Here is a 45555-nt window from a genome sequence, read left to right on the forward strand (position 1 = left end):
CACATGAGAGTCTGGGTAACCTGCCGCCGGCAGCTTACCGAGAAAAACTGGAAAATTCTAATTTAGAACTGTGTCATTAATGGGGAAGTGGACAGGATAAATCGTATCGAAAAATTTCTACTGGTATCGGATTAAAAGGCACATCCTCTTTGTTTAATTTAGATAACACCGCCCCATTATCATAGCGTATCTGTAACTCATTAGAGTCGGGATTAAATAGCTCAAGCTCATAGCGGAAGGATTGACCACTGCTAACCCTTGACTCTAAGTATTCGTAACTAGAGATAGAGTTAATAAAATCTAATATTGTAGACTTTCCAGAAGCGTTTTTAGACCCGCAGATGAATGTGACTTTACCAAAGTAAATTTCTTGTTCATCTGAAAATACTGAGCATTCTTTGATTTTTAATGAATTCAACCAAAACAATTGGCGTTGTATACGACCTTGATGCAATTTGATTTTTGTTTCTTGGAGAGCACGCCATGCTTTAAGCTGTTCGGCAGTAAAACCATTACCACTATTTGTATCAATTAATCTCGCATGGATTTTACAAGCCCAAAACCCATTTTCTATATCTCTTAATTCATCATCAGACAATCCACCTTGCCCTCTGGGTCCATTTAAAGATGCACTGAATATATGAGCTGCTTCTCCTATTGAGGAAACAGTATCAGCAGACTCACCAGGTCCTATCGTAATAACATTACAGTTGGGATGACTACACTGATAGCCCGCACGGCCAGCTAAAACGTTTTTAGTTTTAACTAAGAAATTAGTCTTTTTTCTACTCACAGCATTCCTTTTCGTAACAGCATATAACGTCCAATAATGCACCGAAAGGAGCGCAGCGTATTGAGGTCGAATTAATTGGCTTGTTATTTTTCTATTTTAGCCCTATTGCAGCAACAATAGCGGCTATTGCAACACCAATTACTACTTTCCCCCAGCCAGTGTTGTGCCATGCAGGGTCGTCATTTGTTGCGTTACTTATTACAACATCTATACTTGCCGCTTCATTTATAGTCTCAAGTCCAGCGTCCTTTCGCAATTCACGAAGAGCGATTTCTTTTTCTATTTCAGTTTTTAGCTCATAAAATTTTGATCTTAATACTCGATGATCAGAAATAAATAATGCTGATAGAAAAAATACAACAGTTGGAGGAATAAGAACTTTATAGAAAGATAGAATATCTCTCCCTTCAAATGGTATAGCAGGTATCGTTTTCCAAAGATTACTTATAGGAAATATCCATGTTTTTGCAAATAGCCACTTAATTCCAGAATTAATGTTCTGTGCTAAAGGAAAGCCACTTCCATCAGTCCAAATATAGAGTCCTTTTATAACTGTCATCAAAAAATAGGTTACAGCTATGAATGCAACTAAATAAGCAAACCTAGAACGCTTTTTAGATTTTTTGAGCTTATCCGTAAATTTCAATCTATTCTCCTTTTGTGGATAAAAATGTAACGCCGCATTATGGTAATAGCGGCGCTTGGCTATACTTGAGCGTAACGAAAACGCCAAGCGTTGCGAATCACTCCTAAATGCTTTGTTGTGTGTAATATTCAACCAAACCATCAATCATGTCAGAGCTTAACATGCCGTAATGCATATTTAGCCACGCTTTTACTTGACGTATTTTTTTGGGACTCTTTGACTGCTTGGTTAGTACTAAGAACTCTTTTTCTTTACTTAAAATATTGATTACATCAGCTTCAGAGGCATTTTTAACAAAAGATAAATAGTAAGTATCTATTGCTGTACAACATTTAATTAGAAATGTCGTCAACGTCGTTGCTTCTTTTAAAGTAACTTTGTCTGCTCGAAAATCTTCTATAGCCTTGTTAGCATCAAAGTGATAATAATTATCGTGAATTTCCTGCGTCTTACTCTCTAAGTACTGCCTATCTTTGGAAGATATCTGAGCATTAGACTTAGCATGGACTATTTTGTTTCTCCAGTGGCACATTAGCTCGACAAGTATCACCCACTCGCGCTCTATATCCGGAATAGTTTTACAAAATGCAGACACCCTGCGCGCTTTAGAGTCTTTAGACTTCAATGGAACGTTGAAATTTAGACCTGAAGAAGCCCAAAATGGGTCTTTACTTAACTCCGATAAGTACTCGAACAACATTTCAGCATGAAATACTACAGAGGATCGAATCGCGAACCTACGAGCATTCTTAGCTGATACCGAAACATTTACGGGATTCCAAGTGATATTTAACCCACTGGGTGTTACTGAGGATGGAGATAAATGAGATAGTGAAACTGCGATAGTATTAAGGCTATTAATACTTCCTCCAATTTCATCTAACAAATTTTGTAGATAAGCTGATTTAGACATCACATTACCCGTTTATTGGATTGGCGTGGTACTGTCGGGAGTCGAACCCGCTTTTCCAGATTTAAGTTGAACTTTTAGTTTCTGGCGTCTTAATCCAACAGACGATAATACCACTAGGGAAGAATGGTATTACTTTGTGAAAGTTTACTCAAGTTGAATTACACATAACGCTTATTAGCGAGAACTTACAAGGTGCGCTACCTTGTAAAGTAGGAGATAGCATATGAGCCTAAACACTAATAAAGCTTTAAAAAATAAAGTTAAATCAAAGCGTAATATAAATACCAATACTCTACAAGCTTCCTACGCAGTTGCCTCAGTTAACTCGATTAATTAGAGAGTGATAATATTCTCTGACTTGTAATGGGGCAAAAGGGAGTTAGAGCCGAAGATCCGAAAATGGCTGCAAAGCAGTCGTTAAATCGAATTCAGTTGGACGTTAGAACTTATTCGATTGAAGTAATCTGATGTTGGATATCTCAACAAGGTTTTTGTTTCCAACTTTGATATATAAAAATTAGAGCCATTTTTGCTCACCCAAATGCTAGCGTTATTTTTGTTTCCGACTTTCCTCTAACCGAACTGTTCGTTACGAACCATAACTCAGGGTTCATAGACGATTTTCGTATCCAACTTTATTCAACATCTACAGTGCTTTTGTGGGAGAGTAATAAAGTACTCTCTTACAGCTTTTAAGGGGGAGTTTTTTTACTTCCCCATAAGCACGGATTAAAAACTAGATAAAAAGTATGTGCGTAGTATTCATTTAACTATCGAAGTTAAGAGTGCCACTGTCTGTGGCTGTCCTAAATATAAATTTAAGGCACAATCTGAGAATTTGTTCTATGAGCTTTGGTTATGTTATGTAGATTCTATAATCTTTAAGGATTTAGGCTCAACTGTCTGTATTTTTTTACTGATACAGCTCAGGAGCCATCCATCCTCTAACACATCCGTGTTGTATCATTGTCCGAAATCGCTAAAGTAAGTTTAAACCGCTAAACTTTCGGGCCTTTACCCCGTAATGCATTAGCGACTAATGAGATAACTAATAAAGCTACAAAGATAAAAAAGATTATTTTTGCAATACCTGCAGCTGTACCCGCAATACCACCAAAACCTAATATTGCAGCAATAATAGCAATGACTAAAAATGTTAGTGCCCAATTTAACATAAATTTTCTCCTTTATTTTAATGTTTACTGTATCTGTAGATAAGCGATAGTTGTGCCAAAAATAAGCTACTGTTATTTAAGTAATTATTTAAACTATATGAATAAAACAGACTATAAAAAAGTAAAAGTTACAGGGGAAGAGTGTAGTACTTGCACAGTAAAGGGTTAACAGGTTAGGCGTTTTTAAGCGCGAATGTGATCAATCTTCATTAAAATGTTGTTGCAACATAGCTAAGTTAACCGGTTTAAGTAGTGCCTTATCTGCGCCGTGTTGGTTGAGTTCTTGCTGTGTTACATCGTTTCCACTGACAATAGTGATTATGGCGTTAGGCACTTTTGTTTTTAATATGGAACTTAATTGTAAACCATTACCGTCGGGTAAATTCATATCTATTAGTATGTATTGCCAATGAATATCTGTTTCAAGTATCTCGTTCGCTTGTTTAATGTTGTATGCAATTTGAACCTGGTTACCCATTCTACTTAATAATAACGCTGTAATTTCTGCGGAATCTGCATCATCTTCGATCATCAAAACTCGCTGATGCGTATTTTGATGATCTATTTTGTTTTGTGTTGTTGTTTGGTTAGATTTTGCTTTTTGATTTAACGGGTTCAACTGTTGCTTAATTTTTTGATGTAACTCGTATTTATCTATTGGTTTGGGAATAACGTCATTAAACCCTAAGTCGTAGAGTTCTTTTCGTACTCCTCTCATTGTTGCTGCGGTTATAGCAACAATTGGTGTTTCTATACCCATCTCTCTTAGTTGTGCTATTGCCCGCTTACCGTCTAAAACCGGCATATGAATATCCATAAGAACTAAATCATAGGGATTTTTTATATCTTGTGCTGAAACTATTTTTGTAATAGCTTGCTGGCCATTATTAGCGTAATCCACATTAAGATCAAAAGATTGGCAGGCATAGCCTATTAATCGTCTAACATCATTAATATCATCAACAATCAAAACATTGCCTGATAGTTTGCTTAGTGATTTAGTATTTGATTGATAGTCACTACGTTTAAAAGATAATTTTTTTCGTTCAGTAGTTGTAATAATTCCAGGGTCGATAAAAAAAGTAAATTTGCTTCCAACTGCTAATGTTGATTCCACTGAAATACTTCCGCTCATATACTTTAATATTTCACTGCAAATAGACAAACCAAGCCCAGTACCTTCTTCGTTGCGTGACACAATATCTTGCACTTGTTCAAAAGGTTTAAAAATTGTTGATAATAAATTTTCAGGAATGCCAACACCCGTATCGGTAACTGAAAAATATAAACGAGTATTTTCGGGGTCTTCCTCAAGCCATATATCAATTTTTACCGAACCTTGTTGAGTAAATTTGATGGCGTTATGAATAATATTGATCAATATCTGACGTAATCTGAGGGAATCTGTATTAATTTCTACAGGTAACATCGACTTAGTTGATATCTCTAAGTTTATCCCTTTATCTTTTGCCGACATTGACATCAATGTGTATACATCAGCGATAAAGCTATCAAAGGAAATAGGTGAACGGTTTAACTCAAACTTGCCCGCAGCAATTTTTGAAAGGTCGAGCACATTATTTAATAACCCGAGCAAATGTTTGCCGTTGTTTAGTATGGTGGCTAATTCTGGCTGTATTACTTTGTTGCTTTCATCATTTAGCAGTAACTCAGTATAACCAAGTATTGAGGTCAGTGGAGTGCGTAATTCATGGCTTAAATGCGCTAAGAACCTATCTTTTGAGCGGTTCTTCGTTTCAGCTTTTATACGCTCAAGACGTTCATTTTCAATATCTTTTCTAGCTAAAGCATAGCGTATTGCACGGTTAAATCTTGCTCGGTTGAGATCTGACTTTACAAGGTAGTCAACTGCGCCAGCATCTAATGCATTATTATCTAATTCAATATCTACTTGCCCTGTCAGCATAATAATTGGCACTGTGCAGCCTTCTTCGTTGGACTGTTTCAGCACAGATAAACCATTTAGCCCACCGAGTTGATAATCTAATAAGCAAATATCGTGATTATTTTTTTTTAACTGTGCTAAAGCTTCATTAGAGTTATCAACCCAGTCAATGTCGAAGTGATGATTATGCATCTGTTCAAGATAGTCACACGTGAGAATGTAATCATCTTCATCGTCTTCAACCAATAGTATGCGTGTAACTTGTTTAGACATAGTTTAATTTTTTACTTCTGCGTTGTTAGGCTATTGTTGACGTTGCTTGTTAAGCATTATCGGATGGGGGAAGTTCAACAAATTCCACCCAATATTTACCTAACGTTTTCATTAATTCTACTAACCCTTCAAAATTTACGGGTTTAGTGATATACGATGCAGCACCAAGATCATAACCTTTAACCATGTCTTCTTCTTGTTTTGAAGTTGTTAAAATCACAACAGGAATACTTCTAAGTGCCGGGTTTGCTTTTATTTCTTTTAAGGCTTCACGTCCGTCTTTACGGGGCATATTCAAATCAAGTAATATCAAGCCTGGTCTAGGCGCGCTTGCCTGATCTTGAAATTTACCTTGATGCGTTAAATATTCGATGAGCTCAACGCCGTCTTCAACAAAATGAAGTTCGTTTAATACTTTGCTTTCAATTAATGCATCTTGAGCAAGTAAACGATCATCTTCGTCGTCATCAGCCATTAAAATTACAATTGGTGTGCTTTTTCTCATGAAACAGATTCCTTTTAGCTATTTTAAGCGTCTGTTGTTGGTGCTATATAGTTATGGGGTACTCGAATAGTAAATTCGCTACCTTTATTAACTTGGCTTTTAACGGTAATTGTACCGCCATGTCGCTCTATAATTCGTCGACAAACGGCTAAACCTATGCCCGTTCCTTTATAAGCCGTTCTAGCATGCAGACGTTGAAAAGGAACAAACACTTTATCTTCAAATTCTTGTTCAAAGCCAATGCCATTATCACTTACAGTGATAATATGCCATAAAGTTTCAGCGCGTAAAATCGGGTCGATGACTGTTTCTTGATGATGGCTAATATTAATTTGAGGTGCAATATCTTTATGTCTAAATTTAATTGCATTACTGAGTAGGTTTAAAAATAACTGGTTGAGTTGCGTTATATCGCCGTTAATTTCAGGTAAGTCTTGATGTTTTATCGTTGCTGAGCTTTCTTGAATGGCTATTTCTAAATCGTCAATCACATCGGTGAGTACTTGTTCAAGTGATACGGTTACTAACTCTTTTCCACGGGTATTAATTCGTGAATACTCTAATAGATCATTGATTAAATTAGACATACGTGAAGCGGCATTATTCATACGGCTTATGAAATCTAAACCACGTTCGTCTATAACATCGCTATAATTTGTTGTTAGTCTGTCGCCAAAGGCTCTAATTTTACGTAAAGGTTCTTGTAGGTCATGTGAAGCAACAAAGGCAAAATCTTCTAACTCACGGTTACTTCTAGTTAACTCCTCAGAATAAATGGTTAATTCTTTGGTCCGTAAGTTTACCTTTTCTATTAATTCTTTATTTTTATCTTCTAAAGACTGTCGGTGGAGTAATTCATTTCTATAATTAAGTCGAACAAGTACACCAAGGCCAACAAGCAGTAATAAGCTGGTGATCGCAGAAATACTAAAGGTGAATTTTGCTTCTCTTTTGTTAAGTGCCAGCCTTTGATACAAACTATTACGGTAAGCAACTTCACGATCTTTTACTTCGTTAAAGATAGCTTGCATTTCTTTGTATAAATTTCTTCCTCGCCCTGTCAATATCATCGCAATAGCGCGCTTTTCTTTGTTATCTAATGCAAGCTCAACTGTTGTGCTCAGTTCTATCATTTTTATTTCAACTAAGTCAGAGAGTTCAGCTATTTTCTTTGTTTGACTTTTGATGTCAGACTCTAACAGTCGTACTAACGCGATTTGTTTAAAAACTTGCGCTATGGCGTCTTTATAAGGCCTTAAATATATTTCTTCTTCAGTGAGTAAATAACCACGTTGACCAGTTTCTGCTGATAAAACTAAATTGTGCAGTTCGTCTAAATTAAGGATAATTTCGCCGGTGTTGGTCATTTTTTTTTGCACATCGGATAAGTCATCAATGGTTTTTATCGCTAAAAGTACATTAATGGAAATGACACTGATCACGATGATAAAAATGATGGCCCATGATATTTTTTTATTATCTAATAACCTTTTTATATATAACATTATTAGTTGCTTACCTTAGCTTTTAGCCGACTTTGATAATTGCTCAAGCGTGTGGCTACATGTTTGGCATGAAACTAATATTTTGTTTACAGCGTCAAGTGCTTTATCTGTGGGCATATCATTTTCGAGTACTAGTTTAATAAGTTCTGCCTGCATAGATATCCGATTGAGTGGACCACGAGCATCATGAATTAATTGGTTTAAGTCACGCTCTTCTGACTGTTCATTAGTTTGATGATCATTCATTTTGGGTTTCTCCATGCATTGCTTAGTTAATGGTTGTTAGTCTTCTAATTCTCCGTAGGAATGTAAACGGTTGTATAACGTTTTAGTGCTAATACCTAACATTTTGGCGGCGAGTGATTTATTTCCCTCTACATCTTCAAGTGTCACGCGAATTAATTCCTTCTCTACATCTTCAATTGTACGACCCGCACTTAAGCTATGTTGGTTTTCTGAGACAGAAGAGAAAGGTGAGCGGAAGTCTTTTGGCAATGTGACATTTTTTGCATCGGGATCAGACATGATGAATGCTCGATGAATGGCATGACGTAACTCTCTTATATTACCTGGCCAGTCGTAATCGGTGAGGCGTTGTATTTGTTCAGCATTCCATTGATACTCGCGTTGATATTCTTTATTTAATTCATCAAGAAATGCTGCTGCAAGTAAAGGAATGTCTTCTTTTCGTTTTCTTAATGGTGGAATGCTAACGGGGAAAACAGCAAGTCTAAAATAAATGTCTTCTCTTAATACTTTGTTTTCAGCTATCTCTTCAACTGAGCGGTTAGTCGCTGAGATTACTCGGCAGTTTACTTCTACTTCTTTCGTGCCGCCAAGTGGGGTTACTTTATTACTTTCTAGCACTCGTAATAAGTTGGGTTGCATGTCTATTGGCATTTCTGTTATTTCATCTAGAAACAATGTGCCGTTGCCTGCGCGTAAAAATACGCCATCTTTTTTACCAATAGCACCGGTAAACGCGCCTTTTTCATGGCCAAAAAGCTCGCTGGCAATTAAATCTTTAGCCAATGCGCCACAGTTTGTTGCAACCATTTCAGTCTCGTTGCTTATTTCGCTACTCGTTGCATTGTGAATAGCTTGAGCGACAAGTTCTTTACCAACACCACTTTCACCTAATAACATAACGTTAGCTTTGGTTAGCGCAATACGAGATATCATGGTATATAATTCTTGCATTGCTTCAGACTCGCCAATCAGACAGTTAAAGTGTTTTTGAGGCAACCCGCTGTTTGCCTTATCTGTACGAGGGGCTTTAATTGGTTTTTCTTGTGTTAATGCTTGCTCTAAATCTTCACGTTGCAAGGGTTTGGCAATGTAATTAACTTTTGGGCCACATAAACCAGCGAGTAAGCCTTTCACTAACGGGTGGCCTGTTATTAAGGTGATGTAAGGGTCATGGTGAGAATTTTTGAGATGATCTATTAAATGTAAGCCACTACCGTCTGGAAGCATAAAATCTAAAAAAATATGATCAAAGGTATTATTTTCTAACCACTCATAAGCTTCTTTTAAAGAGCCAGCAGTACAAATATCATGACCCAAAAATTCTATAATATGGCAAGCAACTTCGGTAAATTCGGCATCATCATCGACTAATAATATGTTTAACACTTTAATCCCTTAGGTTCTTAAGATGTATCTTGTTACTTGGCTGCAACAATTGAGTCTTTACGAGTGTACCTTATATGTGTGGTGATTGGTGATTATTTCAAGCGTTTTCATCGTTAAAGACAAACTTTATTCTTATTACGAAACAATTAACTAGCGTAAAAATCATTTTTTATCTAAAAATAAAGCTGTTGATATTAAATGTGAATATATTGCCGTTAAGTGGTATAAAGCCCGATGCACATTAAACATCAGGCTTTACGTAAAAGGTCATTATTAATAAAATGTGATTAGTTATAGGTTTCTATCAAAATACTAATCCTTTTGCTGTAATGATTAACCTAGGGCATGCAGGGGGAATACATTTATAATCAATAATTAAAACCTATATTCAAACCCTAATGATGCATGCTTTAAGTCAGTTGAAAAATTAGCATCATCAATATCATCTGTTGCGCTATCTACATCTAAGTCGTTGTCATATAAGGTGTAATCAAGTTTAACGCTCCAGTCTTCATTAATATGATAACTCACACCAAGGCCTGCGAATAAACCTTCATCGTCGTAATCGTTTTTAACGCCGAACACTGAATAATCGGTTTCGTACCACAGTTGTCCACCGCGAACATAAACGCTAACATTATCTGAAATAGGCAGCCCTAATTTAATACCTAAGGTATACCCATCAGTATCAGCATTAGCTAGCTCATTTCCGTAGTTACCAAAATCAATAAAACCACCTTCAATTGCAAAGTGTTTATTAAACCCATAACCTAAAAATGCTTGATAAGCATCTTTGTTATCATCAAAATTATCGTCGCCGTCTGCTCGTAAATAGCCATAGCCTGCTCCAATGTATATTCCTTGTGCGTCAGTATCGTCATTATAGGTTTGAGCTTGAACGTTAGTACTTAATAAACCAGCGGTAATAAGTGATCCTAACAATATTGATTTTTTCATACATTCTCCATTGTTGCTTGTCATTATTTACACTGAATGTTGGTATTCAGATATATCACTATATTCAAACCCCGTGCCAATCCGAAAAGGTAATAAATCGCTATAATATTGCTGATTTAATAGGCAAAGTATCGTGTTTCATGAGATTTTTATAATTCACTATGAAAAAATTACAGGCATTGTGGGGCTTTTGAACTCATGGTTTAAATTACTGTGTAATATGAGCATCAACGTATTAGAAGCGAGTGGTACAATGTTACTATCATTCTGTCATTATTCGACAACTCGCAACTATAATTTTAGGGCCTGTTGATCATTCGTGTTTGTTTAAAAACGATAGATATAAGCTACACTCAAGAAGTCTAATCCTGGGTTCTTAGTATTGAATCCACCATTTGAGTAATGAATATAACGAATGGCAATTTCAGAGTTTTGGTTTTTATCTAAACCAATTAGCAAGCCTAAACGATCTTCAAACTGGTAGTAACTTCCAATATCAACACCGCCAAACTTTTCATTATGTACATAAGCTACACCAATACCAAACTCTAACGTAAGTGGATAATCATTAGAGATGTTAGGTAAGGCTTTTGAAAAAACAGGCGAGAGAGAAATGCCATATGTTGCTTCATTTTTAGCGCTGCCATGTAAATCAAATAGATTGAGGCTTGTTTCCCACGACAAACGTGTATTACCAATTAAAGGAAGGTTTAAATCATAGTTAAAGTCTGGCTTGTAAGCTATACGCATACCATGCATATCACTTGAGCCTGTCATGTATTCAACACTGAATGCTTGTTTGTTTCTATCAGGAAGTTGAGCCGCTGTCGTTTTCGTACTCACTGTAAATATAGTGAGTAGCAGTAAAAACGTTGAGAGAACATTTGTGTGAGATAGTGAATTATATAACGTAGGTTTATAGTTTGTCATTTTGCGAGTTCCGTTAATTAACGAGCGATGACATTATCAAGTTTGCATTCGCTCGAATTGGATTAAATAATCGTGTGTGTAGATTGATTAGCAAATAATAAGCCAGCGCAAAGTTTTTAGTTTTAATAGAAAGATTAATAACATCAACAAAATACGACTACGTAGCGATAATTAAGTGATATCAAAGTACTCTATTTCTTTGATTACCTGTGTGAATTGTTTTTCTATCTTATGGAAATGTTTAATTAATATGAACGGATTACAGCAGTTGTGAAATTTTTACATACTAAAATTCAGTCATTTACTATGATTTTGCAGCATTAGCGTCTATAAACTATGTAGCTTAGGTGCATAATATATCGAAATGTTACGTTAGGTATAATAATTGCTATTTTGAAGTTATAAAGCATTCAGAAAATATAAAAAAGGAAGTGATTATGAACGAAGTTGCGTACTCTGCTTATATGGCATTTTATTTATATTTAGTGATGCTACTCATTCAATGGATGGTAGCTACTTTTACTAAGGCCAAACAACCGAATGCCATTCCAGGAAAAATTAACAGTGAGTTATCTCATCATAGTTTCGTGTTTAGGGCGCATCGAACATTTCATAACACCTTAGAAAACAGTGCCCTATTTATAGCTACGGTTCTCTTCGCCTTCTCGCTTAACTATCAAAGCGCTATCTTTGCAATGTGTGTGTGGGTTTATCTTGCTGCACGCATTGTGCATATGGCTTTATATTATGGTATTGCAACTGAGAAAAATCCGAGTTTGCGTAGTTACTTTTTTTTAATTGGCTTAGCCGCTAATGTTGTTATGTTAATCATGATAGGGCTAAGATTAATGTAGTGGGTATATTGCAAAACATCATTGGTTTAGCTTAGAAAATTTACAAGTAATGCGTCTTTCTAGACATAAAGAATTTATTGAAAATTAGTATTATAACCAAGAGAGCTAAGCCAGTTTTTAGCTTCACTTAGACTGTCAAAATAAGCGATTTCAACTTTATTTGGGATAACTTTATTCATCATCCATTTTGAAATCGCATATTCTTGACCACACACAGCACAATGGCGAAACCCTTTCTCTACACAACGAGTGGCTAGCTCGTTACACATTTCCATTTCTTCAGGAATTTTGATGGGCCAATTGCTTATATCATCGATTACAGCCCATTTTTTATCGTTAAATTCTTTTGCATGCTCAAGTAAAGATTCGCCAAATCGATTTTTGTAACCGTCAAGTGCCCAGTCTTCATCAAAGGTTAATAATAATACATCGGAAGTAGAGCAAATATGGAAATCATCAGTAGACATTGTGCTTCCTTTGTATTAAATAGTTGTATAAAGATTCTATTTCAATGCTTTACGTTAAGATCAAGCAAACCTGTTTGATGTAGAACAACTATATCTGCACACGTTCGCTTATTCTCCCACCTCTGACATCGCTCTGAACTGACTTAATCTTTATGCGAATTGGTATAAATCGAACCTAAAGCAAGGTTCTGATCACATATTGAAGAATACCGCCATGGCGAAAGTACTCAAACTCATTGGGCGTATCGATACGAATATCAGCTTCAAAACTTAAACTAACCTGATCTTGCCTTAAAACGTTCACTTTCACTTGTTTTTGGCCTGCTTCAATCGCTTGAATTGAAAACTGCTCTGTACCGTCTAAATTAAAAGTGTGTGCACCTTCTTCTTGCTTGAATTGCAAAGGTAAAATCCCCATTCCGATTAGATTAGAACGATGAATCCGCTCATATGTTTCAGCAATAACCGCTTTAACGCCTAACAATAATGGTCCTTTAGCAGCCCAGTCACGTGAACTGCCTGTGCCATATTCTTTGCCAGCAATAACTATGGTTGGTATATCGTTAGCTATGTATTGTTGTGCGGCCTCGAATACTGTCATTGATTCACCGTTAGGCTGCTTACGTGTAAAACCACCTTCAGTGCCTGGAGCAAGCTGATTTTTCAACCGAACGTTAGCAAAAGTACCGCGCATCATAATTTCATGATTACCACGCCTAGAACCATAAGAGTTAAAGTCTACTTGCTTTACGTTATTGTCACGTAAGTAGTCAGCAGCAGGAGTATTGTTGCCAATGGAGCCTGCTGGGGAGATATGATCAGTAGTGACGCTGTCTGCTAGCTTTAATAAACAACGTGCATCTTTAATCGCGTTAATTGGCTCTGGTTTTATTGGCATATTTTCAAAGAATGTTGGTTTTTTTACATAAGTACTTTCTGGCCAATTATAAATATCAGCGTTAACCGTCTCTAAATTATTCCAAATATCTCCGCCGTCATAAACGGAACCATACTTTTCTGAAAACATTGTCTTGTTAACGACACGGGTAACAACATCTTGAATATCTTGTTGACTTGGCCATAAATCTTTCAAATACACTGGTTTTCCAGTGTTACTCGTACCAAGTGGCTCTTTAGTAATATCTATTTTCATATTACCTGCTAAAGCATACGCTACTACTAGTGGTGGTGATGCCAAATAATTCGCTTTTACATCAGGGTGTATTCTACCTTCAAAATTGCGGTTGCCTGATAAAACAGATGCTACGGTTAAGTCGCTTTTTTTGATAGCGTCAGAAATGGCATTAGGTAATGGGCCAGAATTACCGATACACGTTGTACAGCCGTAACCCACTAGGTTGAACCCTAATTTATCAAGTGCGTCAGTTAACCCTGCTTTGTTGAGATATTCGGTGACAACCTGCGAGCCTGGCGCAAAACTTGTTTTAACCCAAGGCTTTACTGTTAACCCTATTGCATTGGCTTTTTGTGCTAAGAGTGCCGCTGCAACTAATACAGAAGGATTAGAGGTATTTGTACAACTCGTAATCGCAGCGATGACAATGGCACCTTCATGTAAATCAATGTTTTGTTCATTGTGGCTGTATGATACGCAGGTTTTCTCCCCTATTTTTTCTACGCCGCCTTCACTGTCAAAACGTGCTTTTTGGTTATCATCAGAGGTGATAGCGAGTTCTTTTTGCTCAGATAACCATTCGTTAAATGCATTCGCTGCTTGATTCAAATGTACTCTATCTTGTGGGCGCTTTGGTCCTGCTATAGCAGGAACAATAGCATTTAAATCTAACTTCAGTGTTGCGTGATATTCAACGTGCTCTTGTGCTTCACTTCCCCACATTCCTTGAGCTTTTGAATAAGCTTTAATAATGTCTATTTGCTGCTCTGTACGGCCTGTTAACGCAAGGTAATTGGTCGTTTGTTCATCAACTGGAAACAAACCACACGTCGCTCCATATTCAGGTGACATATTGGCAAGTGTTGCCCGATCCGCCACCGTAAGGTGTTGTACGCCAGCACCAAAAAATTCAACGTATTTACCCACCACACCAAAGGCGCGTAATTGCTGTGTTAAGGCTAATACTAGATCGGTGGCAGTTGTTCCAGGAGGTAATTGACCCGTTAGTTCGACACCCACAACTTCGGGTATAAGCATAGTAACCGGTTGACCTAACATGGCGGCTTCTGCTTCTATGCCACCTACGCCCCAACCGAGTACACCTAAACCATTGATCATGGTTGTATGTGAGTCAGTACCCACTAAGGTGTCAGGATATAGCAGTGGCGTATCTTGCTGCTCATCAACAAAAGTCACGCTCGCTAAGTACTCCAAATTTATTTGGTGAACGATACCTTTTCCTGGCGGTACTACTTTGAAGTTATTAAATGCGCTTTGTCCCCATTTTAAAAACTGATAGCGTTCTTTATTTCGCGCAACCTCAATCTCAGTGTTACGAGCAAATGAATCTGCATTACCGAATTCGTCGACCATTATTGAATGATCAATGACTAAATCGACTGGTTTAAGGGGATTAATTTTATTAGGATCGCCGCCTAAAGCTAACATTGCATCGCGCATAGCAGCTAAATCGACGACGGCAGGCACGCCGGTGAAATCTTGTAATAGCACTCTGGAGGGAACAAAGGCTATTTCAGTGTCAGCAAATGTTGTTGTATCCCACTTGGCTAAGGTTTGAATATCTTCTGGCTGAACATATTGCTTATCACTGTGACGTAACAAGTTTTCTAATAAAATTTTGGCGGTTAGCGGCAACCGTTTAGTATCAAACTGTAATTTAGTTAAGTCGAAGTAATGATAATTTTTACCTCGCACTGTCAATGTCGATAAATGTTGATTCGGTGATGTCATTTCCCTCTCCTTTTTGTCGTTAACAGCGCATTTTGCGAATTAATTACGTTGCAATATTTTTCTGTTTAAGCCTTTATTGTTTTACTACAGAATAGATAAAATAATATTAGCTGTAGTCGGTGTTATTAGCCAAGTTTGAAGACTATTTCATGAATATTAATAATGTTTATCATGCTCTTTATTTTGGGTTTTATTTATCTCTTTTACATACTGTACTGGTTGCGTCCATTATTTTTAGCCTTAGGCGTGTCGCATCTTTTTATGCTCATCCTGTAAGAAAGTAAGCGTTTTCGTGAAGTCTAACGTTAGACTATCGTTGATTTTCATTTAAATTGTTAGGCTCGTTACTACGAGTAAACCAGTTAAATTGACGAACAACAGGTTTATTTTTATTGACTAATCTTTTAGCGCGTAAAAGTCTTGAAAGTTTAAAATTGAAACCTTTCATGTAGATTATTATCCTATCTTCAATAACTGATAAAAACCGCGCCTAATTTGGCGCGGAGGAACGTAAAAAGTAATGAATTACTGGCTACTAAGTCTTAAGATTTAAGTTTATCAACGACATTTGTTACATCGTCAGTATTCTTAGCAATTGCAACAGCAAGATCTCGTTCTGAGTCTGACTCTATTTTTCCTGAAAGTGTTACTTCTCCGTTTTTAACTTCTACTTCAATATCTAATCCGCTTACTTGTGATTCAAACAATAATCTGGTTTTGACCACGGTTTCTATTTTAGAGTCTTTCAGACTTTGCATCATTTCAGTGTCTTCATCTGACTTACTATCAATAACGGTTAATTTGTTGTCTACTTTCTCAACCCCTTCAAGCGAAGCCACAAGTTCTTCTGCTAACGCTTTATCGACAGAGTTATTAACCTTACCCGTTAAAATAACAGTTCCGTTTTTTACGTCCGTATTTATATCGAAAGAATTCAAATTCCCATTAAAAAGCAATGTTGATTCGGCTTTGCCATCAATCCATGCGTCTTTCGCGCCATCTTTCCAAGTGTTTTCTGCACTCACATTTAAAGAAGTGGTACTAATAACGGCTGCAACAATAATTGAAATAGTTGATTTTTTCATAACTTTTCTCCTGTTAAGTCTACACTTAGGATGCGATTTTGATGCCACAACTAACTTATTGAAAATAATATATTATTTATTTATTGTTGTGGATGAAAGTAGGGATAATGAGTAACTATTACTTATCGTTCAGTAATAGTTACACGTGGAAATTTTTCGTTGCACACCACAACATGTTAGCGAGGAATAGATCGATTAGAATGATGCGGTTATTTATGATTATTTTTTTTGGTTAGGCTCTAAATGTTGGCTGTCTTTTTTAGGCGCTGTTGAAACGCTACCACCCGTAAGCGCTATTCTCATGGCAGTTTCAACACTTATATCCAGAGGCGTTAATTGGCTTTTATCTATATATAAAGTGTAACCTCCTATTTGATAACTCAGTGGGATATATACACCTAATTTATTATCGTTGTTAAATAGTTCTTTCGCGCTTTCGTGACTAGTAACAAAGCCAATTAAATGTATGCTGTCATTAATTTTTACTGAGACCACACTTTGCATTTTTTGTTGTTTGTTAATATTTATTAAATTCACAGCATCTTGAATAGCACCATAAATAGTTTTTACTACGGGGATCTTTTCTAATAACTCCCCGCCTAATCGAATTAATGATTTTACAATATAAGCGTTTACGGCTAAGCCAACGAAAAACAGAATGACCAATCCCAAGAAAAGCCCTAAACCTGGATAATAAAATTCTTCTGGAATAAAAGGGGTTAAACTTGATTCAATAGTCGTCACAAGCCAAACGAGAAAGTAAAAGGTTAACGATATAGGGAGTAACGCTAAAAGCCCCTGCATAATTAATACGGTAATTTTTTTAGACATTAGTTTCCTTATTTACTGCATATGATTTTCATGTGTTTATTAGCGATTTAACATTTGCATAAATTGACATTTTCTTGATTCAGCAATCGGTTAGCATTTATGGCTACGAATTATTGATGTTTAGTACTCCAGATTCATGGGCTTTTTTTAGTGCTTTAAGTTGATGACGGTTTAACCCTGCGGTTTTTCTAACACCTTGAATTGCTTCAAGTGCTTGTGTAATTGAGGAGTCTTTGTTTTTACTTAATAAATAAGCAGCGACAATAAAAACAGAACGACCACGGCCTAATGCGCAATGAACAACAACACTATGTTGCTCAATATGTTTATTAATCCAATTAATTGCTTGTATTAATTGTTCATTGGTTGGGCTTTGATGGTCTAATACTGGCAAGTTTAAATAATCAAGGTTTTCATCGTTGGCTGACCAATCTAACCCGTCAAACTCTGCTGTTACGTCTAAAATAGCCCGTATGCCATTATCTTTAAGTTCGATCATGTCAGAATGAAATAACCGACAAGCAAGAAATACATTATTGTCTATTTTCTGTATTGCAGGTACAGAGTCATTCTTGCGAGCCCACACATTGTATAATTGTGCTCCAAGTAAAAAAGGTATGAATAACCAGCGAATATAAAAAGGAATTGAACCGTCTTCTTTTTTCCTAAAAATACTTGGGCGCTTAAGTACATACGCTGTGGAAACTGCAGCTAATGAGAGGCTAGTCCAATACAACAAAATACTATAAAGGGTATTAGCCACATAATGCCCTGCAAAAAATGTCAGGCAAGCGCCAGCGATGTAATAATAAACAATTCCCATATATCCTCTTAACTTCATTAAAAACCTAAGTACGCATTTATACGCTTTATTTGAGATGTTTTTACCGCACTATTTTTATTCATGCGAACTGGTATTGGTTTTTGGGCCATTATCTGCCACGTATGCTCCTCTTTCACCTTGTGGTTTTTCATCGCCTATTGTTGTGTCTTTTAGCGTCTGTAGTTCTGCTGCGGCATTTATTTCTGCACCAAGTAAAATGGTGTAGGTAGTAACGTAAAACCACATTAATAGAATTATCACTCCTCCCATTGAGCCATATGTTTCGTTGTAACCTGCGTATTCTGTGATGTACAGATTAAAAAGGAATGAACCTGTTAACCAAAGCAAAGTAGCCATCAGTGCACCTGGAGTCACCCAGCGCCACTTAGCAGATGTTCGATGTGGCGCATATTTGTAGAGGTTAGCAAGAGATAAATAAAAGGTTAATAACAATAATGGCCATGTTATTAGGTTTAATATTTTTTGACTTGATTCATTTATATAACTAAATATTAATGGAATGCCTACTAAAAGTAACAGCATGAGTAGCATAAGTAATATGGTTGCTAGCGTTAGTAAAACACGAGCTATAATCATTTTAATGAATGAACGGCTTTTACTCTCTTGATAAGTGATATTGCAAGCTGTAATTAGGGCTACAGAGCCTTTACCTCCACTCCAAAGAGCTAATATAAAACTAACCATAAAACTCAGATTCAATGTGCGATCATCCGTTGTCACTAAGTTTTCAATGTGTCCCTCTAAAATGGCTCTGCTTTGCTCAGGAATAACACCTACCAGCATATTGATATGTTGGGAGAGTGTAACTTGGTCAACAAAAAGGCCATACATTGATACGAGTGCTGCAAGTAGGGGAAATACTGCTAGCAAAAAATAAAAAGCAACTCCTGCAGCAATAAGGGGCATGTTGTCGCGTTGCACTTTGTGGAAAACCCGCTTAGTTATATGACACCAACTTTTAATTGAAAAGCTTTGTGGGTGTGTAACCGAGTGTTCTGATGTCATACGGATGCCTTGTTTTATTTAAACGGATACGTTTGAATTTCGAGCAAGCATTAGTTGTTAAATTTAGGGTTTCATGCTTTATAAGCAATTACTCGTTGTGTATTGCCATTACTGAGGTTATCGGGAGAACAGCCACGTAAATCAGAAATGAAATAGTTTTTGCTTTAGGGGAAAGGATTCATAGTGTCTAAACATTACGAACCCTAACAATGTATCTGATTGCCACTTAATTATCTGCCGCATCTTGAACGGCTTCACCAGCAGATTCTATATCCTTTCCTGCCCCTTCAATCGTTGCACATGCACTTACCGAAATAGCAAAGATAGTGAGCATTAATACTGATTGTAATTTGATTAATAATTTACTTGGTTTCATTTTAAGATCCTTAGTTATGTATAGTTCTCTTTGTTATGTCCAACGGATATTTATTAATCTATGCAGTGGTAAACCTTTATAAAATATCGGTATTTTATATTCTGCGTTTAACATTGCCTTGAAGCCGGACAAAATACATTTCTTTAGGCTATCAAGTGTCATGCCATTATTTAGTTTGTTGATTTTTAATAATAAAATTAATTTCTGTAAAAAATATCAGTGCTTGTTGTGTAAATATTATAGACGAATGTGTCAGGTTTTCACTTTGCGATAAGTATTCTACGTTCGTATCATTTACAGGGCGGGATTTTGTAATTGTTAAGGTATTCAGGAAAAATCTTCTGACCATGCAATAAATTTATGATAGCTAACACAACCTTAAGAGCTCGCTGAACGTTGCAAGGTCATATAGCACACAATTTTGGATTCACACCCAAGTGCTTTTTGTACATTTCTAAACTTGTGGTGCTATTTTTGCTTTTACTAAGAGATTAACGAAGTGTTTAAAATGATCTCCTTAAAATAAGTAAAAGGTCGGTAATATGCAAACTCAATTTATATTTGATAACTTAGCCCAGTTTGTTTATATCGTGATTGAAAAATTACCTGCTATTTTTGTGGGGATTTTAATATTTCTGATATTTTTTTGGTTATCAAAGCCGATTGCTGGTTTTGTCGCCAAGCCTTTTATTAAACCAAGCATTAGTCAATTAATGCAATTGGTGATCCGAAGAACAATCAGTATTTTAATTGTTCTGGTTGGGTTGTATATATTTTTACATTTAGTAGGCCTGACTCAGTTTGCTATTGCGATTCTAAGTGGTACAGGTGTACTTGGGCTTATTATTGGTTTTGCCTTTAAAGATATTGCTGAAAACTTTCTATCAAGTTTGCTTTTAAGTGTTCAACGGCCTTTTAAACTCGGAGACATTATAGAAGTTGATGGATATTTAGGGATGGTAAATAAAATGACCTCACGAGCGACTACTTTGGTTGACCTAAACGGTGATCATATTCAACTACCTAATGCGACTATCTATAAGAACGCGATACGTAATCTCACTGCAAATCCAAATATTCGTTGCACTATTGATATTGGTATAGGATATGACGCTAATGTTGATTATGCACAATCTCTAGTCGCAGAGGTTATGCAAAAACAGCAAGCTGTTTTGAATGATCCAATACCTCAAGTGCTTGTAGATTCATTGGGGTCATCAACGTGTAATTTACGACTGTATTTTTGGATAAATAGCGAGGTTAACAGCAAACAGAAAGTTGCGTCAGTATTAATGAAAAGCGTTGTTGAAGTCTTTATGCAAGAAGGTATTTCGATGCCAGATGATGCACGAGAAAGAATTATTTTAACATCAGAAAAAGGTGACACTACACCTCAAATTAAACAAGATGCCCCTAACACAACTACCGATAATATATCGCATCATAATTATCATGATGATGATACCAGCAGTGACCATGACGATATTAGAGAGCAAGCGGTAAACTCAAGAGATCCAGAAGAAGGCGACAATATTCTATAACGTGATTATCATTTATTTTATTCATTAATCAGGTGGACATGCATTTAGCGCATATGCAAGTTAGCTCAATTTGATGGGTGCATAATTGATAGCCGAATCTTGTTACTTCGTCGGTAAGACATTCTTCTATAGCATGATTAATTGGTAATTCTTGCACTTGTTGACACTGCTGACAAAATAAAAGTTGTGTTACATCATGATCTTTTTCATTGTCTATGAAAGCACAAGCCACAAATTTATTAGCGACGTTTATTTTATGGACTAAGTGGACTTTTACTAGGTAATCTAATGTTCGATAAACAGACATCGGCGCCATTTTTTCACTGTATGTATTTTCAAATAGTTCAATCAATTCATAGGCTGATTGTGCTCTTTCTGTATTAAGTAAAAGGGATAGCACTTGTTGCCTTATCGGTGTGAGTTTACTGCCGTGACGTTCACAGTGAGCTTCAGCTATCCTCAGTTGCTCTTCTGAGGTTTTTACTTTATGAGCAAAGGTGCATTGGGTCATAATGAATGAGTAGAATCTGCTGGTTTTTCTAGGTTATTGTTATGTCAAACAACAGCATTTTTATGTCAGTACCTGCCATAGCACTATACTGCTGTTAACAAGTCAGGTGTCACTGTGAATCGTGACACCTGACTTAAGACACGATTAGTGGTCGTGTTCTTCACCTTCTTCAGCAATCCCTAACCAAGAAATTTTGGCAGGTGCAAAATTTAACTCGATATCACCTTCAATTTCCATGTCTTCAATATGAACCTGAAGAATATGTTGGGCAATAGGATCAGAAATGTAAGCGTAATGAGCGTTTTGGGCAACGGTCATGCTAAATGACATTCCGTCTGGCATGGTTGATACATCTTGTTCTGAAATATCAATACGTCCTTCAAATTCCCACTCCATATGACCATCATGTGAGTGTTGCGTTAATACTGTTAGATATCCTTGATTGTCTAAGATTAAGAAATGCTCGCCTTCGAATGCAAAAGCATAGGCAACTGGTGATGCGTCAGGCATTGGTTGCCAATCAATGGTTTCCATTTCATTGTCTTCAGGATTAAGTGTCACTAGTATCGCTTGACCGCCACCGTGTGCTGAGGCGATACCGACAAAGGTTTCACTTGCTTCATGACCATAAATAGTGCCAATACGTAGACCATTGAGTTCATTGATATTAGCTATTTTTTCAGCTTCGTATTCGTCGTTATGCTCGTGTGCAACTAATACCCCATCGCCACAACCAAATGCAACAAATTCATGATTTTGTGCTGCACCGTGTAAGTCAGGGCAAGTAATATCTAACGTCTGTTCAAGTTCATATTCGCCATCGTGAAAATGATAAACCCCTACTTGATCCGGAAGTACTTTTGCGTTTGACGTACTGTCGGTGTCGTCACGACGTATAGTGGACAACAAATGCTCACCTCGTGGTTCAGCAACACCATGCATGTTTATGCTGTATTCAATCCCTGGTAGTTCAGAGGTTTCGTTATTAATATCAATATCTGTTAATACTTGTACAGCGGCACTTGTTCCTATATTAGCATCACCGTCGTAGAAAACTGCCATTTGACCGTCATGATTAACAACATGAGTTGGACGACTACCCATTAAGGTATAATCACTCATTTCAGGGGCTTGCTCATAATCGTGTAGATGTGCACCATGATCTTCGCGCCATAAACCACTATCGATAAAGCCGATACTGTCGTCATTACGGTTGACGATGACAGCATAACGATAGCCTGCCGAAGTGGTAAGGGAATTCGAATCAAATGTCAGTGCAAATGATTCAAGCAAAGTATTGTCATCGAGATCAAAAATTGCCGCTTCTGCGCTTTCAGCTGACAGTACCGCCAATCGCCCCATAGATTCTATGGTATATCCGTCGCCATGATCATGATCATCATCATGGTCATCTTCAACTGCAATAGGTTCTTTTTCGACAATATTGGTTTCGGCATCGCCACAACCAGAAAGCACTAAGCTACTGATTGTTAAGGCAAGTAAGTTAAGTTTAAATGAATTTGTCATGTGTAATTCCTTGAAAATTATTATTTGATAAAAATTAGAAGTAGCCTCGAACACCTACGGAAAAACTTCGCCCTGGGCGTGGTGCAATATCTTTAAGAAATGAGCTATGTACCCTAGCTTCTGTATCCGTTAGATTGCTGCCTTTTACATAAAGAGAAATATCGTGATTCAGTATGGGTAAGTCATAAGAAATACTTGCATCAACAAGTGTGTAACCGTCAGTTTCTGTTTCATACGAAGATATTTTGTCTTGTTTTTGGTAACGAGTAATATCTAAATGCGCACTAAGTTTTTCGTTGGTATAGCTTAAATTTGTACCAATTCTTAATGGTGGCGTACGAGGTAGGTCACCCCCATCTTGTAATTTTACTCTGACATAATCAGAAAAAACCGTGGCTTTAATTTCATCTGTCGCTTGCCAAGCTATTTGTGCTTCAAACCCTTTGAGCGTTACGTCGTCGGTTTGAAACATATATACAGGCAGTTCATCTGAATGTTCATCATCGCCGTGGTCATGACCATGGTCTTCGTGTCCGCTTTCAGCAAACAACCCTGTATTTATTTGATAATAATAGTTATTAATTTTGTTATAAAAGGCGTTTAGCACAAAGGCAACATCACCTTGAGTTTTGCGAAAGGTGAGATCAATATTGTTTGCCGTTTCTAAATCGATCACTTCATCTGTTAAACCGATGTGACTTTCGTCATCGTGTTGATGGCGCGCAAATAACGCACCAATTTCATAACTACCTGTACCAATATGCGGGCCGAATGACAGCAATTCGGTAGCAGAAGGGGCACGCTCTGATCGAGAAAGTGAAACACCAACATTATACCCAGGTGTAAAATTCCACACTAAGCCTGTTGATACGGTTACCGGAGTAAATTCGTGGTCGACAGAAAATACTCGTATGTAATCCTCATCATTATTATGACCATGATCATTATGTTCATCGTCATGAGCATGTGCTGCTAATTCTGGTAATAACACATCACTTGCATCTAAGGTTACTCGTTCAATACGAGCGCCTAATTGTAATAACACATCATCATTTATGTGGCGTTCCTCCATGAGTGCTAAGGCGAATGTCTCATTCTCAGAAGGCGGAGTAAATGCTTCAGCACCTTGTGCCGCAACATCACTATTTTTGTAATGTAAGCTTATACCCCCTTTCCAATGTGAAAGTGGCTGATGTAAAAAATCTAGTTTGATTTCTTGGGTTTCGTTTTCAAAGACAGTGCCTATTTCACCATGTTCGATTTCAGAATGTTGATAATCTGTAAAGCCAGCACGAAGCTTGACTTGGCGCAGCCAGTTGCCTGTAACATTGAATTCACCTTGTAATTGAACGCGCGTTTGTTCTAAATCGGCATACACACTTTCATCTTCTGCAGCTTCATTATCGTGATCATGCCCGTGATCATGGTCGTCATCGCCATCTCCGCCATGGGTATGGCCAGGAATGCCGTACTCACGATTAAATTCTTCAACAGAAAAGCCTAAGTAACCGTTATCAAAAAGGTAGCTAGCGCCAATGGTTATACCATTGGATTCTTCCGCACTGTTTTCAACGACAAATGAATCATTGTGATCATCCTCTAATTCTGGGGCAACAGGTACTTCATAATCATCAGATTCTCGCCAATAACCATCAACATAAAATGCAAAAGATTCTGTGCCTGTTGTGGCATTAAAAGAAGCGAGCTTTTTATGGTCCGCTGAATTTGTTTCAAGCGACCATTCGCCACGTGTTGTGCTGTCAGTAGGTACCCGTCCATCAACAACATTCACCACGCCACCCACTGCGCCACTACCGTAGAATAAAGTTGCTGGTCCACGTAACACTTCTATTTGTGTTGCGGTTGATGCTTCAGTTGCTACTGCGTGATCAGGCCCAACGCGTGATACATCACTAACATCTAGGCCATTTTGGCTGATCATAACCCTAGGGCCGCTTAAACCACGAATAATCGGCGTGCTGGCAACATTGGCATGAAAATTTGTATGAACACCGACAGTTTTTTCTAAGCTGTCTCCGAGTGTTGAAGCTTGTTGGCGACGTAACGTTTCACCCGCTAATACGGTAACCGGCGACGCTGACTCCATCACTGACATATGCACAGGTGAGCTGACAACATCAATCACTTCAATCGGTGAACGATTGAGCGTTAACGTGAGTTGGTTGATATCTTCAGAGATTGCAACGCCTTTAATTAAGTGCGCGAAGCCGTTGGCCGTTACATGTAACTCTTTTGTACCTGTGGCTAAATTGTTGATGACAAAGCGGCCGTTATTGTCGGTTGTCGTGGTAATCGCTGTACCTTCAACTTCAACCTTTGCGCCAACAATTATGTCACCTTTGCTATTAATAACCGTTCCTTCAATTGTTTGTGCGAACAAACTAGCAGGCAATAAGCTGCCCACAAGAACTGCTACCTTTGATATTTTGAACATTAGATCTCCAATAGAGTGATATTAACTATAAGTGTTATGATATAACATTATTATTGTTAAATGTTATGATATAACATATCTAATGTAAACAGGAGACCTCTGTAAAAATGAGTAATTTACATTATTGCTAGGTGGTTCTGTATCAAGAAAATTGACTTTAAGGTATGGGAAAATTTTGAACTGTTATAACTGTATAATATTGATAAATTTATTATTTTTTAATTGGTTAATAAGGTCTTGCGATGTAAAAGCAACAAACAGTAAGGTTTGATAACTGAACGGCTTTCCTACAAAGATATTAATTAATCTAAAATGAGGGTGAACTAAATCTTGCTAAGTAATGTGAAAGATAACACTATTATGCCTTTATCAATTGACTATAATGAGCATTTATTGATAAATGAATATTAGTTTCATTTTAATGCATCGCATTTAGCAGGTTTTTGGCAATGGCACTCTCAAGTCAATTATTATTCTTTTTTAGCGCTCTTGGTGCGTTTAATGGTTTATTTTTGGCATTGTATCTATGGTTTTCTAAACCTTTTACCACAGAAAAGAGATTTTTAGCTGCATTATTATTGGTTATTAGTTTACGAATTTCGAAGTCTATTTGGTTTTATTTTGATCCAACCATTGGTAAACAGTTCTTACAAATAGGATTATCGGCTTGCTTTTTGATAGGCCCCTTCTTGTACTTTTACATCGCCTGTGTAACAAAGCAATTAGAACGACTTACCTTGCATTGGAAAATTCATATCAGTTTACTTTGCGTAATAATTATTGCAGTTGGTACGCTATATCCTTATCAAAGTAATGTAGAGTTATGGGGTGTTTTCTACAAGCTTATTAACTGGAGTTGGTTTGCATACCTAGTTTCATCATGCATGTTACTTTATCCTACATTATCACTTTTAATTACCAATAAGAGAGCGTTAGCAAGAAGCGATTTAGTAAGCGTTAATGTGTTTTTTGGGGTGAGCATTATTTGGTTGGCCTATTTTACGGCGTCGTATACCTCTTATATTGTTGGTGCATTAACATTCTCTTTTATTTTATACATGAGTGTGTCAACAGTGATGTTAAAAACTCATCATAAAAAAGAGATGCGCTATGCAAATAAAAAAATTGAAGAGGTGGCCGCAAGTGAGCTTTTAACGCAATTAAACGTACTAATGGAAACAGAAAAACTATATAAAAACGCTAACTTAACGCTTGGTCAGTTAGCGAGAAGAATGCATGTATCCGTACCACAACTCTCACAACTTTTGAACGATAATATGGGCAAGTCGTTTTCAAGTTATGTGAATGAATGGCGAATTGAAGAGGCAAAACAGCTACTTATTACAGAGCCGAATATGACCATGGAAGTCATTGCTGAATTATCAGGTTACAATGCACAATCTACCTTTTACAGTGCGTTTAAGCAATTTGAACAGTTAACGCCTGCGAAATACCGTCATTCTATTCTTAATAACTCTTAAATTATAATTCCGAAGTTCGATTTTATATTTTATGAGTGTATGAATTCATCTCTTCTCTTAATGTTGATGTGACCATCAAGAGGAGGATCATATGAATTCATTTAGGTTATTTAGTTTGAGTATAATACTTATGTTATTGAGTAACATTGTAGGCGCTAACGATATACAAGAGGATTTAAACGAAATAAAGCAAATAGAGCGAACGTTAAAACATTATATTGAAGGTACTGCTTTTAATAACAAAGAGAAAATTGAGCAGGCGTTTTATCGTGATGCAACACTATTATTAGAAAAACAAAATCAGGATGTATGGCCTGTTCCCGCGAGTGAATATATTTCATGGTTTAACAAAAAAGGAAAATTTAATGGGCGGATTGGTGAAATATTATCAATTGATTTAGCGAGCGGAGCCGCAACAGCAAAAGTAGAGATAATAACCCCTAAAACATCTAAGCGTTATATTGACTTGTTCTTATTAAAAAAGCTTGATTCTGACTGGAAAATAATCAGCAAAATGGCGGTCAGTGAGAAAACAATTAGTCATGGAAAAAGAATACTATTTATCGTCTCTAACGCACATTTTCATGGTGACTCTCGTTTACCTGCCGGAGTAAGTTTTTCTGAAGTCGTCAAAGCATTTGAAACGTTTAAACAAGCAGGTTATACCGTTGACTTCCTAAGCCCAGAAGGAGGTGCCATTCCCTTATCTTATATTAATACATCAGATCCAATACATAAGAAGTACTTGTACGACAGTGACTTTATGTATGCCATTGGCCACACTAAATCTCCAAACGAGGTATATGCTGCGGATTATCGAGCTGTTCATTATGTAGGAGGAAGCAATGCCATGTATCAAGTAGCTGAGAATAAAGCAATACAGAAGATTGCGATGGACGTTTATGAAAAGCATAACGGTATCGTCTCATCAGTCTGTCATGGTACAGCGGGAATTGTTAATTTGATGACTGAAAATGGAGAGTATTTAGTAAAAGGGCGAAGAATAAGTGGTTATCCAGAATCGTTTGAAAATCAAAGTAAAGCGTACTTTAAAGAGTTCCCCTTTTTGATTCAAAAAACCATAGAAGAGAGAGGCGGTTCGTTTTTTCACAGTGGTAGGAATGTAGCGCATGTGGAAGTTGACGGTCGAATTGTCACGGGACAAAACCATTTATCATCAACGCTTGTTGCACAAAAAATGGTTGAAATATTGGCAATGCAATAAATAGAAAGGCAGGGCTCATTTTATCATAAGCCCTGCTATCAGGATTAAATAGAGGTTACCCAATCAGGCAGAATATCTAAAGCCCATGTTTCTAATATTCTGTCTATCCCTGTCAGGATAATGAGTGCTAGAAATATTAATGTAACACCAAGAAAATACTTGCCAAATTTTCCTGATGTTTTTAATGCGGTTAATTTTTTACCTGAAAAGTGACCTAACGCAACCAGTGGAACAGCGGTACCGATACCAAATGAAAGCATAACAATAAAAGCCATTGGCATGCTTTGTCCCGTTGAAGCAAGTGCGATAGCGGTGCCTAACGTTGGGCCTACACAGGGTAACCAAACGAGTCCTAATGATGCGCCGATAACAAATTGCATTGACGGTGAACTGCCTTGAATTTGAACGCTGGCAGCTCTGTTGGTAAGCCTAGAGAGTATTAGCGCTAATCCATCTGCTAATTGCGGTATTAATAACGTTGCCCCCATTAAAAGCAACATACCTACGGAAAAATAGCGTAGCCACTCTGTTGATATTCCCAAATTTAACAGGACAAACGTTAAAATGGTGCCTGCTAGCGCAAAAGCTAAGCTAATCCCCAATGCTAAAGTCACAAGTCCCCACTTAGAGGACTGCATTGCTGATGCAGCTACCGCAGGTATCATGGGTAGAACACAAGGTGAAACTAGGCTCAGAATGCCCGCCAGAAAAGCAAGCGGTATTGCGGTAAACTCCATATTGGTTATTCCTCAGCTTGTTTTAATGCTGAGAATATTTTGTCCTTGTTGGTTTCAGCAACTGAAAACCAAAGTTGTTCCTTCCCTTTGTAAATTAATAACGTAGATTGCCTTGGTGCCCTAAAGTGGGTCACCCAGTCTTTTTGATCATCGTAATCAACTACAAGTACTTTAATGTTGCTATTTGGGTTTTCTTTAAAGTATTGGTTAATAATCTGTGATTGCTTTTTACAGGTTGGGCACCAAGTTGCAAACACATCGACGAGAAAAGTTTCGTTGTTATTTTGGTATTCTTGGTAAAGCGTTTCTGTAAACGGTAGTTTTTCAGCATTGGCTGATAGACTAAAAAAGACGAATATAAACGTAGTAAGTAATGTTTTCATGTCACTCTATAAAAATTAAATTTGAAATGTAGATATTAAGAACGGTTTAATCAGTTAACTATTTCAAAATTAATCAACAAGAGAGCATTAACGGAAGGTTTTGTTAACATTAAGCCTGTTAATTTAGTCTTTCCATGACTTCAGTATTTCATCATATTCACCTGATTTTTTGAGTTTTCTGAGCTCTTGATTAAATTTTTTAGCTAACTCTGACTCTCTAATTACACTCCCATAATTAACTACCGGGAATATCTGGTGAATGGTGATGTGTTCGTTAGGGAAAAGCTTATTCATAAGGAATTGGAGTACTCTTCGCTCACCAATGACGACATCTACTCTGTTATTCACCAGCAGTTTAATCTGTACCTCTCGAAGACCCATTTCTTCATAACTAGTTTGCTCAACTATGTGCGTAAATTCATTACCTAAAACAGATTTAGCATGCTGATAGGCAATAACTCTTTTACCTATTAAGTCATCAATTTTGTTGATTTTTAAGCTCTGCTTCGTTAACGAAATTGCTACGTCTTCAAAAGGTAAATAAGTATCGGTAAGTGTGCCACTTTTAAATGTGAAGGCGGCGGGGCTCGCCATATCATATTTGCCATGGTTAAACTGTCCCATAAGGCGATTGTATGCCAATAAATGAAATTCAGTTTGGTAACCCAGTTCGGTAAAAACGCGATCAATTATTTTCACATCAATACCAGTGATACCTTTTTTCTGATCATAATATGCCCACGGCGCTCCAAGGTTTACGGCAATAGAGATTGTTTTTTTTGCATTAGCGTAAGAAGTTGAAGATGAAAAAAGTAAGATTAATAGTGTGCAGATAGTTGCAAAGCGTTGAATAATAACCACCAATCAGTCGGAAAATAGGTCATTGATAGAAGATAATTATTAACCTAGAAATCGCATATTGCAACTATTGAAGCATTAAGAGCGTGTAATCAGTCATTTTTTAGTACCAGTATTATTTACGTAAGGCGAAACGTGCTAATTTTAATAGGGCGGGTCTTCCTAAGGTGTTTACCATATTTTCTGTGTCGTTATTTTCTTGTGTTTCTTGTTGAATTTCTTGAGTAGCAGTATTAACAAGCGTTAATAAAGGGGGGGTTTGATAAATTAAGCGAGTTAACTCGTTATAACTCGCTTTTTTCAGTGCAGATAAAGTGTCTTTATCAACATTAACTGCTGACTTGTTTACAATTTTTTCTGCTAATTCATCTTCAAGAAAAAACACAACTACTATACATTCCGTTGTTGAGTGGGTAAGCGAAGTTTAAAGTGAGAAAGTCCAATATAAAATATTAACAAACCTGTGATAATACCTGGCAAACCTTCGTAGATGAATTCGGTCAATCCTGCCATTCGCCACAGTAACGCTACAGCAAAACCTACAAAAATTGCGATAATACTTAACAATTGATTGGGCTTTCCACCTAAGCTTTGGGTTATTAAAAGCGGAGCAAAGGCGCTCGCTAAACCTGACCATGCCATGATAACCATATTAAAAACACTTTGTTTACTGGTTAGTGCTAATAGCAAGGCGATAAAAGTGACTAACGTCGTTGTTGCTTTTAACACCCATGTTTTTTCTATCTTTTTTGACGATATATCATGGGTTACTGCCGAAGAGCAACTTAACACTAAAGAGTCTGTTGTTGACATAGTTGCCGCAAAAATACCGGCTAGAATTAACCCTACTAATACTTCCGGTAATAAATGTTGTGCAAGGGTAGGCAAAGCGAGTTCTGCATCGAAACTGCCAGTGTCAGCAATAAAGAGTCTAGATAACATACCAACGGCTGTTGCCATGCAATAAAAGCTCGTAAACCATAAATAATACCAGAGCTTGGCTTTAAACATATTATCAGCATTGTTTAAAGTCATAAACCGCACCATCACGTGGGGCTGACCTATTACCGAAAGGCCGGCGAATATCCAGCTGATAATAAACAATGCCAGACCAAATACCCCAGGAAGTAGTAACTTTTCAGGGGTCCAATCCATGTAACCATCGATAGTCGCCAAGCTAGTATATGCCTGATCGAGGCCACCCACACTGTTTACAGCAGTAACAAGTAAAATTGACATTGCCACTATCATTACAATTGATTGTGCTGCATCGGTCCAAATAGAGGCTCTAATACCGCCAAAAAAGCAATATAAGCAGACTAATACTGCGCCAATCACTGCACCATACCATAGAGGCCAGTCTAGAAGCACGTGTAACGCTTTACTTCCTGCGAGCAATTGAGCTGCAGCGTAAGTTATTAAAAAAGCGAGTGAGATTAGCCCTATTATGCGTTGTAATCCGTTGCCAGATTTACCGTGCCAATTACTTAATACCCCCGCAAACGAAACTTCTTTGGTATTTGCAGTCGCTTTTTTTAATTGTTTATGGACATAGAGAGAGGCAAGGAAATCGCCGAATATCCAGCCTGCCATTAACCAAATAGAAGCAAGACCTGTAACATAGGTGTAACCAATAACACCAATAAACATATAACCGCTGTTATTAGTTGCTACGGCAGATAAACCCACTAACCAAGGCGATACAGATTCACTTGCCAGGTAGTAGTCTGATTTATTTCCTTTGCTTTGAAAGGCAGAAGATAGGCCTATTAAGGCAAACAATGTAAGAAAACAAATAAATGATAAAGTCATTATTTTACCTTAAATACTGTACTTACGAGGCTAAACAAATAGCATCTCCGTGATCATGTACTTCAATTAATTCAGCATGCAATGCTCTTACTGCATCGTCGTAATCATCTTCTTCAATGAAGAATTGAATATCCACTTGGCGCATGGCTTGATGAATTGACAGTACACTAATTTGTTGTTTTGCTAAAGCATTTACTGCTTTTGAGAGTAAGCCAGGTATTTGCATATCACTACCGATGGCAGAAATAATAGCCACTTTTTTCTGATTTATTTCAGCTTCAGGGAAGTCATCTTGAATGGCTTCACATATTCGCTTAATTGTTTTTAAACTTGCTTTTAAGTAATGCGTGATAGTATTGGCATTGACGTCTTTTGATACAATGTAGCCTTTAAAACGCTGTATTGTCTTTAAAATAACCGGATCATAATTATGAATATTTCCAGCCATAGCTTGGTCAAATACTTCTAAGGCATATATACCTTTGCAGCCGGCAATAATTTCAACACACGGTGATTTACTGACATAGCTACCGGTAATTAAAGTACCTAAATGCTTAGGCTCAAAGGTATTTTTAACCCGTAAAGGAATTTGACTTTGACGTAAGCCTTTTGCTGCTTTTGGATGTATTGCTTCCATACCTAAATTAGCCAGTTGATCGGCAACATCATAATTGGTTCTACCAATAGGAACTGCAGATTCTTCGCCAACTAAATTTGGATCAGCACTACTTAAATGGAATTCTTTATGGATGATTGCTTCGGTGGCATTAGTAAGTACTGCGATTCGACTAAATGTCATCTCGCTATAACCTCGATCAAACGTTGACATCAAGCCTGTTTCACTGTGTGCATAACCGGTAGTAATAGGCAAACAGCTCGCTAAGTCGATATCTTTAAAGGCAAGGTTAACACGTTCATCTAAAGAAATATGTGAAGCAGAACGCCAACCTGTTAAATCGACAAAGCAGGCATTGATACCACTATTTTTAAGTAGTAAGGCGGTATTCCACGCACTATGTGCTTCACCAATACTTGCCAACATTTCTTTAACGGTTTCTAAATGCGAGGTTAATGAAAAGTGCCCGTGTTGACAAAGCTTTTGTAAGTTTAACAAGCAATTGCGTGCGTCTTCTAAGCGTTCTTCAATAAAATTGTTCGCGCTAATCAATTGCTCTGGATCAGTAAATAAATCTTCATTAATCTTTTGAAGGCTGACAGACAATTGCTTAAAGTGTTCTTGCCAGTTTGAATCGACCATACTGTCGGCAAACAATGAATATACGCCTGGCTGAGCACTTTTTTTGTGTTCTAAAAGCTTATTAGTTACGCCTGCGTATGCAGATACGACAAAAATACGATTATAAGGTGTTGAAAGATTTGGATTTAAGAAAATATTATCTCTTACTGACTTGTAGTCACTCATCGACGTTCCGCCGATTTTTTCAACTGTATGCATGTTAATCTCAATTACGTTAATGTTAAATGTTAAGTAACGTTATTAGGTGAGTCGCCTTAATATAATCCGCCTGAAAGTTGTTTAAGTTATCGCGCGTATTGTTTTATATAGCATAATACGCATTCCATGTTTCAGGCTGAAAAATAAAAACTTGATCAGCAAGTCATCAATTGATCTAGGTTTTATTTCTCTTTGGCAAATGAAGAAACCCGTTTCAATAATCAATATTTCAAGCAAAATAAATCGGTAATGATTTAACGTTTTGATGACTTCCGTTCTTGCTATGAAATGCTGAAAATGAAATATGCGATTATTCAAACAACCGCATATTGGGTTTCAGTATTTGACCATATTAAACTAAATTGTCTCAGCTTCTAATTCGTATGAACCTTCAGAGTTATGAACTTCTTTGCCGTTTAACGGTGGGTTAAATACGCAAGCAAATTGTATTTCTTTGAAGGCTCTAAGCATATGTTTGTCATGCTTATCTAGAATATAAATTGTGCCAGGTGTTATTGAGTGTTTACTGCCATCTTCCAATGACTCAATTTCACCTTCACCAGAAATACAATACACAGATTCTAAGTGCTTTTGGTAATGCAATAGAAAATCTGAACCTTCATAAATGGTGGTAATATGGAAAGAAAAACCCATATTGTCTTCTTTTAAAAGAAGTCGTGTACTTTCCCAGTTACCATCTGGTGATACGATACGACGGTTTGATTCGTTGGCTTTTGATAAATTACGTACAATCATTAATTTTCCTATAATTTTTATTCAATAAGTATTATTAAGCGAAGTACAACAATGCTTCTGGCATGTCATCGACTTTTGCACAGATTTCTTTGACTGACTCTTCGATGATATCAATACCTTGTTTTAAGTTTTCATCACTAATGATTAATGGACAAAATAACTTAATAACATGATCTTCTGCGCCGCTCGTTTCAATTAACAAGCCTTTTTGAAAGGCAAGTTTTGTAATTCGTCCAGCGATGTCGCCATCAACACAATTAATGCCTTGGAACATGCCTCGGCCTTTCGCAGTGAAGTTGCCTTCACCGTACGTTTCCACAATGCTATTTAATCGCTCAGTGATATAGTCACTTTTGCGCTTAATTTCATCTGAAAAATGAGAATCTGCCCAGTAGTGTTCTAAGGCAGCTTTTGCGGTAACGAACGCTAAGTTATTACCTCTAAACGTACCGTTATGCTCACCTGGCTTCCATTGGTCTAATTCTGGCTTCATCAGTACAACGGCAAATGGTAAACCATAGCCACCTAATGATTTTGATAACGTGACGATGTCTGGAGATAAACCAGCACTTTCAAAACTGAAAAAGTCGCCAGTTCTACCACAACCTGCTTGAATATCATCTACTATGAGTAAGATTTCGTGCTTCTTACACACTGCTTGAAGCTTTTTAAGCCAATCAATACTTGCAGCATTGACACCACCTTCACCTTGTACGGTTTCTACTAATACTGCAGCAACAGAGTCAATACCACTGCTTGAGTCACATAACACTTTGTCTAGGTATTCGGTGGTGTCTATGTTATCACCTAAGTAACCGTCAAATGGCATACGGTGCACGCCATTTAAGCTAACGCCGGCGCCACCTCGATGATGGGAATTACCTGTTGCGGCAAGAGCTCCCAAACTTACACCATGAAAACCGTTAGTAAAACTAACAATGTTATGTTTGCCTGTTACATTACGAGCAATTTTAATTGCTGCTTCAACAGCGTTTGTACCGGTTGGACCGGTAAATTGCACTATGTACTGTAAATCACGAGGTTTGAGAATTAATTCGTTAAAGGTTTCTAGAAACTCACCCTTAGCACGTGTGTGCATATCTAAACCATGCGTGATGCCATCATTTTCAATGTACTCAAGGAGTGCTGGCTTAAATTTATCATTGTTGTGTCCGTAGTTAAGTGTTCCTGCGCCAGCTAAAAAGTCTAAATATTTGTTGCCGTCTTCATCCCACATAAATTCGCCTTTGGCTCGGTTAAAAACTCTAGGGAATGAACGGGCATAACATTGTACTTCTGATTCAATTTCATTAAATATTTTCATAATAGTTTTTTATTCACTTACATTAAAAGGGCCAATTCGTAGGAGCGACTCAGATTCATGCTCACCACGAAAGTGTGTTTGTTTATCTAACCAAATATCATGTGTTAGTTCACAAGATAACTTCTTGGCTAAACCTCTAAATAATGACCATGAGGCTTGATTGTCAGGCGTTATTGTTGTTTCTACGAAGGAGATATTAGCGTTTACGGGTCTTGATAAAATGGCCAACAGCATACGTGTTGCCAGACCTAGCCCTCGTGCCTGCTTATCTATTGCTACTTGCCAGATAAACAAGGTTTCTGGTCTTTCTGGCACGATATATCCAGAAATAAAGCCAACGACATTCCCATCTAGTTTTGCAACGATAGATGTATTGGCAAAGTGACCACACTGCAAAAAGTTGCAGTACAACGAATTGGTGTCCAAAGGCGGACTATTGCTGATCAGTTCGTTGATTTCTATCCCATCAATCAGCTTGGGAGTTTCTAGTACTAATTTTTCACTTATGTTCAAAATAACCACGCTTATTTAGTTTTATAACTAACTAAAATTGAGAACATTAAAAGATATAGTCAATTACAATGTTTAGTATACTAAGGTTATTTTATTTATGTAACCCTCTTATATTAAAGTTTTTAGTCTAAACATGTATCATAAAACAGTTAGACATCTAAATATATGTAATGAATGTAATGTAAACTAATGTGTTAATAACGAATTTTGGGAGGATAAGTTGAACGAAAGTCAATGGATAAGTTTTGAAGTAGCTTCGGAACAATATTTACATCCGGTATCAAAAATTAAAGAAATTCTGCCTTATGATGTACCTACACCTGTGCCAGGAGCATTAGATATTACCTTAGGCATACAAAATATCCGCGGTAGTATTGTTTCAATCAATTCTAGTCGCAGGATGTTACACGTTGATGAGGAAAATGAAGGGTGCGAAAGCCGCATTATTTTAGTGGAAAGCGAAGATCAGCTAGTCGGTGTTGCAGTTGATTTTGTCGGGGAAATTATTAGTGCAGAACAACTAGAAATTGATACAACGAGCACGGAAATTAGCAGTGAGTATATAAAAGGTACGCTTAATAAATCAGGTAAGTTATATATAGTATCTGATTTTAGTAATGTCATTGAGATACATAATTAAATAACCTGATCTCGGGATAACAACTTGCTTTCTAGCAATTGTTTCTCCTTATTATTGCGTTAAATTTATTTGCAATAGACACGTTATTGACGCACAAATTTGCCTTGCACTAAGAAAAAACTCCGTACTAGCAACAGTGTGATAAATAAAAAGCTTATCGTTTCAGTTGATTAGCTAACTTCTTATCCCGAGCTCAGGTTAAATAACAATTGTTCTATTTAATACAGCAAAACATTCAAAATTTGCTACAGTTAACTAAAGTTAGTGTTAATGTTGGATGTCGATGGAACGATTAATCTATTTTTTTCTTAGTGTATATCTCTTTATTGGCAATGCATATGGTCAAAGTGAATCAATGCGTGTTATAGGAGTAGACGAACCCCCTGCAAGTTATCTTGCTGATAATGGTCAAGCTGAAGGTTATGTTGTTGATATAGTTAAAGCATTGCTAGATGAATTGAATATATCTACCAATATACAAATATCGCCAGAAGCTCGTGTAATAAATATAGCCAAAAACAATGAGAATATTTTATTGTTTAGCTTTTCACGCACTGCGTTTAGAGAGCATAGCTTTCACTGGATAGGTAAAGTGTTAACCAAGAAGTGGCAGGCTTTTACGACTGTTGATAATACCCTTGAAATAAATTCGCTTCAGGATTTAAAGCAAATAAATAACATTGGTGTTGTTCGCGGTGATGTACGTGAAGAGTGGTTAATTAATCGTGGCTTTAATAACTTGTATTCAGTAACTTACCCAGCTCAAAATGTTCGTCTGCTTGCTAAGAAAAGGTTGCCAATTATTATCTATGAACAGCAAGGACTCAGTTATATTTGCCGTCAACTTAACATAGAAAACGAATTTAAATCTATTTTTACTGTTCATCAATCTGATGTGTACTTGCTCATGTCTAAACGTACTTCACCTGAAGTAGCAGCAAACGTTACTCAAGCATTTTATCACTTAAAGCAGAGTGGAAAATTACGTGAAATTAGCGAGCGCTGGTATGCAAAATTAGCGCTTTTGTATCCTAACATGTATTCAATTGAGGAGGATATTTTAAGCTTTTAGTTAGCACTTTAAATGAGTGAATTATTAAGCTAGCTATAGTAAGTTCATGATCTTCAATCATCAAAATACATTTTGTTAATTGCCCTATCGATAGAAAGAACTTTTTTGCTATCAACATTATTACTGTGGGTTTTAATTCGTTTTTAAAATGAATCAGTAAAGCGGATAAATATTCAAAAATGATGTAAAAAAACTACAAAATTATCTTGTTTTCTAGCTTGTATCCGCTTCATGGTGTTATAATCGCGTTAATTCACCAGTTAAATGGTGTTTTTTTTCATGTTTAGATCATGCTGAGTAAATAACCACCGTCAGATATGTATATTTGCTTAAACTTGAGCTGGAAGAGGATCATATAGGAGTTAGTTATGTTAACAAGTTCACCACAATGGCAAGCGCTTAAATCGCATTTTCAAGAAATTAAATCAACACATATGCGTGATTTGTTTATAGCTGACGATAAAAGGTTCACAAAGTTTTCTGCGACAGCTGCTGGACTAACGCTAGATTATTCAAAAAATCAAATCACTGAACAAACGATGGGTTTGCTGATTGACTTAGCGAAAAATGCTGAATTAGAAGATTATCGCAAAAGAATGTTTTCAGGTGAACCAATTAACTTAACGGAAAACAGAGCCGTACTACATACAGCGTTAAGAAATTTTTCAGGGAAAAGTGTTACCGTTGATAATCAAGATGTCATGCCACAAGTGCATGCAGCATTAGAAAAAGTTAAAACGTTTGTTGATGCTGTATCCAGTGGTAGCAAAAAGGGTTATTCAGGTAAGGCGTTCACCGATATTGTTAGTATTGGTATTGGTGGTTCTTTTTTAGGCCCTAAGATAATGTCGGAAGCACTTAAGCCTTATCGTCAAAAGCACATAAACGTACACTTTGTCGCAAATGTGGACGGTTGCCACTTACAAGATGTATTAGCAAAGCTTGATCCTGAAACAACCATGGTAATCACCTCTTCAAAAACATTGACGACACAGGAAACTCTGAGAAATACTGAGTCAGCAAAAGAATGGTTTTTATCTACAGCCACACAATCTGATGTGCAATATAACTTTGCTTGTGTTTCTACAAATATAGAAGCGGCTGAAAATTTTGGCATTGACTCTGACAACATTTTTCCGATGTGGGATTGGGTTGGTGGTCGTTATTCGGTGTGGTCGGCTATTGGTTTACCGTTAGCTTTAGCCATTGGGTATGAAAACTATCGAGAATTTTTACAGGGTGCTTTTGAAATGGATCAGCATTTCACAACTGCGCCATTAGAAGAAAACCTTCCGGTAATTATGGGCTTGCTCGGTATTTGGTATCGTAATTTCCATGGTGCACAATCTCAAGTATTATTACCATATTACCATTACTTACGTGGTTTACCTGCTTACGTACAGCAACTTGATATGGAGAGTAACGGTAAATCTGTTTCAATCAATAACCAAGAACTAGACTATGATACCGGCCCTATTATTTGGGGCAGTGAAGGCACTAACGGCCAGCATTCATTTCATCAACTTATCCACCAAAGTAAGACACCTATTCCGGTAGATTTCATGTTGCCATTATATCCGCATCACGATGTGGAAAATCATCATGACATGCTGGCATCAAATTGTTTTGGGCAAGCACAGGCGCTAATGGAAGGGCAATCAGAAGCTCAAGTGACAGCGGCGATGAAAAAAGCTAAATGTAGCACTGATGAAATCCAAAACCTTGCCAGTCATAAGGTGATGAAAGGCAACAAACCGAGTAATACCTTACTTTTTGATAAGCTAGATCCAAAAACGTTAGGTAGCTTAATAGCACTTTATGAACATAAAGTCTTTGTTCAAGGGGTTATTTGGCAAATCAATTCATTTGACCAATGGGGTGTAGAGCTTGGAAAAGCTCTTGGAAACCAAGTGCTTTCAAAGCTTTCTGATCATGATGAGCCCTTAACGATGGATGGTTCAACGAATGCGTTAATACAGCTTTTCCGTGAAAGAAATAGTTAACCTTGCTGTAATAAATTTTAAAAATCGACGCTGTTAAAGGCGTCGATTTTTTTATCTCCGCTAATATTCTTCATTATGCCTCAATATTCATCTTTTTATTCCTGATATGATACTAAAGAATCTTGCTTGAGCAGCGCGAGTGTTAGTTATTAATGATCAACACTTAACGTTAATAATAAGAGTTTATAGCGTAAAGGAATTAAGATGAAATTAGGTAAAAAAATAAAACAACTTCGACAACAAGCAAACTTAACACAACCAGAACTGGCTGATAGAGCAGGTATTGAGCAGTCATACCTTTCAAAGTTAGAGAATGATAAGGGTTCACCTTCATTTGAGATATTGCATAAAATAGCTTCGGCGTTCGAAACAGACGTGATGGCTTTAATCGCTTCACTCGATAATGATTATGTGCAATCTCAATTAGGTCATTTGCCTGAGGTAGCCGAGGAACTTGGTCGTAGACATGAAAAGGCGCGACATAAAATGCGCACTGGCTACATTAAAGCTGCCTTTGCAATTGTACTAGGCTTAGCGTTTACATTCCTTTCAAACTCTTCAGGTATATTCTCTCAAACGGTGTTTCAATATAAATCGATGGGGCTTATAAAACCTCATGAACTTAACAGCCATTATACTCCTGGCTCTCTACATTCTATTAATGAAACGCGCGAACATAGAATAGAACGTATCGCAAAAAATAAAAGTCGTATTAATGAATTATTAGTGATGTCAGATCGTTATAGAGGTGAGGGTTTCGTACAGGCTTACGGAGAAGATAGGCGCTATTTTTCTTTAATGTCTGAACGTGAGCGACGAAGTCCATGGCCAAGCATTTTTCTGGTGATAGGAATGGCGAGTTTATCCTTTGGCGGTTTGTATATGTTTTACGTTTTTAAATTTAACGCAGTAATAAGGCAAACAACTACTAGAAAGTAAGTTGTTACCCCGAACTCTGGTTACGTAATGTATTAACCGCGGTTGTATTTACGATATTCAGGGTGATGTTTAATATTATCGCACCAAGTACTAAAATTTTGATAATTATAACGCTTGTCGTAAACCGTTATCCATTGAGAGGTGGTGAATTGCGGCAAGCGAAATTTCTTTTTAAACCCATCTATTGCCACCCAACATGCTAGCTCTTGATTAGATTCATTCTTTATCTGCATTCTTGGAAAGCCTTTTAAGCTATAACCGAAAATAGGCTTGATATTCGACTTTGCTGATGCCGTTATCGTAAATAACGCAAGACATAGCAAAAGACTTAAAAAAAGATAATTTTTTTTAGTGGGTAAATTACTTTGTACTGAAAAGGAAATAAAGTTCATTATTCTTAACAAGTTATAGAGAAATAAATAGAAAAAACATTCAAATATTGACGATATTACTGTTAATAATACTATATTTTTCCGGTTTAGCCATTGAAAGCCAAGAAAGGTGTCTATATAACTACTTCACTATTAGAAATTCTGCGACTTATCTATAAATAATTAACCGCAGTGAATCAAAGCTTAGAGTGGAATAAACATGACAAATATCGTAGCAGTAAAAAAAGAGCAACATCAAAATGTAAAAGTTGCTACTCAACGTGACTTAAGACAATTTGCTGATCAACATATCGCCCCAATTAATGTTCGTGAGTTTGCACAAGCTTCAACAAGTTACCCTATCGTATTCATTAAAGATCCAGAGTCAGGTCAATATCGCAGTGTGGTAATGTTAGGTCTAGAGTCAGGTGAAAATTTATACCTTGAAGGTGAAAAGTGGCAGGCAATTTATATTCCTCAAGCGATTTCATTAGTGCCTTTTTCTTTAGGTTTAGATCCTGAAAAAGAAAATACATTAACAGCGTGTGTCGATTTAGACAGCCCGTTTGTTGGCGAAGATAAAGACAATGCTTTGTTTGATGACAAAGGCGAAGAAACTGACTTTTTCAAAAACATTCATGATCAGTTAGGTCGTTTATACGAAAACGAAATGACGAGCCAAAACTTTTTAAAGGTGCTAACAGAAAATGATTTACTTCAAGAGCTTGAGTTAAACGTATCGTTCTCTGACGGTCAAAACAAAAAGCTTGTTGGTTTATACGGCATTAACGAAGAGAAACTACAAGGCTTATCAGATGAAAAGATTCTTGAGTTATACAAAACAGGTATTTTCATGCCGATCCACTCAATGTTAGCTTCTTCTGGACAGGTAAATCGTTTAGCACAATTACGTAACGCAAGCGGAAATGCGCAGAAAGTTGCGAATATTCAGTACAACGTAAAGAAAGCTGAAGAAAAGTAACTCTCTTATTTATCTTGACTGATACCAATCGTATAAGGGAGCATTTGCTCCCTTTTTTATTGTTAACTGCTGTGCTAATTTTAAAGTGGCGTGAGAACACTAGGAATGTGCATGGAAGAAAAACTTGATAAATCGAGCGAAGTAGATCAACAAATCCAAACGCTTGCAAATGATATTTCGAAGCAAATAAAGCAGCGAGTGTCGGTTATTACTTCGCAATCGCAGGTTGATTCATTAACTGCTGAGCAACTATCTTCTTTACCGTATGTCACTGAGCTTGAAAATAAACTTGCACAAGTAAGTGAACATAACGAACAAGCACAACAACGAATTACCCAATTAAAGCAACAGCACCAACAACAGCTTAATATATTAGAACATCAAATTACTTCTGCTGAAAATGATGAACATAGTTTAGCGTTAGAGCAGCAATGCCAAGTGCTAAATCGTCAACTTGAAGAACAGCAATCAATAACGGCTAACCTCCAAAAAACAGCGCAAGCTAAAACTGCTACCTTAGATGTACAAAACCAACAAATTACTCAGTTGAATAGTCAATTAAATGAAGTCACCGCTGAATTTGAGCACTACCAAGCGGATGCAGAGCAAGTGCAGGAAAGTCAGCAACAAAAAATTGATCAGATTCATCGCGAACGAGAAAAGCATCAAATGCGTTATCTTGAAAAAGAACGCGCTTTTGAGCAAGAATTAACAGCCCTCAAACAACAAAACAAACAGCAAACTAATCAATTACGAACGTTAGAAAAAAAATATCAGGTATTATCCGAAGAAACTACCGAACAGCAAGTATTTATATCGACACAAAAAAAAGAAAACCAGCAATTACGCGAACAGGTACTCAAAGCGGAAGCTCGATCGCAACAACTTATATCAGATATTAAAGCCATTGAAACACAGTTAATTGATTCGCAAGAAAATACTGAACAATTGAAACAGTCTCTTGTTGAATGTCAGCAAAAATTTGATGGCCAACAAGCTAAAAAATACCAACAGGAAAGCGAATACGCTAAAGCGCGCGAAACGATTAAGTCTCTGCGAGATGAAAATCAAGCATTAACAGCAACGTTAACAGAAACAATTAATGACTTTGAACAACAAGTAACCGAGTACCGGTTACGATTTGAATATGCACAAAAAGAATTAGCAAAAAAATAAGGAACATCTTTTCGTAACCAGTATACTTTGCATAATGATAATTAAAAGTGACTTGTTTTAAATGCGACTTCCGATAAATAAACTATCTGTATGGCAACAAATAACGTTTAGCGCAGCATTACTTGAGCGTATGCTGCCTAACTATAAAATGTTTAGTGAAGCGACAGATGTTGGTGATTATAGAGTCTTACGTAATCAACTAAATTTGGTTTGGCAACGGCTCGATAAAAAGCAAAAAGTAAATATTAACTGTGAGGTGCAACTCGAAAAGTTAGAAGCAGAGATACCTGATCCTGAGCAGTTTAGTTTTTTTGGTGTATTTCCCGCATTAGATGCTTGTATGGCGCTAAATGCTTTACTGCAATATATTCAAGATAATGATATTGAGCTAATTAATCAGATATCGCGTCTTTCGCATAACAGTGTATCTGCCTATGTTGAACTGCTTATCTTAGAAGAAAATAGCGAAATAGAAGATGTAGATCCACTGTTAATTAATCAAGACCCGCTTATGAAATGGGAACAAGAAATGCAAAATGCCATGTTTGATTTATTGCAACAATCGCCAGAAAACATACAAACAATTAAAGCGATAAAAGACATGGCGCTTGGTCAAGGATTATCTAATTTAGGAATGGAAATCGCTTAGTGGCTCTTTACCGATTTTCGCAAAGCATTTAACGCATCTACAGAAAACCCTTGATCGTAAAAATACCGGATAACACCTGTTTTGTCTAAAAGCATCACCCTGGCATTGTTCGGGTTCGTGTTACCGGTAAACTGTTGCAGTTTATCGCCATCACGGTAAACGGTAATAACTCCAGCCCACATAATTTTGGGTATGCCTTTTCGCATACCATTGTTAATTTGAGTGCTAAACATACGAGGAAACATACCTTGTATTGTTGGTACTTCTATCACATCAATTGTAGTATTGGTCATATCTAAACCGATCAACCAGCGATCAATATCAAACTGACTGTCTTGTTTATATCCTAATAACAATATGGTTTTCTTTTGATAAATCGCTTCGGGCAATTTAACAGTTTCTTCTAACAAGCTTTCACCTGTTATGTTAGGAAACTTAAGGTCAGAAACATTCCTATTAGGATAAGTTGATGAACATGCCGTCAACATTACAACCAATAAAACACTTACAATTCTAGACATCATATACTCCATTAATGAACATGCGTGATATTACGTGTTCAGTAAAGAATAAGATCAAAGCTGGCTATCATACCTGCTGAAATAATTGATACTTTACTTGCCCTGCAATTTTTTCTTTCACAAGTTGCCAATCTTCAGGAATAGTCATTGTAGTATTATCGAGTTCTTGTTCAACATAGATAAGTGCATCGGGGGCTAACCAGCCTTTTTGCAAAAGCATAATGACTTTTGGTAGCAATTGCTGACGAAAAGGTGGATCAATAAAAATAATGTTGAACGTTTCAGTGACTGGTTGAGCAAGAAAGCTGAGCGAATCAACATGATGAATATGACAATTATCAGCAACTAATAACGCTTTGTTTTTTGTTAATTGCGTAGCTGCATGTTTGTTTAATTCAAGCATATCTACTCGGGTTGCTCCACGAGATATTGCTTCAAAACCTAGACTGCCAGCCCCAGAAAAACAATCTAAACACTTGCTGTCATTCATGTATGGCATTAACCAATTAAATACCGTTTCTTTAACTCTATCGGTTGTTGGTCTTAAACCATCTGCATTAATAACGGGAAGTTTTCTGCCACGATGTTTACCTGCAATAATACGTATACTGCCGAGAGAATTTTTCTTCGGCGTTGTTTTTTGTTTGGTCGGTCGCATCAGATCAAGCTTTTGTTTTTTGTCGGCAATTAAGGTGTTAAACTAGCTGCAATTTTATCCTTGTTTAACACGCAATAACACCTGTTGTTCGCTTTTAATAGAAAGAAGTTACGAAATGTCAGAAAAAAAAGGTATGTTTTCTTGGTTAGGTTTCGGCAGTAAAGCGGAAAAACCAACGTCTGAAGAAGAGCAAGTAAACGAAGAACAGCAAAGCTCTGAAGTTGAAAATGTGGCAGAAACTCAAGAAAAAGACTTGCCAACAGCACCAATCGAACAAAACCTTGCAGAGCCAGAGCCAGAGCCAGAGCCAGAGCCAGAGCCAGAGCCAGAGCCAGAGCCAGAGCCAGAGCCAGAGCCAGAGCCAGAGCCAGAGCCAGA

Annotated in this window: 43 protein-coding genes and 2 pseudogenes; 12 read left to right on the forward strand and 33 right to left on the reverse strand. The window is 37.0% G+C overall.

Annotated elements, in window-relative coordinates; translation table 11 throughout:
• Window positions 1-76: 76 nt before the first annotated feature.
• The 11 genes from BI291_RS12830 to BI291_RS12880 all read right to left on the reverse strand — a co-directional run bounded on the left by BI291_RS12830 (window position 77) and on the right by BI291_RS12880 (window position 11238).
• Window positions 77-793, reverse strand: a complete 717-nt coding sequence (locus BI291_RS12830) for an ATP-binding protein (RefSeq protein WP_074499173.1) — start codon at window positions 791-793, stop codon at window positions 77-79.
• A 91-nt stretch (window positions 794-884) separates the two neighbouring features.
• The gene (locus BI291_RS12835; RefSeq protein ID WP_175573127.1) at window positions 885-1439 is read right to left on the reverse strand and encodes a hypothetical protein; all 555 of its coding nucleotides are present in this window, start codon (window positions 1437-1439) and stop codon (window positions 885-887) included.
• A gap of 103 nt (window positions 1440-1542) precedes the next feature.
• Window positions 1543-2352: a hypothetical protein gene (locus tag BI291_RS12840; protein ID WP_074499175.1), complete on the reverse strand. Its 810-nt coding sequence runs from the start codon at window positions 2350-2352 to the stop codon at window positions 1543-1545.
• A 998-nt stretch (window positions 2353-3350) separates the two neighbouring features.
• Window positions 3351-3527: a DUF1328 domain-containing protein gene (locus BI291_RS12845; RefSeq protein WP_074499176.1), complete on the reverse strand. Its 177-nt coding sequence runs from the start codon at window positions 3525-3527 to the stop codon at window positions 3351-3353.
• Window positions 3528-3726: 199 nt separating this feature from the next.
• Window positions 3727-5706: a response regulator gene (locus tag BI291_RS12850; RefSeq protein ID WP_074499177.1), complete on the reverse strand. Its 1980-nt coding sequence runs from the start codon at window positions 5704-5706 to the stop codon at window positions 3727-3729.
• 49 nt (window positions 5707-5755) lie between these two features.
• On the reverse strand, window positions 5756-6211 hold the full coding sequence (locus BI291_RS12855; RefSeq protein ID WP_074499178.1) for a response regulator: 456 nt from the start codon (window positions 6209-6211) through the stop codon (window positions 5756-5758).
• Window positions 6212-6234: 23 nt separating this feature from the next.
• Window positions 6235-7716, reverse strand: coding sequence for an ATP-binding protein (locus BI291_RS12860; RefSeq protein WP_074499179.1), 1482 nt, complete (start codon window positions 7714-7716; stop codon window positions 6235-6237).
• A gap of 15 nt (window positions 7717-7731) precedes the next feature.
• On the reverse strand, window positions 7732-7962 hold the full coding sequence (locus tag BI291_RS12865; protein WP_074499180.1) for a histidine kinase: 231 nt from the start codon (window positions 7960-7962) through the stop codon (window positions 7732-7734).
• A 36-nt stretch (window positions 7963-7998) separates the two neighbouring features.
• Complete coding sequence (locus BI291_RS12870; protein WP_074499181.1) at window positions 7999-9351, reverse strand: sigma-54 dependent transcriptional regulator; 1353 nt, start codon at window positions 9349-9351, stop codon at window positions 7999-8001.
• A gap of 375 nt (window positions 9352-9726) precedes the next feature.
• Window positions 9727-10308: a porin family protein gene (locus BI291_RS12875; RefSeq protein ID WP_074499182.1), complete on the reverse strand. Its 582-nt coding sequence runs from the start codon at window positions 10306-10308 to the stop codon at window positions 9727-9729.
• Between the two features lie 327 nt (window positions 10309-10635).
• Window positions 10636-11238 (reverse strand): acyloxyacyl hydrolase, encoded by a 603-nt coding sequence (locus BI291_RS12880; protein ID WP_083602051.1) that lies wholly within the window; start codon window positions 11236-11238, stop codon window positions 10636-10638.
• A 437-nt stretch (window positions 11239-11675) separates the two neighbouring features.
• On the opposite strand from BI291_RS12880, the gene BI291_RS12885 reads away from it, so the two are divergent.
• Window positions 11676-12092 (forward strand): MAPEG family protein, encoded by a 417-nt coding sequence (locus tag BI291_RS12885; protein ID WP_074499183.1) that lies wholly within the window; start codon window positions 11676-11678, stop codon window positions 12090-12092.
• A 74-nt stretch (window positions 12093-12166) separates the two neighbouring features.
• Here BI291_RS12885 and BI291_RS12890 read toward each other — a convergent pair whose 3' ends face one another.
• From BI291_RS12890 to BI291_RS12920, 7 genes and pseudogenes are all read right to left on the reverse strand, one after another.
• Window positions 12167-12559, reverse strand: a complete 393-nt coding sequence (locus BI291_RS12890; RefSeq protein WP_074499184.1) for a hypothetical protein — start codon at window positions 12557-12559, stop codon at window positions 12167-12169.
• 175 nt (window positions 12560-12734) lie between these two features.
• On the reverse strand, window positions 12735-15446 hold the full coding sequence (acnA, locus tag BI291_RS12895; RefSeq protein WP_074499185.1) for an aconitate hydratase AcnA: 2712 nt from the start codon (window positions 15444-15446) through the stop codon (window positions 12735-12737).
• A 542-nt stretch (window positions 15447-15988) separates the two neighbouring features.
• A complete protein-coding gene (locus tag BI291_RS12900; protein WP_074499186.1) occupies window positions 15989-16531 on the reverse strand; it encodes a BON domain-containing protein in 543 nt (180 codons plus the stop codon).
• A gap of 219 nt (window positions 16532-16750) precedes the next feature.
• Window positions 16751-17362 carry a DUF502 domain-containing protein gene (locus tag BI291_RS12905; RefSeq protein WP_074499187.1) on the reverse strand — a complete coding sequence of 204 codons (612 nt, stop codon included), beginning with the start codon at window positions 17360-17362 and terminating at the stop codon, window positions 16751-16753.
• Window positions 17363-17471: 109 nt separating this feature from the next.
• A pseudogene (locus tag BI291_RS12910) lies at window positions 17472-18185 on the reverse strand (dual specificity protein phosphatase family protein); the annotation flags it as partial.
• A gap of 75 nt (window positions 18186-18260) precedes the next feature.
• Window positions 18261-19211, reverse strand: a complete 951-nt coding sequence (locus tag BI291_RS12915) for a YihY/virulence factor BrkB family protein (protein WP_074499189.1) — start codon at window positions 19209-19211, stop codon at window positions 18261-18263.
• A 226-nt stretch (window positions 19212-19437) separates the two neighbouring features.
• Window positions 19438-19587, reverse strand: coding sequence for an entericidin A/B family lipoprotein (locus tag BI291_RS12920; RefSeq protein WP_074499190.1), 150 nt, complete (start codon window positions 19585-19587; stop codon window positions 19438-19440).
• A gap of 542 nt (window positions 19588-20129) precedes the next feature.
• On the opposite strand from BI291_RS12920, the gene BI291_RS12925 reads away from it, so the two are divergent.
• Complete coding sequence (locus tag BI291_RS12925) at window positions 20130-21128, forward strand: mechanosensitive ion channel family protein (protein ID WP_083602052.1); 999 nt, start codon at window positions 20130-20132, stop codon at window positions 21126-21128.
• 28 nt (window positions 21129-21156) lie between these two features.
• On the opposite strand, the gene BI291_RS12930 is transcribed toward BI291_RS12925, so the two are convergent.
• The 3 genes from BI291_RS12930 to BI291_RS12940 all read right to left on the reverse strand — a co-directional run bounded on the left by BI291_RS12930 (window position 21157) and on the right by BI291_RS12940 (window position 25621).
• Window positions 21157-21639, reverse strand: coding sequence for a Fur family transcriptional regulator (locus BI291_RS12930; RefSeq protein ID WP_074499191.1), 483 nt, complete (start codon window positions 21637-21639; stop codon window positions 21157-21159).
• A gap of 144 nt (window positions 21640-21783) precedes the next feature.
• Window positions 21784-23166, reverse strand: coding sequence for a 5-methyltetrahydrofolate--homocysteine methyltransferase (locus BI291_RS12935; protein WP_074499192.1), 1383 nt, complete (start codon window positions 23164-23166; stop codon window positions 21784-21786).
• A 34-nt stretch (window positions 23167-23200) separates the two neighbouring features.
• Window positions 23201-25621 (reverse strand): TonB-dependent receptor, encoded by a 2421-nt coding sequence (locus BI291_RS12940; RefSeq protein WP_074499193.1) that lies wholly within the window; start codon window positions 25619-25621, stop codon window positions 23201-23203.
• Window positions 25622-26070: 449 nt separating this feature from the next.
• On the opposite strand from BI291_RS12940, the gene BI291_RS12945 reads away from it, so the two are divergent.
• Entirely contained in the window at window positions 26071-27102 is a 1032-nt protein-coding gene (locus BI291_RS12945) for a helix-turn-helix domain-containing protein (protein ID WP_074499194.1), read from the forward strand.
• Window positions 27103-27193: 91 nt separating this feature from the next.
• Window positions 27194-28327 carry a nuclear transport factor 2 family protein gene (locus BI291_RS12950; RefSeq protein WP_074499195.1) on the forward strand — a complete coding sequence of 378 codons (1134 nt, stop codon included), beginning with the start codon at window positions 27194-27196 and terminating at the stop codon, window positions 28325-28327.
• A gap of 44 nt (window positions 28328-28371) precedes the next feature.
• Here the strand turns inward: BI291_RS12950 and BI291_RS12955 are convergent, their stop codons facing one another.
• From BI291_RS12955 to ectA, 9 genes are all read right to left on the reverse strand, one after another.
• Entirely contained in the window at window positions 28372-29064 is a 693-nt protein-coding gene (locus BI291_RS12955; protein ID WP_074499196.1) for a cytochrome c biogenesis CcdA family protein, read from the reverse strand.
• A 5-nt stretch (window positions 29065-29069) separates the two neighbouring features.
• Window positions 29070-29447, reverse strand: coding sequence for a thioredoxin family protein (locus BI291_RS12960; RefSeq protein ID WP_074499197.1), 378 nt, complete (start codon window positions 29445-29447; stop codon window positions 29070-29072).
• Window positions 29448-29570: 123 nt separating this feature from the next.
• Window positions 29571-30308 carry an ABC transporter substrate-binding protein gene (locus BI291_RS12965; RefSeq protein ID WP_254849580.1) on the reverse strand — a complete coding sequence of 246 codons (738 nt, stop codon included), beginning with the start codon at window positions 30306-30308 and terminating at the stop codon, window positions 29571-29573.
• A gap of 112 nt (window positions 30309-30420) precedes the next feature.
• Window positions 30421-30690 (reverse strand): hypothetical protein, encoded by a 270-nt coding sequence (locus tag BI291_RS12970; protein ID WP_074499198.1) that lies wholly within the window; start codon window positions 30688-30690, stop codon window positions 30421-30423.
• A 5-nt stretch (window positions 30691-30695) separates the two neighbouring features.
• Entirely contained in the window at window positions 30696-32117 is a 1422-nt protein-coding gene (locus BI291_RS12975) for a sodium/proline symporter (RefSeq protein WP_074499199.1), read from the reverse strand.
• 22 nt (window positions 32118-32139) lie between these two features.
• Window positions 32140-33573 (reverse strand): aspartate kinase, encoded by a 1434-nt coding sequence (locus tag BI291_RS12980; RefSeq protein WP_074499200.1) that lies wholly within the window; start codon window positions 33571-33573, stop codon window positions 32140-32142.
• 357 nt (window positions 33574-33930) lie between these two features.
• Complete coding sequence (locus BI291_RS12985; RefSeq protein ID WP_074499201.1) at window positions 33931-34329, reverse strand: ectoine synthase; 399 nt, start codon at window positions 34327-34329, stop codon at window positions 33931-33933.
• Window positions 34330-34363: 34 nt separating this feature from the next.
• A complete protein-coding gene (ectB, locus tag BI291_RS12990) occupies window positions 34364-35653 on the reverse strand; it encodes a diaminobutyrate--2-oxoglutarate transaminase (protein ID WP_074499202.1) in 1290 nt (429 codons plus the stop codon).
• A gap of 9 nt (window positions 35654-35662) precedes the next feature.
• Window positions 35663-36166 (reverse strand): diaminobutyrate acetyltransferase, encoded by a 504-nt coding sequence (gene ectA, locus BI291_RS12995; protein ID WP_083602053.1) that lies wholly within the window; start codon window positions 36164-36166, stop codon window positions 35663-35665.
• 220 nt (window positions 36167-36386) lie between these two features.
• Between ectA and BI291_RS13000 the strand changes: the two genes are divergently transcribed.
• The 4 genes from BI291_RS13000 (at window position 36387) to BI291_RS13015 (ending at window position 40820) form a co-directional block, all read left to right on the forward strand.
• The gene (locus BI291_RS13000; RefSeq protein WP_074499204.1) at window positions 36387-36806 is read left to right on the forward strand and encodes a chemotaxis protein CheW; all 420 of its coding nucleotides are present in this window, start codon (window positions 36387-36389) and stop codon (window positions 36804-36806) included.
• A gap of 283 nt (window positions 36807-37089) precedes the next feature.
• Window positions 37090-37878, forward strand: a complete 789-nt coding sequence (locus tag BI291_RS13005; protein WP_074499205.1) for an ABC transporter substrate-binding protein — start codon at window positions 37090-37092, stop codon at window positions 37876-37878.
• Between the two features lie 368 nt (window positions 37879-38246).
• Window positions 38247-39881 (forward strand): glucose-6-phosphate isomerase, encoded by a 1635-nt coding sequence (gene pgi / locus BI291_RS13010; RefSeq protein WP_074499206.1) that lies wholly within the window; start codon window positions 38247-38249, stop codon window positions 39879-39881.
• Between the two features lie 204 nt (window positions 39882-40085).
• Window positions 40086-40820 carry a helix-turn-helix domain-containing protein gene (locus BI291_RS13015; protein WP_074499207.1) on the forward strand — a complete coding sequence of 245 codons (735 nt, stop codon included), beginning with the start codon at window positions 40086-40088 and terminating at the stop codon, window positions 40818-40820.
• A 32-nt stretch (window positions 40821-40852) separates the two neighbouring features.
• Here the strand turns inward: BI291_RS13015 and BI291_RS13020 are convergent, their stop codons facing one another.
• A complete protein-coding gene (locus BI291_RS13020; RefSeq protein ID WP_074499208.1) occupies window positions 40853-41212 on the reverse strand; it encodes a hypothetical protein in 360 nt (119 codons plus the stop codon).
• Between the two features lie 199 nt (window positions 41213-41411).
• Between BI291_RS13020 and BI291_RS13025 the strand changes: the two genes are divergently transcribed.
• The 3 genes from BI291_RS13025 (at window position 41412) to BI291_RS13035 (ending at window position 43998) form a co-directional block, all read left to right on the forward strand.
• Entirely contained in the window at window positions 41412-42173 is a 762-nt protein-coding gene (locus tag BI291_RS13025) for a SapC family protein (RefSeq protein ID WP_074499209.1), read from the forward strand.
• Between the two features lie 111 nt (window positions 42174-42284).
• Window positions 42285-43349 carry a hypothetical protein gene (locus tag BI291_RS13030; protein WP_074499210.1) on the forward strand — a complete coding sequence of 355 codons (1065 nt, stop codon included), beginning with the start codon at window positions 42285-42287 and terminating at the stop codon, window positions 43347-43349.
• A gap of 61 nt (window positions 43350-43410) precedes the next feature.
• Window positions 43411-43998: a YjaG family protein gene (locus BI291_RS13035; RefSeq protein ID WP_074499211.1), complete on the forward strand. Its 588-nt coding sequence runs from the start codon at window positions 43411-43413 to the stop codon at window positions 43996-43998.
• Here BI291_RS13035 and BI291_RS13040 read toward each other — a convergent pair.
• Both BI291_RS13040 and rsmD read right to left on the reverse strand, forming a co-directional pair.
• Window positions 43995-44522, reverse strand: a complete 528-nt coding sequence (locus BI291_RS13040) for a hypothetical protein (protein ID WP_074499212.1) — start codon at window positions 44520-44522, stop codon at window positions 43995-43997. The genes BI291_RS13035 and BI291_RS13040 overlap by 4 nt on opposite strands.
• A 64-nt stretch (window positions 44523-44586) precedes the next feature.
• The gene (gene rsmD, locus BI291_RS13045; RefSeq protein ID WP_074499213.1) at window positions 44587-45177 is read right to left on the reverse strand and encodes a 16S rRNA (guanine(966)-N(2))-methyltransferase RsmD; all 591 of its coding nucleotides are present in this window, start codon (window positions 45175-45177) and stop codon (window positions 44587-44589) included.
• 115 nt (window positions 45178-45292) lie between these two features.
• Between rsmD and BI291_RS18440 the strand changes: the two are divergent.
• A pseudogene (locus BI291_RS18440) lies at window positions 45293-45555 on the forward strand (hypothetical protein); the annotation flags it as partial.

Origin of the sequence: Thalassotalea sp. PP2-459 (assembly GCF_001913705.1) — a bacterium.
GTDB classification, from domain to species: domain Bacteria; phylum Pseudomonadota; class Gammaproteobacteria; order Enterobacterales; family Alteromonadaceae; genus Thalassotalea_C; species Thalassotalea_C hakodatensis.

Coding starts and splice junctions, on each gene's coding strand:
- BI291_RS12840 (WP_074499175.1), bottom strand. CDS start 2,352: ATGTCTAAATCAGCTTATCTACAAAATTTGTTAGATGAAATTGGAGGA.
- BI291_RS12845 (WP_074499176.1), bottom strand. CDS start 3,527: ATGTTAAATTGGGCACTAACATTTTTAGTCATTGCTATTATTGCTGCA.
- BI291_RS12850 (WP_074499177.1), bottom strand. CDS start 5,706: ATGTCTAAACAAGTTACACGCATACTATTGGTTGAAGACGATGAAGAT.
- BI291_RS12855 (WP_074499178.1), bottom strand. CDS start 6,211: ATGAGAAAAAGCACACCAATTGTAATTTTAATGGCTGATGACGACGAA.
- BI291_RS12860 (WP_074499179.1), bottom strand. CDS start 7,716: ATGTTATATATAAAAAGGTTATTAGATAATAAAAAAATATCATGGGCC.
- BI291_RS12865 (WP_074499180.1), bottom strand. CDS start 7,962: ATGAATGATCATCAAACTAATGAACAGTCAGAAGAGCGTGACTTAAAC.
- BI291_RS12875 (WP_074499182.1), bottom strand. CDS start 10,308: ATGAAAAAATCAATATTGTTAGGATCACTTATTACCGCTGGTTTATTA.
- BI291_RS12880 (WP_083602051.1), bottom strand. CDS start 11,238: ATGACAAACTATAAACCTACGTTATATAATTCACTATCTCACACAAAT.
- BI291_RS12885 (WP_074499183.1), top strand. CDS start 11,676: ATGAACGAAGTTGCGTACTCTGCTTATATGGCATTTTATTTATATTTA.
- BI291_RS12890 (WP_074499184.1), bottom strand. CDS start 12,559: ATGTCTACTGATGATTTCCATATTTGCTCTACTTCCGATGTATTATTA.
- acnA (WP_074499185.1), bottom strand. CDS start 15,446: ATGACATCACCGAATCAACATTTATCGACATTGACAGTGCGAGGTAAA.
- BI291_RS12900 (WP_074499186.1), bottom strand. CDS start 16,531: ATGAAAAAATCAACTATTTCAATTATTGTTGCAGCCGTTATTAGTACC.
- BI291_RS12905 (WP_074499187.1), bottom strand. CDS start 17,362: ATGTCTAAAAAAATTACCGTATTAATTATGCAGGGGCTTTTAGCGTTA.
- BI291_RS12915 (WP_074499189.1), bottom strand. CDS start 19,211: ATGACATCAGAACACTCGGTTACACACCCACAAAGCTTTTCAATTAAA.
- BI291_RS12920 (WP_074499190.1), bottom strand. CDS start 19,587: ATGAAACCAAGTAAATTATTAATCAAATTACAATCAGTATTAATGCTC.
- BI291_RS12925 (WP_083602052.1), top strand. CDS start 20,130: ATGCAAACTCAATTTATATTTGATAACTTAGCCCAGTTTGTTTATATC.
- BI291_RS12930 (WP_074499191.1), bottom strand. CDS start 21,639: ATGACCCAATGCACCTTTGCTCATAAAGTAAAAACCTCAGAAGAGCAA.
- BI291_RS12935 (WP_074499192.1), bottom strand. CDS start 23,166: ATGACAAATTCATTTAAACTTAACTTACTTGCCTTAACAATCAGTAGC.
- BI291_RS12940 (WP_074499193.1), bottom strand. CDS start 25,621: ATGTTCAAAATATCAAAGGTAGCAGTTCTTGTGGGCAGCTTATTGCCT.
- BI291_RS12945 (WP_074499194.1), top strand. CDS start 26,071: ATGGCACTCTCAAGTCAATTATTATTCTTTTTTAGCGCTCTTGGTGCG.
- BI291_RS12950 (WP_074499195.1), top strand. CDS start 27,194: ATGAATTCATTTAGGTTATTTAGTTTGAGTATAATACTTATGTTATTG.
- BI291_RS12955 (WP_074499196.1), bottom strand. CDS start 29,064: ATGGAGTTTACCGCAATACCGCTTGCTTTTCTGGCGGGCATTCTGAGC.
- BI291_RS12960 (WP_074499197.1), bottom strand. CDS start 29,447: ATGAAAACATTACTTACTACGTTTATATTCGTCTTTTTTAGTCTATCA.
- BI291_RS12975 (WP_074499199.1), bottom strand. CDS start 32,117: ATGACTTTATCATTTATTTGTTTTCTTACATTGTTTGCCTTAATAGGC.
- BI291_RS12980 (WP_074499200.1), bottom strand. CDS start 33,573: ATGCATACAGTTGAAAAAATCGGCGGAACGTCGATGAGTGACTACAAG.
- BI291_RS12985 (WP_074499201.1), bottom strand. CDS start 34,329: ATGATTGTACGTAATTTATCAAAAGCCAACGAATCAAACCGTCGTATC.
- ectB (WP_074499202.1), bottom strand. CDS start 35,653: ATGAAAATATTTAATGAAATTGAATCAGAAGTACAATGTTATGCCCGT.
- BI291_RS13005 (WP_074499205.1), top strand. CDS start 37,090: ATGGAACGATTAATCTATTTTTTTCTTAGTGTATATCTCTTTATTGGC.
- pgi (WP_074499206.1), top strand. CDS start 38,247: ATGTTAACAAGTTCACCACAATGGCAAGCGCTTAAATCGCATTTTCAA.
- BI291_RS13015 (WP_074499207.1), top strand. CDS start 40,086: ATGAAATTAGGTAAAAAAATAAAACAACTTCGACAACAAGCAAACTTA.
- BI291_RS13020 (WP_074499208.1), bottom strand. CDS start 41,212: ATGAACTTTATTTCCTTTTCAGTACAAAGTAATTTACCCACTAAAAAA.
- BI291_RS13025 (WP_074499209.1), top strand. CDS start 41,412: ATGACAAATATCGTAGCAGTAAAAAAAGAGCAACATCAAAATGTAAAA.
- BI291_RS13030 (WP_074499210.1), top strand. CDS start 42,285: ATGGAAGAAAAACTTGATAAATCGAGCGAAGTAGATCAACAAATCCAA.
- BI291_RS13035 (WP_074499211.1), top strand. CDS start 43,411: ATGCGACTTCCGATAAATAAACTATCTGTATGGCAACAAATAACGTTT.
- BI291_RS13040 (WP_074499212.1), bottom strand. CDS start 44,522: ATGATGTCTAGAATTGTAAGTGTTTTATTGGTTGTAATGTTGACGGCA.
- rsmD (WP_074499213.1), bottom strand. CDS start 45,177: ATGCGACCGACCAAACAAAAAACAACGCCGAAGAAAAATTCTCTCGGC.